55 protein-coding genes and 1 pseudogene (1 of these 56 only partly in view) are annotated in these 56,541 nt (G+C 61.0%); 25 read left to right on the forward strand and 31 right to left on the reverse strand.

The annotated features are described in order from the left end of the window. Positions 1 to 59: 59 nt before the first annotated feature. From QO033_RS20265 to QO033_RS20275, 3 genes are all read right to left on the reverse strand, one after another. Entirely contained in the window at positions 60 to 983 is a 924-nt protein-coding gene (locus tag QO033_RS20265) for an AAA family ATPase (protein WP_284482793.1), read from the reverse strand. A gap of 106 nt (positions 984 to 1,089) precedes the next feature. After that, positions 1,090 to 2,181, reverse strand: a complete 1,092-nt coding sequence (locus QO033_RS20270) for a beta family protein (protein WP_284482794.1) — start codon at positions 2,179 to 2,181, stop codon at positions 1,090 to 1,092. Further along, positions 2,150 to 3,472 carry an ImmA/IrrE family metallo-endopeptidase gene (locus QO033_RS20275; RefSeq protein ID WP_224888717.1) on the reverse strand — a complete coding sequence of 441 codons (1,323 nt, stop codon included), beginning with the start codon at positions 3,470 to 3,472 and terminating at the stop codon, positions 2,150 to 2,152. The genes QO033_RS20270 and QO033_RS20275 overlap by 32 nt, the downstream gene beginning before the upstream one ends. A 429-nt stretch (positions 3,473 to 3,901) precedes the next feature. Here QO033_RS20275 and QO033_RS25310 point away from each other — a divergent pair, with 429 nt between their 5' ends. The 22 genes and pseudogenes from QO033_RS25310 to QO033_RS20385 all read left to right on the forward strand — a co-directional run bounded on the left by QO033_RS25310 (position 3,902) and on the right by QO033_RS20385 (position 28,426). Further along, the gene (locus QO033_RS25310; RefSeq protein ID WP_100161085.1) at positions 3,902 to 4,240 is read left to right on the forward strand and encodes a helix-turn-helix domain-containing protein; all 339 of its coding nucleotides are present in this window, start codon (positions 3,902 to 3,904) and stop codon (positions 4,238 to 4,240) included. Then, positions 4,233 to 5,537, forward strand: a complete 1,305-nt coding sequence (locus QO033_RS20285; protein WP_224888716.1) for a type II toxin-antitoxin system HipA family toxin — start codon at positions 4,233 to 4,235, stop codon at positions 5,535 to 5,537. The genes QO033_RS25310 and QO033_RS20285 overlap by 8 nt, the downstream gene beginning before the upstream one ends. Positions 5,538 to 5,859: 322 nt before the next feature. Beyond that, positions 5,860 to 6,150: a WGR domain-containing protein gene (locus tag QO033_RS20290; protein WP_100161083.1), complete on the forward strand. Its 291-nt coding sequence runs from the start codon at positions 5,860 to 5,862 to the stop codon at positions 6,148 to 6,150. A 276-nt stretch (positions 6,151 to 6,426) separates the two neighbouring features. Then, positions 6,427 to 6,605: pseudogene (locus QO033_RS20295) on the forward strand (ArdC family protein); the annotation flags it as partial. 90 nt (positions 6,606 to 6,695) lie between these two features. Further along, entirely contained in the window at positions 6,696 to 7,085 is a 390-nt protein-coding gene (locus QO033_RS20300; protein ID WP_100161082.1) for a DUF3768 domain-containing protein, read from the forward strand. Positions 7,086 to 7,235: 150 nt separating this feature from the next. Continuing rightward, positions 7,236 to 9,185, forward strand: coding sequence for a ParB/RepB/Spo0J family partition protein (locus QO033_RS20305; protein WP_100161081.1), 1,950 nt, complete (start codon positions 7,236 to 7,238; stop codon positions 9,183 to 9,185). A gap of 68 nt (positions 9,186 to 9,253) precedes the next feature. Then, positions 9,254 to 9,847, forward strand: coding sequence for a regulator (locus tag QO033_RS20310; RefSeq protein ID WP_100161080.1), 594 nt, complete (start codon positions 9,254 to 9,256; stop codon positions 9,845 to 9,847). Continuing rightward, entirely contained in the window at positions 9,847 to 10,503 is a 657-nt protein-coding gene (locus QO033_RS20315; RefSeq protein WP_100161079.1) for a DUF6927 domain-containing protein, read from the forward strand. The genes QO033_RS20310 and QO033_RS20315 overlap by 1 nt, the downstream gene beginning before the upstream one ends. 109 nt (positions 10,504 to 10,612) lie before the next feature. Next, the gene (locus QO033_RS20320; RefSeq protein ID WP_284482795.1) at positions 10,613 to 14,824 is read left to right on the forward strand and encodes a strawberry notch family protein; all 4,212 of its coding nucleotides are present in this window, start codon (positions 10,613 to 10,615) and stop codon (positions 14,822 to 14,824) included. Next, positions 14,824 to 15,354, forward strand: a complete 531-nt coding sequence (locus QO033_RS20325) for a hypothetical protein (protein WP_224888693.1) — start codon at positions 14,824 to 14,826, stop codon at positions 15,352 to 15,354. Before QO033_RS20320 ends, QO033_RS20325 begins: the two co-directional genes overlap by 1 nt. Continuing rightward, positions 15,351 to 16,532: a relaxase/mobilization nuclease domain-containing protein gene (locus tag QO033_RS20330; RefSeq protein ID WP_222495200.1), complete on the forward strand. Its 1,182-nt coding sequence runs from the start codon at positions 15,351 to 15,353 to the stop codon at positions 16,530 to 16,532. The genes QO033_RS20325 and QO033_RS20330 overlap by 4 nt, the downstream gene beginning before the upstream one ends. Before the next feature lie 1,214 nt (positions 16,533 to 17,746). Continuing rightward, positions 17,747 to 18,382: an EF-hand domain-containing protein gene (locus tag QO033_RS20335; protein ID WP_224902704.1), complete on the forward strand. Its 636-nt coding sequence runs from the start codon at positions 17,747 to 17,749 to the stop codon at positions 18,380 to 18,382. A gap of 319 nt (positions 18,383 to 18,701) precedes the next feature. Beyond that, positions 18,702 to 21,044, forward strand: coding sequence for a copper-transporting P-type ATPase (locus tag QO033_RS20340; RefSeq protein ID WP_222495201.1), 2,343 nt, complete (start codon positions 18,702 to 18,704; stop codon positions 21,042 to 21,044). A gap of 17 nt (positions 21,045 to 21,061) precedes the next feature. Then, on the forward strand, positions 21,062 to 21,319 hold the full coding sequence (locus tag QO033_RS20345; protein WP_007803536.1) for a DUF2933 domain-containing protein: 258 nt from the start codon (positions 21,062 to 21,064) through the stop codon (positions 21,317 to 21,319). Next, positions 21,316 to 22,002, forward strand: coding sequence for a methyltransferase family protein (locus QO033_RS20350; RefSeq protein WP_100161064.1), 687 nt, complete (start codon positions 21,316 to 21,318; stop codon positions 22,000 to 22,002). The genes QO033_RS20345 and QO033_RS20350 overlap by 4 nt, the downstream gene beginning before the upstream one ends. Positions 22,003 to 22,117: 115 nt before the next feature. Then, positions 22,118 to 22,504 (forward strand): DUF302 domain-containing protein, encoded by a 387-nt coding sequence (locus tag QO033_RS20355; protein ID WP_100161063.1) that lies wholly within the window; start codon positions 22,118 to 22,120, stop codon positions 22,502 to 22,504. Between the two features lie 137 nt (positions 22,505 to 22,641). Beyond that, positions 22,642 to 23,970, forward strand: coding sequence for an APC family permease (locus QO033_RS20360; RefSeq protein ID WP_224902469.1), 1,329 nt, complete (start codon positions 22,642 to 22,644; stop codon positions 23,968 to 23,970). Positions 23,971 to 24,528: 558 nt separating this feature from the next. Continuing rightward, entirely contained in the window at positions 24,529 to 24,969 is a 441-nt protein-coding gene (locus QO033_RS20365; protein WP_100161098.1) for a c-type cytochrome, read from the forward strand. 1 nt (position 24,970) lies between these two features. Beyond that, a complete protein-coding gene (locus QO033_RS20370; RefSeq protein ID WP_222495202.1) occupies positions 24,971 to 26,350 on the forward strand; it encodes a multicopper oxidase family protein in 1,380 nt (459 codons plus the stop codon). Next, the gene (locus QO033_RS20375; protein ID WP_133119770.1) at positions 26,347 to 26,751 is read left to right on the forward strand and encodes a c-type cytochrome; all 405 of its coding nucleotides are present in this window, start codon (positions 26,347 to 26,349) and stop codon (positions 26,749 to 26,751) included. Before QO033_RS20370 ends, QO033_RS20375 begins: the two co-directional genes overlap by 4 nt. Positions 26,752 to 26,828: 77 nt before the next feature. Beyond that, complete coding sequence (locus tag QO033_RS20380; protein ID WP_284482796.1) at positions 26,829 to 27,653, forward strand: DUF305 domain-containing protein; 825 nt, start codon at positions 26,829 to 26,831, stop codon at positions 27,651 to 27,653. A gap of 11 nt (positions 27,654 to 27,664) precedes the next feature. Continuing rightward, positions 27,665 to 28,426, forward strand: coding sequence for a MauE/DoxX family redox-associated membrane protein (locus QO033_RS20385; protein WP_284482797.1), 762 nt, complete (start codon positions 27,665 to 27,667; stop codon positions 28,424 to 28,426). A gap of 47 nt (positions 28,427 to 28,473) precedes the next feature. On the opposite strand, the gene QO033_RS20390 is transcribed toward QO033_RS20385, so the two are convergent. The 20 genes from QO033_RS20390 to QO033_RS20485 all read right to left on the reverse strand — a co-directional run bounded on the left by QO033_RS20390 (position 28,474) and on the right by QO033_RS20485 (position 46,455). Then, entirely contained in the window at positions 28,474 to 29,352 is an 879-nt protein-coding gene (locus tag QO033_RS20390; protein WP_284482798.1) for a CopD family protein, read from the reverse strand. A 2-nt stretch (positions 29,353 to 29,354) separates the two neighbouring features. Beyond that, positions 29,355 to 29,717: a copper resistance CopC family protein gene (locus QO033_RS20395; RefSeq protein ID WP_284482799.1), complete on the reverse strand. Its 363-nt coding sequence runs from the start codon at positions 29,715 to 29,717 to the stop codon at positions 29,355 to 29,357. 82 nt (positions 29,718 to 29,799) lie between these two features. Continuing rightward, on the reverse strand, positions 29,800 to 30,516 hold the full coding sequence (locus QO033_RS20400; protein WP_261398418.1) for a copper resistance protein B: 717 nt from the start codon (positions 30,514 to 30,516) through the stop codon (positions 29,800 to 29,802). Positions 30,517 to 30,545: 29 nt separating this feature from the next. Then, entirely contained in the window at positions 30,546 to 32,300 is a 1,755-nt protein-coding gene (locus QO033_RS20405) for a copper resistance system multicopper oxidase (protein WP_222495205.1), read from the reverse strand. 180 nt (positions 32,301 to 32,480) lie between these two features. Continuing rightward, positions 32,481 to 32,834: a hypothetical protein gene (locus QO033_RS20410; protein WP_284482800.1), complete on the reverse strand. Its 354-nt coding sequence runs from the start codon at positions 32,832 to 32,834 to the stop codon at positions 32,481 to 32,483. A 112-nt stretch (positions 32,835 to 32,946) separates the two neighbouring features. After that, complete coding sequence (locus QO033_RS20415) at positions 32,947 to 34,494, reverse strand: LPD7 domain-containing protein (protein ID WP_284482801.1); 1,548 nt, start codon at positions 34,492 to 34,494, stop codon at positions 32,947 to 32,949. Next, positions 34,487 to 36,613: a type IV secretory system conjugative DNA transfer family protein gene (locus tag QO033_RS20420; protein WP_284482802.1), complete on the reverse strand. Its 2,127-nt coding sequence runs from the start codon at positions 36,611 to 36,613 to the stop codon at positions 34,487 to 34,489. The genes QO033_RS20415 and QO033_RS20420 overlap by 8 nt, the downstream gene beginning before the upstream one ends. Next, complete coding sequence (gene virB11, locus QO033_RS20425; RefSeq protein ID WP_222495282.1) at positions 36,610 to 37,611, reverse strand: P-type DNA transfer ATPase VirB11; 1,002 nt, start codon at positions 37,609 to 37,611, stop codon at positions 36,610 to 36,612. Before virB11 ends, QO033_RS20420 begins: the two co-directional genes overlap by 4 nt. A gap of 32 nt (positions 37,612 to 37,643) precedes the next feature. Beyond that, the gene (gene virB10 / locus QO033_RS20430) at positions 37,644 to 38,810 is read right to left on the reverse strand and encodes a type IV secretion system protein VirB10 (protein WP_284482803.1); all 1,167 of its coding nucleotides are present in this window, start codon (positions 38,808 to 38,810) and stop codon (positions 37,644 to 37,646) included. Positions 38,811 to 38,812: 2 nt separating this feature from the next. After that, a complete protein-coding gene (virB9, locus tag QO033_RS20435) occupies positions 38,813 to 39,664 on the reverse strand; it encodes a P-type conjugative transfer protein VirB9 (protein WP_284482804.1) in 852 nt (283 codons plus the stop codon). Beyond that, complete coding sequence (locus tag QO033_RS20440) at positions 39,661 to 40,347, reverse strand: virB8 family protein (RefSeq protein ID WP_100161051.1); 687 nt, start codon at positions 40,345 to 40,347, stop codon at positions 39,661 to 39,663. Before QO033_RS20440 ends, virB9 begins: the two co-directional genes overlap by 4 nt. Next, positions 40,344 to 40,544 (reverse strand): hypothetical protein, encoded by a 201-nt coding sequence (locus tag QO033_RS20445; RefSeq protein ID WP_100161050.1) that lies wholly within the window; start codon positions 40,542 to 40,544, stop codon positions 40,344 to 40,346. Before QO033_RS20445 ends, QO033_RS20440 begins: the two co-directional genes overlap by 4 nt. Before the next feature lie 46 nt (positions 40,545 to 40,590). Continuing rightward, positions 40,591 to 41,484: a type IV secretion system protein gene (locus tag QO033_RS20450; protein WP_284482805.1), complete on the reverse strand. Its 894-nt coding sequence runs from the start codon at positions 41,482 to 41,484 to the stop codon at positions 40,591 to 40,593. 25 nt (positions 41,485 to 41,509) lie between these two features. Next, positions 41,510 to 41,770 (reverse strand): EexN family lipoprotein, encoded by a 261-nt coding sequence (locus tag QO033_RS20455; protein WP_100161093.1) that lies wholly within the window; start codon positions 41,768 to 41,770, stop codon positions 41,510 to 41,512. A gap of 11 nt (positions 41,771 to 41,781) precedes the next feature. Continuing rightward, complete coding sequence (locus QO033_RS20460; protein WP_100161048.1) at positions 41,782 to 42,498, reverse strand: type IV secretion system protein; 717 nt, start codon at positions 42,496 to 42,498, stop codon at positions 41,782 to 41,784. After that, positions 42,495 to 44,849 (reverse strand): VirB4 family type IV secretion/conjugal transfer ATPase, encoded by a 2,355-nt coding sequence (locus QO033_RS20465; RefSeq protein WP_100161047.1) that lies wholly within the window; start codon positions 44,847 to 44,849, stop codon positions 42,495 to 42,497. Before QO033_RS20465 ends, QO033_RS20460 begins: the two co-directional genes overlap by 4 nt. After that, the gene (locus QO033_RS20470; protein ID WP_100161046.1) at positions 44,849 to 45,178 is read right to left on the reverse strand and encodes a type IV secretion system protein VirB3; all 330 of its coding nucleotides are present in this window, start codon (positions 45,176 to 45,178) and stop codon (positions 44,849 to 44,851) included. Before QO033_RS20470 ends, QO033_RS20465 begins: the two co-directional genes overlap by 1 nt. 19 nt (positions 45,179 to 45,197) lie before the next feature. Next, positions 45,198 to 45,485 (reverse strand): TrbC/VirB2 family protein, encoded by a 288-nt coding sequence (locus tag QO033_RS20475; protein ID WP_100161045.1) that lies wholly within the window; start codon positions 45,483 to 45,485, stop codon positions 45,198 to 45,200. A gap of 12 nt (positions 45,486 to 45,497) precedes the next feature. Then, positions 45,498 to 46,070, reverse strand: a complete 573-nt coding sequence (locus tag QO033_RS20480; protein WP_100161044.1) for a lytic transglycosylase domain-containing protein — start codon at positions 46,068 to 46,070, stop codon at positions 45,498 to 45,500. Between the two features lie 115 nt (positions 46,071 to 46,185). Continuing rightward, positions 46,186 to 46,455: a hypothetical protein gene (locus tag QO033_RS20485; protein ID WP_133119769.1), complete on the reverse strand. Its 270-nt coding sequence runs from the start codon at positions 46,453 to 46,455 to the stop codon at positions 46,186 to 46,188. A gap of 686 nt (positions 46,456 to 47,141) precedes the next feature. Between QO033_RS20485 and QO033_RS20490 the strand changes: the two genes are divergently transcribed. The 3 genes from QO033_RS20490 to QO033_RS20500 all read left to right on the forward strand — a co-directional run bounded on the left by QO033_RS20490 (position 47,142) and on the right by QO033_RS20500 (position 49,418). Then, positions 47,142 to 47,489, forward strand: coding sequence for a hypothetical protein (locus tag QO033_RS20490; RefSeq protein ID WP_240620840.1), 348 nt, complete (start codon positions 47,142 to 47,144; stop codon positions 47,487 to 47,489). Between the two features lie 289 nt (positions 47,490 to 47,778). Continuing rightward, positions 47,779 to 49,005: a replication initiation protein RepC gene (gene repC / locus QO033_RS20495; RefSeq protein ID WP_100161042.1), complete on the forward strand. Its 1,227-nt coding sequence runs from the start codon at positions 47,779 to 47,781 to the stop codon at positions 49,003 to 49,005. Next, positions 49,005 to 49,418: a hypothetical protein gene (locus QO033_RS20500; RefSeq protein WP_100161041.1), complete on the forward strand. Its 414-nt coding sequence runs from the start codon at positions 49,005 to 49,007 to the stop codon at positions 49,416 to 49,418. Before repC ends, QO033_RS20500 begins: the two co-directional genes overlap by 1 nt. Before the next feature lie 44 nt (positions 49,419 to 49,462). Here QO033_RS20500 and QO033_RS20505 read toward each other — a convergent pair. From QO033_RS20505 to QO033_RS20540, 8 genes are all read right to left on the reverse strand, one after another. Then, a protein-coding gene (locus QO033_RS20505; RefSeq protein WP_284482806.1) for an IS5 family transposase occupies positions 49,463 to 50,220 on the reverse strand; the annotation gives its coding sequence in 2 pieces (ribosomal slippage) (positions 49,463 to 49,899 and positions 49,899 to 50,220; 759 coding nt in all). Between the two features lie 28 nt (positions 50,221 to 50,248). Further along, positions 50,249 to 50,695, reverse strand: a complete 447-nt coding sequence (locus QO033_RS20510; RefSeq protein ID WP_240620839.1) for a hypothetical protein — start codon at positions 50,693 to 50,695, stop codon at positions 50,249 to 50,251. 28 nt (positions 50,696 to 50,723) lie between these two features. Further along, positions 50,724 to 51,164 carry a c-type cytochrome gene (locus QO033_RS20515; RefSeq protein WP_284482807.1) on the reverse strand — a complete coding sequence of 147 codons (441 nt, stop codon included), beginning with the start codon at positions 51,162 to 51,164 and terminating at the stop codon, positions 50,724 to 50,726. Continuing rightward, positions 51,161 to 52,483: an ABC transporter transmembrane domain-containing protein gene (locus tag QO033_RS20520; RefSeq protein WP_284482808.1), complete on the reverse strand. Its 1,323-nt coding sequence runs from the start codon at positions 52,481 to 52,483 to the stop codon at positions 51,161 to 51,163. The genes QO033_RS20515 and QO033_RS20520 overlap by 4 nt, the downstream gene beginning before the upstream one ends. A gap of 8 nt (positions 52,484 to 52,491) precedes the next feature. Next, positions 52,492 to 53,025: a cupredoxin domain-containing protein gene (locus QO033_RS20525; protein WP_100161037.1), complete on the reverse strand. Its 534-nt coding sequence runs from the start codon at positions 53,023 to 53,025 to the stop codon at positions 52,492 to 52,494. 106 nt (positions 53,026 to 53,131) lie between these two features. Further along, positions 53,132 to 53,848, reverse strand: a complete 717-nt coding sequence (locus QO033_RS20530; protein WP_100161036.1) for a copper-binding protein — start codon at positions 53,846 to 53,848, stop codon at positions 53,132 to 53,134. 46 nt (positions 53,849 to 53,894) lie between these two features. Further along, positions 53,895 to 55,253: a multicopper oxidase family protein gene (locus QO033_RS20535; protein ID WP_100161035.1), complete on the reverse strand. Its 1,359-nt coding sequence runs from the start codon at positions 55,251 to 55,253 to the stop codon at positions 53,895 to 53,897. An 11-nt stretch (positions 55,254 to 55,264) separates the two neighbouring features. Then, positions 55,265 to 56,541: the 3' portion of a TolC family protein gene (locus tag QO033_RS20540; protein ID WP_100161034.1), read on the reverse strand. It continues 190 nt past the right edge of the window; 1,277 of the gene's 1,467 nt are visible here — the last part of the coding sequence; its start codon lies off the right edge, out of view — the gene reads right to left on this strand; it ends in the stop codon at positions 55,265 to 55,267.

A 56,541-nucleotide genomic window follows, 5' to 3' on the forward strand; every position in this document is an offset into this window, starting at 1 on the left:
ACACCCAGAACCTCACCCAACATAGCGCCTCCCGATAAGACACGTCGCTAAAGACGTCGTTATGCACGTGTCTTATCTCGGTCCGCCTCCATCAGGCAGGCGGCATCAATCGGGCGCTTACGATGGTTCTCCGCAATCAGCCTGCTCAGTTCCAGCATCTTGAGGCTCAGGAACATGATGTTGGCCGAGCCGAGGCTTGCGTCATTGATGGACCGCCTGCCGTCATCGATCAGCAGCCTTATGTTACGAAAAAGGCGTGTGACATCAGTGGCGCCAAAGCCAAGTCGTGGTTTGACATCCTGCTTGGGACCGCTCATGGCTGCAAAGAGTTGACCGAGGTCTGTCTCAAGTTCCCCTACACTCGGGAACGCCGTCAATTTTTCGGTGGCTTCCTCGATTGCTTCACCGATTTCATCAAGATCTGCCTGGTCGATGTCGGCGAAAGCTTCCTCGATGAGCGGGCGTAGAGGCGATCGGCGCCACGCCGCGAGGTCACCTTCAGCGTCACGAAGAGCTGGCAACAGGTCCATGGTCAGGCGGCGGCGGAGGTCATGGCCGAAACGTTTCGTCTCGCTTTCACCGCCGAAGCAAATGAACTCCAGGTCGTTGTCCGATGTTGGTGCACTGCCTAATCCCGGTCGTGCGCGACATTCGTAGGTCAGGCGGACCGTGTCGGGGTCATCGTCGAGGCGGAAGTCCGTGAGCAGAGCAAGGATATCGAGATCAGAGTCAAATTCTTCGATTTCGACAGCAATGACTATCTTGTCGTCTTCTTCCAGGTTCCCAAGGCCGTCCCAGAAATCGGCGAGGCCAAGTTCACGGGCGCTGTCGGGCAGAGAGGGATCAAACAGCAACCGGAGGGCATGCATCAGGTTGCTTTTGCCGACCTTGTTTTCGCCAACCACAACAACGTTTCCATCGAGGGCTACGTCTAGTTTTGAAAAGTTCCGGAAATTCTCAATCAGAATCCGTGAAAGATGCATTTTTCCTCACTCAAAATAGTAAAGACCGGACGCCCGTAGCGAGAGGCAGAAGCAGCTTCCCAAACGGAACAGTGATCCGTGACTAGGTAATTTTCGTGGTCGAACTCTAAAACAAACTTTCTTGCTCCGAGTACTCAGCGACAGCATCCTCTTCGAACTCGATGCCCGACATGGCACCCAGGTCCCTAACAACCCTGACCAGGTGATGCGCGGTGTTCAATTCCCGCCAGCCAGTCGCGTCGCCGCAGGTTTCTGTCAGCCCCTTCGCGTTGCGCCAGATCCGGTCGTCTGCGGGGGAGAAGCCTCTGCCGCAGTACTCCTTGCTCTCGACGATCTGCCTGCAGACTTCGCGCATCGTCGGCGTGAAGGCTCCCGAGTCGCTGCCCCTGATCACCAAGGTGTGGGTCTTACCGGTGTAGCGAAGGTGCGGCCTCGGTCGTCCACCGCCCTTACCCTTCGGGAACACCATTCGCCCGCAATCCGCGCCGAAGTCGCCGTAGGCCAGTCGATTTGGTTGGACACCAGTCTCTTTGAGAGCCGCCAAGAAAGTGGTCCACTCCGCCCTTGCGACCAACGTGCGCTCGTTAGCTCCGACCGGCAGCTTGTCCGGGTACGCTGACGCTTGGTAGACGATTTTGCTCCACCGCGCCGCGCCGTCCAGTTGATCGAAGATTTCGCCGATGGCGGGCGCGAAGTCAGCGCCCAAGGGAGCCCCGGTGAAGTCCACGAAGAGGACACACTGTTCCGGTCGGACGCCTGCCTTTTCCACCGCCTCGACCAAAGCGGCGGGATCAACTTCCTCGAAGTCCATGTAGATACCCGCCCTGACGTCCCCCTCCCGAACGAGCGCCTGGCGGGCCGGATTGGACAGATCGGCGAACGTCAGCACCGGAAGCAGGCGGGAATTTACCGCCGTGGCGATGCGGAAGAGGGTCGCCACTCCCTCGTCGCCAAGGGCCGCCGCTGCCAGTTGCGGGTCGAGAAACGCACGCCGGTGCGGCCAGCTCTTTCCGAGGCGCTCGCCCATCATGTAGGCAATCTCGTCCAGCGTGGGTATGCGCCCTTTTCCCGGGTCTGACTCTGTGGGAGGCGGCACCACGAAGCGAGGGCAGACATGCCCTTGATAACGGGCGGCCAGCCTACCGCAGGCAGCGAATTCGCCGGGTTTAGCCCTGAGGGCCGGGAAGTATGGGAGCATCACTCTTTCCTTTCTGGGCTTCGCCCACAAACAGTTTCCTCACGGTGTTCCTCCCGATCTTGTTTGCGAACAGGGACCACTCTCCCCGTTCTTTGCGTATCCGCCCGAAAACAATCGCCGGATGGATACCCAACTCGTCGGCAAAGCGCTCGATTACCGCAGCCGACTTCGCGATGCGGGCGGTAGAGCGCCGCCAGCGTTCTTCCGGGATGAGCAGGTTGGAGGCGAAGCGGTTTGCCTCCTCCTCCTGTTCATCGACCGATGCCTCTTGATCCGTCTGATCGTAGAAGCCTACGGCCAGCCCGGTGGAGAAGTGAAGCGTGACGTGGGCGAGCTCGTGCATCAGCGTGAACCAGAAGTTGTCCACGGTGTCGGTTCTGACGGTCATTCCAATGACCGGTCTCCCATCCACGATGAAGGCCGCGCCGTCGATCTTCAGGCCGGGTACCTGTGGTTCCACGATCAAAACGATGCCGCGGTCGGCGAGCACTTCCACCGCCCGGAGCGGCCCGCGGGTGTCGTTGCTCAGACGGACCAGTCCGGGCATCCACTTGAGTTCAAGTGGCTCATGAACGTCCTCGACGCTCGCGAAAGCCTCGCGCGCCCTGGCTGTTACCCTAGCACGCCAAGCATGGAGCATGACGTCTTCGGTGTGGTCGACAACGTTGAGGCCAGTTCGGAGAAGCCCAGGGCTTCCAAAATCGATCCGGTTCTCGGCGATGTAGCGGCGAAGCTCAGCCTCGGTGAAGTCCTCGGCGAACCAGCCGTTCTCGCGTCCATGTTTTAGGATCTTCTTGATTTCGGACTTCGAGACTCCGTCAATCACTTTGTCCAGCCCACGGAAGGCAGGTTGGTCGGGCATGTCCGCAGTCAGGCGTACGCCGAGCAGCGCCGCGACGCGGTTATAGTTCTTGAGGCTGATCTGTCCGTATCGCTCTGCTTCCCAGCGCTGGACCTGCTGTTCTTTCACTCCGAGGCGCCATGCTAGATCCTTCTGGGAGTAACCGTTGGCTATCCTAGCGACGATCAGCATCAAACCTGGCTCTTGGTTTACAAGGGCCTTTAGTGCTGTGGGCTTTTGTGTTTCCTTGGCCACTTCATAAGCCTCGACTGCTCGGGTCAGGCGCTCGCGTTCGGCCTTCATCATTCGCGAGACTTGAGAAACCACCTCAGGCGGCAGGCCGGCCACGACCGGCTCCATAGCGTGCTCCGAGTGAAGTGCCTCGGAGAGACGAGAAATCCGCGCGCGCGCTTCCCGTGCTTCCTTTTCGTTCAGGGTGATTCCGTTCATGGTCATGCCTCAATATACCCAACTTTTATGTTGTGGCCAAGTACACAACGGATAAGTTGGGTGCAATGGGCTTCTGAACTACCGTGAGGCGTTGACGCAATGAATTCGGGGCTTCCGGTGCTGCCATCACTCCTGCTATGGGCATGCGGAGTTTGCCTAAATGAGCTGGCAGCACCTCGTTGCAGGTTCGATGCGGTTCGCGGCTTCCGCCGGAGGGACCTCGGGTTCGCTTGGGTCCATTCCCCAACAACTCACCAGTGCGAAATCGGAAATCGTGATTAAAAGGCCGTATGCGGCCGCTTGATGACGATCTTGCGCCACAAGAGGCCACTTGAGACCTGTTGACAAATTAACCTACAAAGGGCCATATGTGACCGACTATGGCGAGTTAACTAGCTTAATCGGCAACGTTTGGCCTTTAGAGAAGCAATGGCGACGTCACAACAAATCGAACATGAAATCGGGCAGCGTCTTGCGCGTCTGCGCCTCGCGCGCAACGTAACCCAAACTGACCTCGCCGAGAAGGCGGGCATCGGAGTCCGCACCCTGCGTCGCCTTGAGGCTGGGGATCCTTCCACACTGGACACCTTTCTTCGCGTCGCCGCTGCGCTCGATTTGGAGCATGCGATACTCTCTGTGTTACCAGAGGGAGACATCAGGCCAATTGAACGCGTCTCACAGAAGGGGAAGGAACGCAGGAGAGCGAGTCCTGCATCGGAACAACCCAAAAAATCATCATGGACCTGGGGTGACGACGTAGATGACTGATGCGAGCATAATATTGTGGGGTCGGCGCATCGGTGCCGTAAGTTGGGATGAAGCACGCGCACTCGGCATCTTTCAATACGATCCGGCCTTTGTGGGCGCGGGTATTGAGGTCGCGCCCCTGAAGATGCCAGTTCGGGAAGCACCCTACGAGTTTCCCGCCCTTCCGAAGGAAACGTTCAAAGGGTTACCCGGCATGTTGGCCGACGCGTTGCCGGACAAGTTCGGGAACCGGTTGATCGATGCGTGGCTTGCAGAAACGGGGCGAAGCGCGGGCCGGTTCAGCCCAGTGGATCGGCTTTGCTACATCGGCAACCGCGGAATCGGGGCACTGGAATTCGAGCCAACGGTCCGTAAAGCGACCCGGTCCAAAAAGCTGGAAGTGGCCCAGTTGGTGGATCTGGCCAACAGGGTCTTAAGCGAGCGCGAGAACCTTGCCGGCAGGCTCGGAGGCGAGGACGACGCAGAGGCGCTCGAAGATATTTTGAGCGTCGGGACTTCGGCGGGTGGCGCGCGCGCGAAGGCGGTGCTTGCCTGGAACCGAGACACCGGGGAGTTCAGGTCAGGCCAAGTCAAAGTCGACGAGGGATACGAGCACTGGCTCTTGAAGTTCGACGGCGTGTCCAACAATCGAGATAAGGAGCTAGCCGATCCCCAAGGCTTCGGAAAAATCGAGTACGCATATTACCTGATGGCGACGGCGGCGGGCATCGACATGTCGGAATGCAGGCTTCACCATGAAGGCGGACGAAGCCATTTCATGACGCGTCGGTTCGACCGGGACGAACGAGGGCGCAAGGTCCACATGCAATCGCTCGGCGCGATACAGCATTTCGACTTCAATGACCCGGCCTCTTATTCCTACGAGCAGGCCATCATGACGATTAGGGATCTTGGGCTCGGAATGGATGTGGTGGAGCAACAATACAAGCGCGCTGTCTTCAACGTTGTCGCTCGCAACCAAGATGACCACGTCAAGAACATCTCCTTCCTCATGGGCCGGTCCGGCACTTGGCGACTGTCCCCAGCCTATGACGTGGCCTATTCCTACAATCCTTCTGGCTCATGGACGCGCGACCATCAAATGAGCCTAGCTGGAAAGCGAAACGATTTCACTCATGGCGACCTCATGGTTTTTGCTTCGAACGTGGGGCTGAAATCCAACAGGGCGAACCAAGCTATTGAGGAAATCCTGGGCGCGGTCGCGCAGTGGCACGAGTTCGCTGAACGGGCGGGTGTTGAGCATTCTGATGTGAGCCGTATCGAGAAAACGTTTCGCATGAATTTGCGGGGTAAGTAGCGCCGGGCCGCCCAATACGGATTGCCTTGGGATCAGTCGTGGACACGATTGTCAACCGCGCGAAATTGCATCGCGATATCATCGGTGTCCGGCTCACTCTGAGATCGTTTTGAGCACTGCGTCGTTCGCTGCGTACAGGTCACGACAATGGCCCGTTCTTATTCAATCACATAGCACTTGCAGCATTGGGGCCTAGTCAAAGCAAAGTATACTCAAACTGCCTGTGCGCGCTCGGCGTTCCATTTACAGCTGGGAGAGGGCGCAGCCTAGAACTAAAGAAGAACATGTTGTCGTAACACGACGCTTCAGATACATTCGCTTCATGGACGATGTCCCCAGCGTATTCGAACAATATCCGAGCCGTAATGGCTCATCTCGTTCTGTTGACCTGAGGCGCATCGATGCGTCGTTGAACATGCGGCGGTACTATCACATGAGCTTGCAACCGGACTTGTTTGGAGGCGTGGACCTTGTGCGAGAGTGGGGGAGGATTGGTTGTCGCGGCCAGTCTCTGATCGAGCGGCATCCGGACGAACACTCGGCGATGGACGCGATGAAGGCCCACGATGCCCTCAAGCGCAAGCGTGAATACAGGCCAAGGACGTCGATCTGATGTAATCCTTCAAACGGCTCTTGCGCAGACGTCAGCAATCACTTTTCAGATCCAATAAGCTCAGCTTGAGAGACGCTCGCGAAACGCTTACATTTCTCTATGGTGGACGTGGCCATCGTGCCCAAGACCGCCATACCTCCCTGTTGGACTTTGGCCGAGCTCTGTCTCGGCCGTTCTTTTTTGAGCGCGGGCCAATTTTATTGAATTGCCAAGCTTGCAAGCTCTTGAAGTCGCCGGCTCATGATTGCGGGCGGTCCGTACGGACCGCATCGCGTACTCTGTACGGTTTTTCTTGGCCAGAAGCTGGGGTTCTCCACGCATACGCTGGAGCTGAACGTGGCCTATTTCGACAACTGGCTGCGTGTGCTTCGGTCGGACAAGCGGCGGATGCGCAGCGCGCCTGCGACTATCTGGTCGCCGCGTTGGAGGCGGGGCAGGGTGAACGGGCCGCGTGAGGCAGGAAACCATTGCGACTGTGACCCCTGGGGAAAGTGAAAGGAGGCCTTGGGTCTGGTGGTTTCAACCCATCCGGAAAGGACAGACCCATGAGCCATCCTGAACCCCTCGCGTTCACCCCGCCCGACGCGGCCGCCATCGCTGCGCTGAACGACGCCTTCCGCAAACTTGCCTGCCTCGGGGTGCCACCGGATCGGCCCGTCCAGGGCCGGGTACATGTGACACGGGCATTGATGGAGGCCGGCGACGACTTCATGGCCGAGGCTGTGAAGGCGACGGGGGAGTTCGAGATCTTTGAACCTGAGAACGATCCCGAGGGCTGGCACGATTTCGGGGCGGTCACGATCCGTGGGGAGACCGTGTTCTGGAAACTCGATCTCTACGAAGCGGACTCCGACTTCCGCTATGGTGCTGAGGATCCCGGCAACCCCGAGACGACCACGCGTGTCCTGACCATCATGATGGCGCACGACTGGTAGGGTGTGCCGCAACCCCTTCACCAACTTCGAGAGGCCCGCCGACCCATTGAAAGGGAAAGTGGGCCTTTTGCCCTTTTGGTTCCCGGATCCGGGGATCGGTCAGGCCGCTCGGGATGTCCGGGTGGCGCAGAACCCAGAGAAGGACATTTCATGACACAAGCCCTCCAACCCATTTCCATCGCCATCGGCGATCTCGTAGCCCATCCCGCGAATGTGCGGGCTCAGTCCCCTGAGGCCTACGCCTCCGACAACATCGCGCACCTGAAGGCCAGTATCGCGGTGCTGGGCCTCCTCCAACCGCTGCTCGTTCAGCAAATCGATGGCAAGTTCGGGGTCCTCGCAGGCGGTCGGCGTCATGCGGCCCTTATGGAACTGGTCGCGGACAAGGCTGCCAAGGGGTTCACCAATCGTACCAAGATCGACTGCCGCCTAGTCCCGGGCGATTGCGACGTGACCACCGCGCTGTCGCTCGCCGAGAACATCACCCAGGCGCCGATGAATGCCATCGACGAGTTCGAGGCCTTCGCGCGGATGATGGAGGTCGACGGCCAGACGCCAGAGACCATCGCGAAGACCTTCGGCACCACGGTCGCAGCGGTCAAAGGCCGGCTGCGTTATGGGCTCATCCATCCGGAGATCCGCGCGGCGGCACGCGCAAAGGCGATCACGCTCGACGTGATGAAAGCCTTCGCAGATCACCCTAGCCAGGAAGTTCAGAAAGACGTTTTCGAGGCGCTTACCAAGGAGAGCAATTACCTGCAGGCCTATACGGTCCGGAACGCGCTGAAGTCTCGTGGCGTGCAGGTCAGTGACGATATCGGGGCCTTCGTGCGGAAGGACTATGAGGCGCGTGGCGGTGCCATCGCAGCGGACCTCCTGGACGAGCATTCCGTGCTCGAGGATTCTGCGCTGGTCGAGACCATTCTCCTCGAGAAACTCACCGCCGCGGCCGAAGAGGCGCGCGCGGAGATGGGCTTCGCTTGGGCCGATGCGGTCATCCAGTACGATTACGCCGCCATGGCCGAATTCGGTCGGGTCTATCCGGGGCCGATCGAGCCCGATGAAAGCGGCCAGCAACGCGTCGACGAGATCACCGCCGAGCTGGAGAAGCTTGAGCGCGAGATGGAGAACGAGGAACTCGCGGACGAGGCTTACAATGCGCTCTACGAACGCGTGGATTTGCTTGAGGCCGAGGCACGGGATCTGCATGAGGCCTACAGCGCCGAGGATCTTGCTCGCTCCGGCGTGATCGCCACCTGGTCGCAGGGCAGGATCTCCCTGCATGTCGGGCTGGTGCGTCCCGAAGATCAGCCGGAGAGGTTCGGCAAAGCGCCCGGTACCTCTGCGGAAGAGGGCGCGACGGACAGCGACGAGATCACCTACCCCGCCTCGCTGACCGAGGACCTCAAGACCGAGCGGGCGATGGCGCTTGGCGCAGCCATGACGATGCACCCGGAGGCGACGCTGGATCTCACGCTGTTCAAACTTGTCACCGATGTGCTGGGCCACGGCATGGGCGTCACGCAGGCGATCAAACTCGATGCGCGCCAAGAGTATCGCACCCACGCCAAGATGGGCGAGATCGATGGCACCTCGCTCGAACAGGTGGCTGCCGCGCATGACGCGCTCGATCTCTCCTGGGCGGATGATGCGAAATCTCCCGCCGATCAGTTCGCCATGTTCCGAGCCCTCAATGCGGGCGAGAAAGCCAAGCTCGTGGCCTACGCCACGGCAGCAACCACGCAGTCCTGTTTGGCGCGGGACCGGCAGCGCGACAGCCTGATGCATGATTTCGAGATCGAGGTGATGCCGGACATCCGCGCGCACTGGACACCGAACGCGGCGCTTTTCAACCGCTTTAAGAAGGCGTGGCTCCTCAAAATCCTCGGCGAGGAGCTGGGACTCACGCAAGAGGCGGTGACCCTGGCGTCCTCGACCAAGAAGGAGGTCGTCGCCTTCTGCGACAAGCTCTTCGCCGAGCCCTTCGCCACCCTGACGGAGGCGCAGCGGGCGGCGGTCGCGGCCTGGTGCCCGCCGATGATGCAGACCTCGGGCACCGAGCCGTCCGAAGGCGAAACCGAGGTCGCCGAAGCGGCCTGACCCTGAAGCCGACCCGCACCGCATTGCCGGTGCGGGTCGCACCTCTCTCAAACTCACAGGTAAATCCCATGGCACTTCTCAGCTTTTCCGCCGCGGACGTCGCGGCCCAGATCGCGCATGCGCGCGGCTGCTCCACCTTCCTGCCGAACTGGAATGGCCCGGTCGGCAACCCCGCGCTGATCCTGATCGTCGGCAATGGTGTCCATCTGCGCTCGAACGGGATTGATGGCTCCTCCACGCGGATCGTCACGACGGAACGCGCCGACCCCTCCTATGCTTTCGCCGCAGACATCAACCCGTTTCGGGACACCGATTGGATGGGGGCCCGGCAAGCGGCGTTTCGTGATCTGACGGGCCAGTTTTACACCGACATTCTCGACGACGTGCAGATGCTCATCGACCGCGGACACGACACCATTCGGTTGGCGACCGATGGTCACACGATCCGGGTCTTTGCGCGCGGTGCGGCCGACTACCTGATCGGCGGCACCTATGATGTCCCCTCCGGTCTCGGAGGCACGTTCCGGGTGATCCTCATGGACATAACCGATACGCAGGCGCTCGTGCAGAACCGCGGCAACTGCGAGGGTTTCGACGAGATGCTGCCCTACCGGGTGCCGCTCGACGCGCTGATCGAGGTCGACGACCGGAGGGTGGCATAATGGGCTGGCTCTTCTACACCGACCGCCGCGTGAGGACCTACGCGGACGAGAAGGCGGAGATCGCCCGGCTCTGTAGCTTTGAGACCGAAACCCGCAAGACAGTCCTGCTCAAGGCCTGCAAGGTGGGCTCGACCTGGTATGCCGCGGCCAGGATAACGACACTTGATGGCGCGCCGGTTGAGGATGCGACCTACTTGCCCGATGCCGACGGGTCGATCACCTTCGGGGCCGTCTTCCTAACGCGCTATGACGATGGATGCTGGGGCTACAAGGACATGGAGGAGACTTCCGACCCGGTGGAGTCGCGGGCGCCCGTCAGCCTTCTGGCCCTGCTCTCCGAGTTGAAGGATCCCGACAGCTATGCCCATGCCTGGCGCCAGCGCTGCCGGGACTGGGCGGCAATCCCGGACTACGACGAGGGGGACCGAATACGGCTTGCAGCGCCGGTCACGCTGACCGACGGCAGCACCTGCCAGATCGTGACTGTCACCCATTACCAGCGTGGAGGGCAAAAGCGCCGGTGCTACCGCATCGAGGAAACCGGCGGTCTCGTGCGTCTGCCGAAGGCCTCGCTGGCCGGATCGGAACGTCTCAGCTCGGCGAAGGGTGCGACGAGCCCCGTCCTGGCCGAGTTCTTCGTTGGTAGGGGCTCCTGACAACCGCCAACATCATCTGTCCAACATTGAGCCGCCTCCCCACTGCCGAAAGTGGAAAGGCGGCTTTTTGTCCTGTCAGGCCCGTAACCTGACTGGAAGGACAGATCCCATGATCAATCGTAGGATGAACACCGACGCCGTTATCCCATCACTTGCTCGGCTCAGGCAGGCCCTGCCTCTGATCGGCAGCGCGCTCGCCGAAGGACCGCTCAGGAGCTCGTCTCTGGCACGGCTCATGCGTGAGACCTTCGGCGGCAGCGATGCCGGTGGCGTCTGGTCCTGGCGCATGGCTTATGACGCGATGCAGGCCGCTGCGGTCCTGCAGGTTGTGCAGAGAACTGGCCAAGACGCGCTGAGCTCTGCCGGACTGCTGGCCTCGCGGCTCCTGACCGAGACGCGGCGCTCTGAGCAGCAAATCCGTCTGCAGCAATTCAGCACCCCGTTGTCCTATGCCGCGCTGGTTGCTCGCGCTGCGGCCATACGTTCTGGTGAGACCTTCCTCGAACCCTCGGCCGGCACCGGCGCGCTGGCCGGTTTTGCCCTGCGCGCGGGCGGCAAGCCGATGCTCAACGAGATCGATCCCTTCCGCCGCGCGCTTCTCGAGGCGGTCTTTTCGGTCGAGGTGACCGGTCACGACGCGGAGCATATCGACGATCTTCTGGCCACGGCTGATCTTCCGGGCGTCATCGTGATGAACCCGCCCTTCGCCTCCTCGGTCGATCGGTCGCGCGACAGGCATGTCGCGGCAAAGCATATGATCGCCGCCGCCAAGCGGCTCGCCCCCGGCGGTAGGCTCGTGGCGATCATGCCGACGGGATTCTCGCCGGAGCGGGATGCGGCCCATTGGGCGCGGGCCACGGCCATCGCGAAGCCGCGTCTCGCTCTCACGATCCCGGGTCATGTCTACCGCAAACTCGGCACCACGGCTGAGACCCAGCTCATGGTGTTCGACAAGGTGCAGGAGGAGGTCGCGTTCGTCCGCGCGGTTGCGGCCGATCTGGAGGCGGCGCAGCACATCGTCGATGATATCGCCGCGACCCGATCTGACGCTCCGCTTCAGTCGCGTGCACAGGTCCGGGCCATCCCGCGTCAGGTCGGCGTTTCCGGCGCGCGCAATCGACGGGTTGTCGCAAGCTCTACCTGCAAACCCAAAGCCCAGGCAGCCGTCCCGCTGGCCTTCACCGCCCTCGACACCCCCCGCGAAAACACCCCGGTTTCGGATATCTATGCCCGCTATCGTCCCCAGCGGATCGAGATTGTGGGCGCGCAGGAGCATCCCACGCCGCTGGTTGAGAGTATCGCCATGGCCTCGGTGGCCCCGCCGGTGCCGTCGATCGCCGCCGCTGCTGACCTGCGCCTTCCCGGTCGCCTGATCGAGGAGGGCCATCTCTCCGAGGCTCAGCTCGACACCATCCTCATGGCGAACGACGCGCACGAACGCGACCTGCCGGGCAGGTTTACGATCGACGAAGACCAGTCCCGGATGACCCGCGCCGACGATAATCCGGACGCACGGGCCTATCGCCTTGGTTATTTCCTCGGCGACGGGACGGGGTGTGGCAAGGGCCGGGAATGCGCGGGGCTCATCCTGGTCAACTGGCTCGCGGGGCGGCGCAAGGCGGTCTGGATCTCTAAATCCGCCACGCTCATCGAGGACGCGATCCGCGACTGGACCGATCTTGGCGGCTCGCCCGCAGATATCCAGCCGCTCTCGAAATGGAAGCCGGACCAGCCGATATCCATGGGCGACGGCATCCTCTTCGTCACCTATGCGACGCTGCGCTCGGCGGGCAAATGTGGGACGACGCGCCTCGGCCAGATCCTCGACTGGATGGGCGAGGGGTTCGACGGCGTGCTGGCCTTCGACGAGGCACATGCGATGCAGAACGCCGCTGGGTCTGAGGCGGGCAGGGGCGTCAAACCCTCCCAGCAGGGTCTCGCCGGGCTGCGCTTGCAGTTGGCAGTGCCCCGGGCACGGGTCTTCTACGTCTCTGCGACCGGGGCCACGAGCGTGCACAATCTGGCTTATGCCTCCCGCCTCGGTCTCTGGGGACAGGGACCGGAATATCCCTTCCCGAGCCGCGAGAGCTTTGTCTCCGCGATGGAGGCCGGCGGGGTGGCAGCGATGGAGGTGGTGGCGCGCGATCTTAAAACACTCGGCTTCTATACAGCTCGAGCGCTCAGCTTCGACGGCGTGGAATATGACGTGCTCGAACACGCGCTCACGCCCTCCCAGATCGAGATCTACGACGCCTATGCCGGTGCCTTCCGGACGATCCATCACAATCTCGAGGCGGCGTTGACCGCGACCGGCGTCAACGACGCCTCCGGTCAGACGAACGCCTCTGCGGCGAGGTCTGCTGCGAAATCACGGTTCGAGAGCACCAAGCAGCGCTTCTTCAACCACCTGCTCCTCGGCATGAAGGCCCCGAGCATCATCCGCGCCATCGGCGAGGATCTGGCGGATGGATATGCCTGTGTCATCCAGGTGGTCTCCACCGGCGAGAGCCTCCTGAAGCGGCGTCTGGAGGCGATGGACCCCGAGGATGAGTTGACGCAGGGCGCGCTGACCCCGCGCGACTACGTCCTGGGCTACCTCGAACAGGCTTTTCCGATTCACGCCCAGAAACTCGTCGAGATCGACGGGAATGTCGTGGCAGAGCCGCTTCGCGACGCCGATGGCGCTCTGGTCGTCTCGCGCGAGGCCGAAGCCCTGCGCGATGCGGCGATGATGGAGTTGATGGCCCTGGCACCGATCCCCTCCGCGCTCGATCAGATCCTCTGGGCCTTTGGCGACGAGGCGGTGGCCGAGGTGACGGGGCGTTCAGTCCGGCCGCTGAAGTCGCCGGACGGGGCGCTCTTCACCGAGAAGCGGTCCGCCAGCAGCAATTCCTCGGAAACCCGGGCCTTCATGGAGGGCGAGAAGGACGTGCTGATCTTCTCGGACGCCGGTGGTACGGGCCGGTCTTATCATGCGGCGAGTTCGGCGAAGAACCAGAAGCGGCGGCGGCACTACCTGCTGGAGCCCGGCTGGCGGGCCGATGCGGCGATCCAGGGACTCGGCCGCACGCATCGCTCGGCCCAGGTCAGCGCGCCTTTCTTCCGGGTCTGCACCTCGGATGTCCACGGCGAGAAGCGCTTCACCTCGACGATCGCCCGGCGGCTCGACCAATTGGGGGCGCTCACCAAGGGTCAGCGCGAGACCGGCTCGCAGGGCATGTTCCGCGAGGAGGACAATCTCGAAAGCCCGATCGCGCGGGCAGCCCTGCGCGGCTATTACGCCGACTTGGCAGCCGGGCGCGCCGGGGCGATGAGTTACGAGAAGTTCACGGATTGGACAGCTCTTCGTTTGATCGATCAGGACGGCGTGCTCCTGGAAGAGCTTCCGCCCATCCAGCGCTTCCTCAACCGGGTGCTGGCGCTGCCGATCCATATGCAGAACGCGCTCTTCACCGAGTTCATGACCCGGATTGCCGATCAGACCGAACGGGCGCGGGCCGCGGGCACGCTCGATCTCGGGGTCGAGACCCTGCGCGGCGAGAGGATCGAGCAGGTCTCGGCGGAGGATCTTTGGACCTGTCCACGGTCCGGGGCGGTGACGCGGATCATTGGGCTCGAGGTGACGGACCCCGTCCATGTCCTCGCGGGTGATGACGCGATGGACCGAAACCACGACAAGCTGCCGATGGTCAATCGCGCCTCGGGGCGCGCGGCGCTGATCTCGTCGCGGCCCATGCAGATCTATGACGAGGAGACCGTCACGCTGATGCGCAAGGTCACGCGGCCGACTGGATCGACCTATGCCGAGGAGGGGAAGTACCAGGCTTCGGCCTGGGAGGAGATCGCGCGCCCCGAGTTCCTGCGTCTCTGGGACGCGGAGGCCGACAGCCTGCCGAAAACCACCACGACGAAGCTCTATCTCCTCACCGGTCTCCTGCTGCCGATCTGGAAGGACATCCCCTCGGGCAACGAGCGCATCTACCGGGTCACGCCGGAAGGGCAGGGCAGCATGATCGGTCGGACCGTCAGCGAAGACGGTGCGGCCGCGCTGCGTGCCCGATTCATGGTGGGCACACCGAAGACCCCGCAGGAGATGCTGACGGCGGCGCTCGGCTCCACCGCGCCGGTCGACCTGGGCCGGGGCCTTACGCTCACCCGCCGCCGGGTAGCGGGCGCGGCTCGTCTCGAGATCGACGGGGCCGATCGGGGTGCGATCGACGGGCTGAAATCTCTGGGCTGTTTTACCGAGATTATCGCCTACCAGCTCCGGGTCTTCGTGCCGCACGGGGAGGGTGTCGAGACCGCCGCGATCCTTGACTGATGACCTACCTGCCGCCCGAGCGCCATGCTCAGCTGGCGGCCTTGGCGGCATCAGAAGGGCAAACGGTGTCGGTCCTCTTGGGGCGCCTGATCGGTCTGGCGCTGGAGGGGAACGACGCCGTGCCGCCGCCCAGCCGTCCGACCTCCCGCGCGCGGCGGGAGGGAAAGGTGACGGTTCGTCTGGCTGCCGATGTGCGGCAGGAGCTCGAGGAAGAGGCGCGGTCCCAAGGCGTCACGGCATCCACCTGGGCTGCCGCTTTGTTGTCGGCGCGGATGCGCAATGCGCCGCAGATGGTGTCGGGCGAAAGACGTGGTGTCCGCGCCGCCTACCGCCAGCTTCGTGGCCTGGCCGTCAACGCTAACCAGATTGCCTATGCGCTGAACCGAGGTGTGCTCACGGGCGCGGGCGCAGATCTGACCAAGGCTGAGGTCGAGGGCCTGCGCCAAGACGTCGCCAAGTTGCGCATGGCGCTCAGCGTCTATGCAGAAGGCCGCTTCCAGTTCCAGTCCGGGGAAGATGATCAGCCATGAGTGATTTCAAATCGGAGCTGGGGTTCCAGGATTGCTGGGATTCAGAGGCCAACAGAAAGCTGAATAAGCCGGCTGCGGGATCCGTCGACAGTGGGGGCAGGAAGCGCAAGGCTGGGGCCCAGGATGCGGATCGTTCAACTGCGCAGGCACAGGCGATTTCGGCGGCTGATAAGGCGCGGTTGGCCCGTATCGTCAAAGGCGCGCCGGAGGTCATGGTGAAGGTGTCCAAGCCCGCCAAGAACGACAAGTCCGGCAATCCGATCAAGGTCAGCCGAGCATCAGAAGCGGTCAGGGCCTCGGAGCATCTCGCCTATATCAGCCGAAACGGCAAGATTGAGGTCGAGAATGATCGCGGGGAGGCCTTCAACGGCCGTACGCAGGTTGGCGCGATCTATCGCGAGTGGATAGAGAAACACGACGAGGATCGACGCGAAGGCTCTGCCACGGACCGGACGAGGATCACGACCAGCATCGTGTTCTCGATGCCCGGTACGGCGAATGCGGAAGCGGTGAAAGACGCGGTCAGGGCGCTGGCAAGGCAGGAGTTCCAAGGGCGGCATGACTACGCGATGGCCCTGCACACGGATACGCATCATCCCCATGTGCACCTGACGCTTCGCACCGTGGGCGAGGACGGCGAGAAGCTGAATCTGCGGAAAGCTGATCTGCAACGCCTGCGGGACACGTTCGCCGAGAAGCTCCGGACCCGCGGGATCGAGGCGGAATCCACCCCGCGCCATGCCCGAGGCGTGACGCGCCGGGGAGAGGTCACGCCTGTCTACAAGATCAGGCAACGGGGCGGTAAGCCCTTGGCCGATGCCCGGAAGATGCGCCAAGTTCGGCGCGATCTCGAAGACAACGGTGGACGTCTGCCGCAGAAGGCATGGGATGACGCGTTGATCGCGCGGCGCAACAGGGTGATGGCAACGTATGACCAAGCCGCAACGATCTTGGCAGGATCAGCGGACCCGAACGACCGTGACCTGGCGCGGGAAACCAAACGGTTCGCAGCGCGGCTGACCGAGACGACGACGCAACGTGCCGAGATGGCCCGTTCTCTAGCGGGGCAGGATGCAGCGCGTTCTGCGCCTCGCGAGCGCGGAAAACCGACCGATAGCCCAGAGCGTCAGCAGGACCTGTCAAAAGGAAGTCCTGACAGGGGTGGGCGTCAAAGATAGAGGATGTTGCGGCATGCGAGGACTACGAAGCACTTCGACGGCCTCGCAAATTTAAGAATCGGCCGTCCGGGCGATCTGCGGCGAACGGCAAATTTGAGCCCATGTTGGTGAAAAATCGCCCCTGATTTAAGACCCTTTGGATATGTTTCACTTCCCGTATAGTGTGGAAGGAACTGGCAAGGATGGGGCCGGGGCAGAAGGTGCAGCCAGCGCTGTTTTGCGAGTTCTCACTCGAGGATCGTACACCACAGAGCCACCTGCTTCGCTCCATCGATCAGCCCTGACGGGAAGGGCACTCGCGCCCTTTCCAAGTGGCCTGTTTCTGCACAAGCGAACGGGTTTTCTTCCACGGAAGCGGCCATAAGCGGCTTGATGGACGGCTATGCGGGCACCACCAGAAGTTCTGGAGGGCTGGTACGGCCACCACTCTGGCATCAGCTACTACCACCTTGCGCAAGCAAGGATCGACATGACCGCAGAAATCGCCGCATATTGAATATGCGCTCCAGTCCAGGGTCAAGAGTTGGCGAAAGCTCCTGGATTCATCAGTGTTGATTTAGATCAAGGAAAGAAGGCGATGGTCGGGTAGCTTAGACCAAAGGAGTTCCCCTTGCGCTGGAATCGATCAAAAAATCTGTGTGTTGTGGTCTTGCGAACAGTCGCAATGATTGTCGTGGCACTAACTGTCGGATTTAGTTCTATTCCTCATGCAGCTCATGCGCATGATACGCTCTCTTATCCATCATCTCAGACGATCGTATATGCAGGCGTAGATCACGTCGGCGCTCATGCGCCAAGGGCCGCAATTGTCGATGGACATTGCGCTTCGGGGACATCGTGCCTGATCGCGATTGTGCCGGATTGTATACCGTTTTCTGTACCGAGTACTTGTCGCGGGCCCTTTTCCATCGAACAGCGCAGCGGGACGTCGGCGCTGGTTTTTAGGCTCGATCACCCTCCCAAATCCTAACAGGGCCTTTGTCGTGTATCGAGAAGATTACGGCCCTCTCTGGGTCAACGGATGCACGATCAGTGAACATGTAACGCCACTGAACTTCTGGCGCTTACAGGATTCTTAGCGGTTGAAGCACCGGTCCCAGAACTTCTCCATCGACGGCTATCAGCAAGAGAACAGCCACGATAGCTGATCGAAAAGGGACGCGATGCGCATTTTCAGCCGCTTCCCCCCCCTTTGGGATTCAAGGAAGAACAAAATGAAACTGTACAACACGATCGCCACTGCGCTGGTTCTGACCATGGCCGGCGCGGGACTCGCCGTCGCGGATAGCGATCACGGCCATGGTTTTGCCGGCCCGATCGGCATGGAACAAGATCCCGCGGCCGCAGGTAAGGCGAACATGATGCAGGAGATGATGCCGATGATGCTGCGCATGCACGCTCAGATGATGGGTGGTGCAATGATGGGTTCTGGCCCAGGCGGCATGGGCGCGATGGATGCTGCCATGATGGGCGTCGGCCCCGGCGAGATGGAGATGATGGACGGCGCAATGATGCGCATGATGATGGGTCCGGACATGATGGGAGCCATGACCCCGGAGACGGGGCGCAAGACTATGCTCGCCCGGCTGGAGGAGTTCGACAAGGACGGCGATGGCACGTTGTCACTCGCTGAATTTGAAGCCCTCTACCTGGCGATGACCCGGGAGGTCATGGTCCGCCGCTTTCAGTATCTTGACGCTGACGGCGATGCGAAGATCTCCGAAGCCGAGATGGGTCGTCCCGCACTTCGGATGGAGATGAACGGCTCTGGCGGTCCGATGAGCGGTACCGGAAATACGATGGACGGGCCCATGGGGATGATGGATGGCTCCGGATCCTCGGGCAACTGAAAGCGCCTCTGGGCCCTGTGCGGGGCGAGGTTCGCACCGCACAGGACAGCAAACCGGGAAAGAGAACGTGGCAATGTCGCCGCTCACCTTTGTTGAGGCCGACAGCGCCATCCTTAGCCCTCTAGTCCGCCAGAAATATCGTCTTTCGGGCCACCAGGATCCCGATCAGACTACCGATTATTCGCGAACTGCAGGTGCCCAATAGCATCACCTATCACCCTCACGAGGTATAGTCTTCCACATGCCCCACAGCCAAAGTCACAATCACAATCACAATCACAATCAGAACCAGACCGCAGACGAATTCTGGACTTGCCCAATGCACCCCGAAGTCCGGCAAAACCAACCGGGTGACTGCCCCAAATGCGGGATGCATCTGGTGCCTGAAGGTCAGGCGACGGCGCACGCCAGCCACAGCCACAAGTCGCACAGTGGTCATCACCATGCGTCTACGGCAGGCCCTGATCACATAGGGCGCAAAACGTATGTCGGATTGGCTGCCTCGGGTGGTTCCTACGATACGGTGCCAGCCGGGTATCACGGTCCGGTCTATACGTGTCCCATGCATGCTGAGGTGCGCCAGACTCACTCTGGCTCTTGTCCAATTTGCGGCATGGGGCTGGAGCTTGAATCGGCTACAATGACTGCCGATGAGCCGAATCCCGAACTTATCGACTTTACCCGGCGCTTCTGGATCGGAGCCGGGCTGACAGTCCCTTTGCTGGTCTTCACCATGGGCCCCTATTTGGGGGCCCCGGGCGTGCGCGAGGTGTTTGGCGAGCGAGCCACGCTCTGGATCGAACTGTTCCTCGGCACACCGGTGGTCTGGTGGTGCGGCTGGCCATTCCTGCAGCGTGGCTGGACGTCCTTCCGTACGATGAAGCTGAACATGTTCTCGCTGGTCGCCATGGGCGTCATGGCCGCCTGGCTCTTCAGCATCGTTGCGGTTCTCCTGCCTGATATCTTCCCGGACGGGTTCCGTAGTGCGGAGGGCCATGTCGGGGTCTACTTCGAAGCGGCGGCAGTCATCGTCACGCTGGTTCTTTTGGGCCAACTCATGGAGCTTCGCGCTCGTGAGGGGACCGGCAAGGCAATCAGAGCGCTGCTCGATCTCGCCGCCAAGACCGCACGGATCATTCGAGAGGACGGCAGGGAGGAAGAAATCCCGCTTGAGGATGTCCAGGTCGGCGACCGGCTGAGGGTCCGACCGGGCGACAAGATTCCCGTTGATGGCGTTGTGCTCGATGGCCGATCCGCAGTCGATGAAAGCATGATCACTGGCGAGCCTGTCCCGGTCGAAAAGGTTGAAGGTGAGCCGGTCACCGGCGCTACGATTAACGGGACCGGATCGCTGATCATCGAAGCACGGCGCGTAGGGGGCGACACGATGCTGAGCCAGATTGTCGAGATGGTGGCCAATGCTCAGCGTTCTCGGGCCCCGATTCAGAAGTATGCCGACCAGGTTTCCGGCTACTTCGTGCCCGCAGTCATCGGCATTGCGGTCCTTTCGTTCATCGGCTGGGCCATCTGGGGGCCAGCTCCAGCACTCTCCTATGCCCTGATCGCAGCGGTCGCCGTCCTGATAATCGCCTGCCCCTGTGCGCTTGGTCTTGCGACGCCGATGTCGATCATGACGGCCACTGGGCGCGGCGCTCAGGCAGGGGTGCTGATCAAGAATGCCGAGGCTCTGGAGCGGTTCGAGAAGATTGATACACTGATCGTCGACAAGACCGGCACTTTGACCATGGGCAAACCGCGGCTGGTCGGCATCTTGCCGGAAGCAGGCCATGACGAAGCCGAGGTGCTACGGTTGGCGGCCACGCTTGAAAAGGGCTCTGAGCACCCGCTCGCCGAGGCCATCGTGGAGGGCGCGCAAGAGCGGGGTATGAAACTTGGCGACGCCGGGGATTTCGAAGCCGTCACCGGCAAGGGGGTTATGGGAACGGTCGACGGAAAACGCATCGCGCTCGGGAACCTCAAGCTGATCCAGGATCTCGGTCTCGACGCTGGCGAGCTGGCCGATAAGGCGAACGCACGACGTGACGAAGGCGAAACGGTCATGTTCGTGGTCGTAGAAGGCAGGGTGGCGGGTATGGTCAGTGTTGCCGACCCGGTGAAGGAGACGACGTCAGAGGCACTGAAGGCGCTTCACGACCTTGGCTTTCGCATCATCATGGCGACTGGCGACAATGAGCGCACGGCAAAAGCCGTCGCCTCAAGGCTCGGCATCGACGAAATCCGGGCGGACGTGCTGCCCGAAGACAAAGCGCGGATCATCAGGGAGTTGCAGTCCGAGGGTAGGAGTGTCGCGATGGCAGGAGACGGCGTCAACGACGCCCCCGCGTTGGCTCAGGCCGATGTCGGGATCGCGATGGGAACCGGAGCGGATGTCGCCATCGAGAGCGCGGGGATCACGCTCGTCAAGGGCAACCTAGACGGCATCGTCCGGGCTCGCCGTCTCGCCCGCGCAACCATGCGCAATATCCGTCAGAATCTCTTCTTTGCGCTGATCTACAACGCCGCCGGCGTGCCGATCGCTGCCGGTGTGCTTTTCCCGCTATTCGGCATCCTGATCAGTCCGATGTTTGCCGCCTTCGCCATGAGCGCATCGTCGATCTCGGTGGTGCTCAATTCCTTGCGACTTCGCAAGACAAGTATCTGAACGAGAGAGGTGCGGAAATGGCACTACATACCAAGCACATCGACGAGAAGAAAAGCAATGAGGAGGCGAGACCTCCTTCCTTCTGGCGTTCGCGAGGCGGAGTCTATCTCATCGTTGCCCTGGGGATTGCCGGGGTGCTTCTGGGGTACGAACATCGGGTCCACATACTCGCGAGCGATTGGCTCCTCTGGTTGCCGCTACTCGTTTGCGTGGGCATGCACTTCTTTATGCATGGGGGGCACGGAGGCCACGGCCACGGAGATGACAAATCATGACAGATACCGGCGCCTCTTATGGTCTTTGGTTCCTCGTCTTCGTCAACTCGGCGGTGTTTATCATCTTCGCCCTTAGCTTCTTCAAACCGCAAACTGCGCGGGACTGGCGAAGCTTCGGTGCATTCAGTGCGTTCATTGTCGCGCTCTTCGCTGAGATGTACGGCTTCCCGCTGACGATCTTCGTGCTTTCCGGGTGGCTGCAATCGCACTGGCCCGGTATCGACTGGTTCGCTCACGACAGCGGGCATTTGCCAGAGATGATCATGGGCTGGCGCACCAATCCACACTTTGGACCATTTCACCTCCTAAGTTTTTTCCTGGTCGGTGCCGGCTTCTGGCTGCTCTCTGTGGCTTGGCATCATCTCTGGACGGCGCAGCGGCAAGGACGCCTGGCCTCGACAGGACCCTATGCAAGGATTCGCCATCCGCAGTACGCAGCATTCATTCTCATCATGGCTGGATTTCTCGTGCAGTGGCCGACTCTGCTGACGCTCGCGATGTTTCCGGTTTTGGTGTGGATGTATGTGCGCCTGGCGAGGAGCGAGGAAGCCGACAGTCGCGCCAGTTTCGGCGAAGCTTGGGAGCGCTATGCTGCAAGCGTCCCTGCATTCATTCCCCAAAAAATTGCTCCCCCCAGTAGATCAAGCTCGCGAGTTCGGGGCTCAAAGGAAGGTGAAACATGATGGGCGGATTCGGAATGGGAATTGGCGGGATCTGGATGATCCTGATCTTGATCCTGGTTGTGCTCGCAATCGCGGCACTTGTGAAGTACCTGCGCAAATAGCCGAATGAAGTCAGATGAGTTATTCAATCGACCGTTTCTTCGAGGGCGCCAACCTAGACGAGGTTGAAGCTCGCACACGGCAGGCGCTGGCCAACGCGGGCTTTGGCGTCCTGACAGAGATAGACGTGAAGGCGGCAATGAAGAAGAAGCTCGACAAGGACATGGATGGCTACCTGATCCTTGGTGCCTGCAACCCCGGGATGGCTCGGCAGGCAATCGGGCTGGAACCCAAGGTGGGTGCGATGCTGCCCTGCAATGTGATCCTGCGCAAAATACCCGGCGGCGTCGAAGTCTCGGCCGTCGATCCGCAGGCATCGATGCAGGCCATCGAAAACACCGAACTCTCCGCCGTAGCGGGCAAGGTTCGTGACAGGCTGGCTGGCGTGGTTGCTGCTATCTGACGATTTCAATAGCCAGAAATGGGCGAAAACATGAACGATTTCTTCACTAACGCCGCGATTTCCCTCGCCGCGTTGATTGCAACATCCCACCTCGGCGACAAGGCGCTGAAGCGCTCCCCGATAACGGAGGTGTCATCATGAAACACAACCATGGGGGCGGCGACTACAAGGCTGGCTCGATCACACTCGGCGGCGCGGTTGCGATGGGTACTGGGGTTATGATCGGTGCTGGCATCTTTGCCCTGACTGGCCAGATTGCCGAGTTGGCAGGGACCCTGTTCCCAATCGCCTTCATCGTCGGCGCAATTGTTACCGGTTTCAGTGCCTACAGCTATGTAAAGATGTCGAATGCCTGGCCCTCGGCAGGGGGCATCGCGATGATCCTGCAGAAGTGCTACGGCCCCGGAGCAGTGGCCGCTGGTGCTGCTCTGTTGATGGCATTGAGCATGGTCATCGCCGAAAGCCTAGTCGCCCGGACCTTCGCTGCCTACCTTCTGCGTCCTTTCAACATTGACGGTGGACCACTGGTGCCGATCTTGTCGGTAGGCGTGATCCTATTCGCATTCCTGGTGAATATCGCGGGAAACCGTTCGATTGGTCTTTTTTCTCTGGTGATGGCTGCGATCAAGATCGGCGGTATTGCCATTTTCGGGTTTGCAGCTCTTTGGTCAAGCGGGTTTGACTTCGCTGCGGGCACGGAAGACATCAGTGCCCATGGCGCCACTGGGTTCATGGCCTCCGTCGCACTCGCCATCTTGGCCTTCAAAGGCTTCACGACAATCACCAATAGCGGCGCTGAGATCACCGACCCCCATCGTAACGTCGGCCGGGCAATCGCCATCTCGATCGCGCTGTGTGTCGTGGTGTACCTCCTAGTGGCCTTCGGCGTCGGTTCGAGCCTGACCATCGACCAAATCGTTGACGCTCGGGATTATTCTCTGGCCGAGGCCGCTAAGCCCGCCCTTGGCGAGGCGGGGTTCCTCCTGACCGTCTTGCTCGCGGTCGTGGCCACTGCTTCGGCCGTCCTAGCCAGTGTTTTCGCGGTGTCGCGAATGCTGGCCATGCTGACTGACATGAAGATGATCCCGCACAGCCATTTCGGCATGACGGGCCCGATCCAGCGCCACACCCTTGTCTATACGGTGGTGGTTGCCTCAGGGCTGGCAGTGTTCTTTGACCTAGGCCGGATCGCATCACTCGGTGCGTTCTTCTATCTGGTCATGGACATGGTGGTCCATTGGGGCGTATGGCGTTTCCGCCGGGAAGACATCGGAGCCCGGAGTCCGATTTTGATAGCGGCATTGTGCTTCGACGCCATCGTGCTAACTGCATTTACGGCAATGAAGTTGCAGAGCGATCCCATGATCGTCATCCTCGCCGGCGCGGGGATCTTCACTGTCTTCTTCTTCGAGAGGAGCTATCTATCGAATTGGCTCGCTCCGCAGTATGGCAACCGCGATGAATGATGAATAACGTAGTCCTGAAACAAGGTTATAGTCGGCAGACCGCAGTCTGCGGGATAGGTGTACACGCCTGGAAAACGCAGTGTACGGGGGACAGTAGTGACCATTGTGTCGCGAGATCCCATCTTGCTGGCTGACGACGAAAGGTCCCCATGCGCCTGCTCGCCATCATCGTCCTGACCAGCCTCGTGATGCTGGCTGCCTTCCCGCAAATGTCTGCGGCTGGGCCCGCGATGCATGAATGCGCGGCCTGCCCAGAGGCGATCATCGATGCAAATCAGCAGGCCCCGGCGCACCGGCACCAGGTCGACGCGCCTTGTTCTGACATGGCGACCTGCGCAGGCTGGGCCCTTGTCGATACCAGTCAGCCTCTCCATAGCGCCAACCCGCCACGCCTCCGTCATGCGTGGCCGGAGCCACGAAGTGGCACGACGATCAGTCTGTCCCTTGACCTCCCGCCTCCTCGCGCCTGAGCCAGCTCCAGTTGAACCTGGGTCGTTTCCGATCGACCCATCATCAGAGCGCGCGGCCCGCAAAGCCGTGCAGGGTCAGGATACTATCATGAACAAATTCACCCTCGCCGGGGCCGCGATTCTTGTCGTGGCGCTTGGTGCTTATGCAGTCACTCGCTCCTCCGAGCAAACCGCCCCCGTGCAGGAAACCATGGCGCCAGCGGAGGGCGCGCCCATGGTTGCCGTCACTCTTCCCGATACGCTGTCGCCCGAGGGGACGATGGGGAAGCGGGCTTTCGATGCGGTCTGCGCTGATTGCCATGGTGACAATGCCGCCGGGAAAATGGGGTTCGCTCCGCCATTGATTCACAAGATCTACGAACCGTCGCATCATGGCGACATGGCCTTCCAGATGGCGGCTGCGAATGGCGTACGCGCGCACCATTGGAAATTCGGAGACATGCCGCCGCAGCCCGGGGTGACCCGTGCGGATGTGACGTCGATCATCGCCTACATCCGCGAAGTACAGCGCGCAAACGGGATCAACTGAAATGAAAATGACGCGACGTGCGTTCTGCGCAGGTCTGACCTTGGCGCCGCTGGCACGCCCTGTACAGGCTCAGGACATGCCCCTCTTGACCGCCAGGGCAGCTACTGTGCAGCTTGCCCCGGATGGCTATCCGGCGACGCCGGTCTGGAGCTACGACGGGACGATCCCTGGCCCGGTCATCCGCGCTGCTCAGGGCAGCCGGTTGCAGCGGCGACTTGTGAACACGCTGGAGGTTCCGACCTCGGTTCATTGGCATGGCATCCGTATCGACAACGCCATGGATGGTGTCGCGGGTTTGACCCAGAACGCGGTGCCGCCCGGCGAGAGTTTCCACTATGCCTTCGATCTGCCCGATGCGGGAACCTACTGGTATCACGCCCATACCAATTCGATGGAACAGGTCGCGCGGGGGCTTTCCGGAGCCCTGATCATCGAAGAGGCGACGCCGCCTGATGTGGATCGGGACGAAGTCCTGATGATCGACGATTGGTTGCTGGACCCCGACACGGGCCTGTTTGTCGATGATTTCGCAGCGCCGATGACGCGCAGCCACGGAGGCCAGATCGGCAACCTCGTGGGCGTGAACGGGCGCTATGATTACAGGCTTCCAGCCCGGCAGAACGAGCGGCTGAGGCTGCGGCTGATCAACTCGGCCAATGCCCAGATCTTCGGTCTGAAACTGGAAGGGCTGACCGGCTGGACGGTGGCTCTAGACGGTATGCCTCTCGATACGCCAGAACCGGTGACGGATACGCTTGTGCTTGCGCCGGCACAGCGCATGGATCTGATTGTCGATGTCACCGCCGAGGAAGGGGAAACCGCAGGACTTCTCTTTGCCTCAGCGGATGATACTTGGCGCGTACTGGCTGAAGTTTCTGTCGAAGGACGTGCCGCGTCAGTGCCGCGCGGTGCGCCTCAGCCCTTGCCGCGCAATCCGGGGATGGAGGTCACAGGCATCGACTCCGCGTCTGTCCTTGAGATGCCGCTACAGGGCGGTGCGATGCGCGGCGTGGAGAGCGTAACCTTTAACGGGCAAAGGCTGGGCTGGCAGGAGCTGGTTCAGAAAGGACAGTTCTGGGCCCTTGCTGGACAGGCTGGGCTGGGGGAGACACCTTTTACCACCCTGTCGCGCGGAGAAACGGCCCGCATCCGCATGACCAATGACACGATCTTCCCGCACGCGATGCACATGCACGGGATGCATTTCCGGGTGCGCAAGGCGGACGGCAGCCTTGGCCCTTTGCGTGATACGGTTCTGGTCATGCCCGACGAGACGACGGAGATTGCCTTCGTTGCCGACAATCCGGGAAAGTGGCTGCTGCATTGCCACATGCTGGGGCACGCAGCGTCGGGCATGACGAACTGGATCATGGTCACATGAAGGGCCTGATCGCACTTGCAGCAATTCTTGCAAGCTGGGCGCAGGCCGTTGCGGCAGAGGAAGGCATGGATGGCGCAGCACTGTATCAGGAGAACTGCGCATCCTGCCATGGGGCAGAACTTCAGGGGCAGCCGGACTGGCACAGCCCCGGCCCCGACGGCCGCCTTCCCGCGCCACCCCATGATGCAACGGGCCACACCTGGCATCATGGCGACGAGATCCTGTTCCGCATCACGCGGGACGGGACTGCCGCGGTGGTCGGCGGGGGCTATGCAAGTGACATGCCCGGCTTTGGCGACGCGCTGACCGATGCGGAGATCCGAGCGATCCTCGACTACATTAAATCCACCTGGCCCGAGCGCGAACGCGCCTATCAACGTGAAAGAACTCAGCAGGAATAGGCCGAAAAAAGTCAACTTTTAGGGAACATCCACCCACTGGAAGGTTGTTATTCTCCTAAACACATTCGGAGGTGACGATGGCTTATTCCCGCTTTTTCCTGATGATTGCCGTGTCTACGGTCCTGATGTTCGGGTTGATGTACCTGAACACCTATCTGGTCAGCCATATCTTCTGGTCGGAAACACGCGCCTATATGGCGATCGTCATGGGGGCGGTCATGGCCTTCGTCATGCTGGCCTTCATGCTCGGCATGTACAAGAACCGCACGCTCAATATCGCGATATTCGCGGGCTCCATCATCGCTTTCGCAGGGGCGCTCTGGCTGGTACGCAGCCAGGTGACGGTGCAGGACCGCGCCTACATGCGGGCGATGATCCCACACCATTCAATCGCCATCATGACGTCGTCCCGTGCAGAAATCACCGATCCCAGAGTGCGGACTTTGGCCGATGACATCATCTACGCCCAGGACAAGGAAATCGCTGAGATGCGCTATCTGATCGCGGATATATCGGCGAATGGAAAGGCGACCCCCGCCGGGGATGAACCGGCAGCCGAGTTGAAACCCGCTCAGGACGCCCTGTCCAGCGAGGTCGTTTCCAAGGTCGATCCAGAGTTCCTGACGCAGGCAGATATCGCCCAAGTCTTCCCGGATGGAGCCGCGTGCAGCTTCACCTACACTGAAACGAGCCCGCCGGTGTTCGCGTCCGGCAACGACACTGCCCTGGTCAAGATCAGCGGGGATCTTGTCCGCCTCGATGGTGCGGGAGAAAGCTTCACGGCTGACCCGATCACGATACAGGTGCGCGACACGGAAGATGATGGCCTTCAGGACTTCGTCATCAGCGCGGGTCCTGACTACGAAGCCGGTTTCCGCGGTCAGTACGCCTGCACGAATTGAGGAAGATGATCATGCCAAAAGATACCACGAAAACCGCCGTTCTCTACCGCATGGTCATGCCTGAGCACACATGCCCCTTTGGTCTAAAATCTAAAGATTTGCTGGAGCGCAAGGGCTACATCGTCGAAGATCACCACCTGAAGACCAAGGACGAGACCGAGGCCTTCAAGCGCGAGCATGACGTCAAGACCACGCCGCAGACCTTCATCGACGGGGAACGGATCGGAGGTCATGACGACCTGCGCATTTTCCTCGGGATCGATCCGCCCAAGGAAGACCAGAGCGACACGACGTATCGACCTGTCATCGCTATCTTTGCAGTCTGTGCCCTGCTGGCGCTCGGGCTGGCGTGGCATCAGTACGGGACCATCCTGACCTGGCAGAGCTTCCAGTGGTTCATCTCGCTGTCCATGACCGTGCTTGCGATCCAGAAGCTTCAGGACGTCGAGCAGTTCTCGACCATGTTCCTGAACTACGACCTGCTGGCGAAACGTTGGGTGCCCTACGGCAAGGTCTATCCCTACGGCGAGGCGCTGGCTGGCATCCTGATGACTGCGGGCGTCCTGACATGGATTTCCGCGCCCGTTGCGCTGTTCATCGGGACCGTCGGAGCGGTCAGCGTATTCAAGGCCGTCTACATCGACAAGCGAGAGTTGAAATGTGCCTGCGTCGGCGGGAACTCCAACGTGCCGCTCGGCTTCATTTCCCTGACCGAGAACCTGATGATGATCGTGATGGGCCTCTGGATGGGCCTGCGCGCCCTCGGGGGCTGAGATGAGAAACGGGGGCGTCGTCGCAACGCCCCCGGTGTCTTTCTGGCTTAGCCAACGTGCTCCGGCGCGACCGTGGATGTGAAGGTGGCAGTGACCAGTAGGATCACGAGGAAGGCCGCGACCTCCCACCGGATTGACGCCCTCAGCGGGCCGGGGTTTCCGGTCTCGGCCAGGGCCGGGGTCAGCCGAAGCTTGTTCAGCCCAGCGAGGCCGAGAAGCAGGGCCACGACTGCCAGTTTCAGCGTCAGGAACTGCCCCCACGGTTGGGTCAGGACCGCGATCGGATCGCCCGCCAGGATCACCAGGATCACGACGCCCGCCACGACAAGCAGCCCGACCAAGACCAGCGCTGCCTGACCGAACCGTTCGACAGTACGCACGGCCGCTTCGTTGCCGCGCTCTGCCATGTCATAGAGCGGATAGAAGCCCCCGATCCAGAAGCTCGCGGCCAGGATGTGGATGACGAAAAGCGTTGCAAGCGCCAGCCTCGGATCTTCGGTCGCGTGACCACGCAGCGCGAAACTGATGGCGACAAGAACAACACCAAGGAATGCCACAGGTCGTGTCCAACTGCGATTGAGCGCGATGGTCGCGATGGCCAGAAGGCCGAGACTGTCGGCCTCAACCGACAGGCCGAGCGGGCTGAACAGCGCGATCTGAAGCATCATCGGATCAAGCGCGCCGCCGAAGCCCCCGTAGAAGAAAGCCGCCCGCAGCGGAATGTTCAGCGCGCTGAACACAATGCCAACGATGGCAGACCATGCTGCAAGCCGCCTGAGGCGACGGCTTGCAACGGCATCCAGCTCCCTCAGGAGCCAGAGGTTGATGACGGAGCCCGCCGCAAGCAGGACACTGACATACATCCCCGCCTTGACGAGGATCGAGGCGATCTGCACCGGTTCCAGTGCGGCAAGAACTCCGCCCATGATCAGTTCGCGACCTTGAACGCGAAGCTGCCGTTCATCGGGTGGCCGTCCGGAGACATGCCGCGCCAGTCGATCTTGTAGGCGCCCGGTGCGAGCTTCGGCAGCTTGCCTTCCCAGGTCTTCACGGCCTGGTTCGCGGCAGGACCGTTGATCTTGTAGGTCTTACCGTCAGGTGCGGCCATCGTGACGGTGGTGATCTGCATGGGATCGGTGAACATCAGGTGCATGACCTTGGTGTCCGCGCCGACCGTCTGGCCGTTGCCCGGCATGGTCATCATGCCCTTGCCGTGGGCCAATGCAGCGCCTGCGCTCAGGGCCATACCGACCGACAGTGCGGCGGACGTCAGGATAGTACGAAGTTTCATTGGGGTGCTCCCTTGGTTGGTTCAGGTTGAGAAGGCTGCGCCCTCTCCGCGGCTTCGGAGGAGCCGAGAGGGCGCAGAAAAATCAGAACATGAAGTTGATGCCGACGACGCCGGTCAGCTCGTCGACTTCATGGCCATGATCGCGCAGGATGTCGGCTGTGCCGCCGAAGGCGCGTTCGTAGTTCACGCCGACATAGGGGGACACGCTGCGGCCGATCAGGTCGTAGCTCAGTCGCAGTCCCAGCTCGACAGAGCCGCCGCCCGCCGCGATTTCGCGCGCGGGATCATCCGCCAGCGGAAGGCTGACCTCGATAGAGGGGGTCAGGATCAGCCGATTGGTCAACAGAGCTTCATACTCCACTTCCGCCCCGATGTAGGGGTATTCGGAAACGTAGAGCGCCGCTTCGACTTCGAACCATTGCGGCGCGAGGCCAGTGACGCCGAAAGCGCCGTAGTAGCGCTCGGGCGCGCCGTCCGGCGTGGAGGCGGCGACCCCGATGAAGCCATCGAAGAAATCGGTGATCGGCTTCTGGAGGCGGATCTGGTTGTCCATCTCTTCGAAATCGCCACCTTCGATCTTCGCGCCTTCGCTCTTCCAGACGAGCCGCAGCTCGTCATTGCCCGTCCAGGCCTCGAACCCCCAGGCAAAGGAGTTCTCTTCATCGCCCATCCGGTATTCGAGCTTGTCGGTCCGCACGCCCCAGACTGTCGGGGAAACGCCCACCTCGGCCATCGCGACTGAGGTAAAAGTCAGCGCAAGCGGAAGCCCGAGGGCCGTTCCAAGCAGCAGTTTTTTCATGTGATTGGTTTCCTTGGAATACGCGCCCATCAGGACGGGCCGCCTTCGACGATGACCTTGCGGAACATGCCGCCGGCCATGTGGTAGGAGAGGTGGCAATGGAAGGCCCACTGGCCGGGAGCGTCGACTTCGGTCTCGGTGTAGAGCGTCGTTCCGGGGGCGACGCTGACCGTGTGCTTCACCGGGTCGTATGCCCCTTTGCCAGTGTCGATGATCGTCCACATCCCGTGCAGATGCATCGGATGCGCCATCATGGTTTCGTTGACGAACTTGAAGCGGACACGCTCGCCATACTTCAGGCGGATCGGATCGGCGTCTTCGTATTTCACGCCGTCGATGGACCAGATGTAGCGTTCCATGTTGCCGGTGAGGCGGATCTCGATCTCGCGGGTGGCGGGGCGATCACGGTAGAGCGGTTTGCGCGCCGTGAGGTCTTCGTAGCCAAGGAACTTGCCGCCATTGGCCGCCGTCGGGATCAGCCCGCTGCCCGGTGCATAGAAGGCAGCGCCCGGTGCGCCTTCAGAAGGAACGACGGGCATGCCAGCGGACATGTCCATGCCGCCCATATCCATCCCGGAATGGTCCATGCCCGACATGTCGAAGCCGCTCATGTCATGGCCGGAGTGATCCATCCCGGACATGTCGAACCCGCTCATGTCCATGCCTGAGTGGTCCATCCCAGACATGTCCATGCCGCCCATGTCCATTCCCGAATGATCCATTCCAGACATCATGCCCCCCATGTCTGCCATCGTAAGCAGAGGCTGTGGCCGCATTTTGTAGTAGGGACCGACCATGCCTGCGGACGGTGCCAGCGTGCCCCGCACCATCGCGGTGCGGCCCGCACTTTCGCCGATGATCGAATAGGCCTTGGCCTCGCGCGGCTGGACGATCACGTCATAGGTTTCAGCCACGGCGATGCGCAGCTCGTCCACCACGACCGGCTTCACGTCATTGCCGTCGGCCTGCACCACCGTCATTTTCAGACCGGGCACGCGCACGTCGAAATAGGTCGTCGCCGAGGAGTTAATCAGGCGCAGGCGCACCTTTTCGCCGGGCTTGAAGATGCCGGTCCAGTTCTGCTGGGTGCTGGCTCCGTTGATCAGCGGTGTGAAGCCCTGAACATCCTCGATATCCGTGGGCATCATACGCATGGCACCCCACATTTTCCGATCCTGAAGGGCGGCTTTCAAACCCTCGGCACCTGCGTCCTCGATCAGGTCCTGCGCTGTGCGTTGCGCGCGGTTGTAGTAGTCTGCCGAAGCTTTCAGGTTGCGGAAGATCCGCGATCCGCTGTGCGGATGCTTGTCCGTGAACTGCACCACGTAGTCGCGGTCCGTCGGCACGGCCTCGCCGCCTTTTGGGGCGATCACGATGGCGCCGTAGGCGCCGTCGGGCTCCTGGAAACCCGAATGGCTGTGGAACCAGTAGGTGCCTGCCTGTTCGATCGGAAAGCGGTAGGTGAAGGTTTCGCCCGGCTTGATGCCGTTAAAGCTGATGCCCGGCACGCCGTCCTGCTGGAACGGCAGGATCAGGCCATGCCAGTGGATCGACGTGCTTTCGCGCAGATTGTTCTTCACGCGGATGACGACGTCTTCGCCTTCCTGGAAGTGCAGGATGGTCGGGGTCTGGCTGCCATTGTAGCCGATCCCGTTCTTCTTGAAGGTTCCGGTGTCGATCCGGACCTTGTCGACGGTGATGTCATAGGTGCCAGCCTGCGCGGGCAGGCCGAGGGCAAGCCCCAGCACTACGGCGAGAGGCCGCAGGAAGTTCGTGTGTTTCATGTGTTTTCCGTGAGCGCGGACCAAAAAGATGGCCTCGCAAAGAGGAGATCACTGCCGAGCAGCGAAGGGAGGGAGAAGGATCAGCTGGGCCAAGGGTTCAAACCTGAAGAAGGCCGCAAATGATCGGATTGCCGGACGTAGCCGCTCGGGCACGCCGCAATCAACGCCGTACAGGCGCGCTCAGGCCAGAGGAGGCCGAAGGAAGGAAAGAAGAACGGACTGCAGAGCCATGCTCGGTTCGGCTGGATTCAGGTCCGTGATCCGGAAATCTTTGTGCAGGTCGACAGCAGACGTATTTCCAGACTGATCTGTGCAAGCAACGCTGGCACAATGAAGCAGTCCCATTGGCTTGGGCTGCTGCTCAGTCTCGAAGGCAGTGTCGACCACCTGATCCTGAAGAACGGATATTTCGTCACTATGCACATGCTGAGCCGCAGGCTCTGCACAATGTTCGGCCATCGGCATCACATGCGCAAATGCACTCGTCACAACGAGCTGCAATGCAACAAGAATGATGAAGACCCTACCGAGCACACAGTTTCCTTTCGTCCATCGACGATAAACACCTGTCGGCGGTCGGTCGTCAAGTAGGAAGAAGCCCTCCAGTTGCTGGAAGCTAACGACTATGTGAAGTCGATACTTCGCTCTATCTAGAGCGGCTACCCTTGGTTAGATCCAAAATCTTGCGCTCAGGAACAACTCTCGCCTCTTTGGTGGTCGCTCCGTGTACTTGGGCCTCCTGCTCCTTGGTCACGTTGGCGAGCTTTTGGATTGGGATCTGCCTTCCGGCCTTCATCCCTTGGGATAGCAGCTTGGCGGCGTGGTCGCGGGCAGTCTCACGGTCCTTTTCCGAAACCCCTTCAGCCCGGAGCCGCGCGTCCATTTGGGCCAGAACGCTGGCCGGACCTTTGGCGGCATGATCCCCCGGTTCGTAGCGCTTGATGCGGTCTTCTAGCCGATCGGATTTGGTGTCCTGCTCGCGCTGCTTGTCGGCCATAGGTGTTTCCTCAGTGGTTGCCTTTGCCGCAGATTTTCCCTGTGACGCCCGTTGCGGCGGTGTTTCACGCTCGATGTCTTTGGCGTCCCAGAGGCGGCGGTGTCCCTGGCGTTCGACTTCCTCTCCCGTCTTCTGATCCCTGGTCTTGTAGGTCACGGGCTCGACGCCGGGAGAGAAGAAGGTCGCGCGGTCGCCGACTTTCAGGTCATGTTTTTCGAGCGCAGCAGGAAGGGTGACGCTCCAGATATGCTCTTCCTTGCCTGCCGTGTTGGTCAGGGCGACGAAGGGCACGGGGTCCGCCCCTTCGCGGTTGCGATAGGGAGTGGTGCCGATGTCGGTGATCTTGCCGGAGATGCCGTCAGAGTAGCTTTGGCGTGGCGCGGCATGCTGGTCTTCGCGGTCGGGCGTTTTGCCATTGGCGGAAATGGGCGCGCGGTCTGTCCGCTCGATGGCGCGTTCTCCGATCATCTGGGACCGGCGGTTGGCTTCTTCCTGGTCCTTTTCGGTGGGACGATAGCCCTGAACCTTCAGGCCCTGGGCAGTGCCTTCAACCCACATCTCGCGCCGAAACTCCTCCGGCCCTTTCGCCTTCAGGCCTTGCCAGCCGCGATGCGAGGCAAGCTCGATCATGTCCATTGCTGTCCCGCGATCCGCATTGCGGGTGCTGAGCTGGTCGCCCTTGTCGATGATCGCAGGCCGGGCGTCATCATAGGAACGGTAGAGGTCCTGCTGCCCCTTCGCCTTCGTGACGAGAAACCTGTCGTGGTAGCTGACGGGCAGATCAAAGCGATCCTGATCCGGCTTGCTCTTCGGCCTTTCGCTTGGCGAGATCGAGCCTTGGTCTTTGGGCTGCTTTTCCGGGCTGGCCTTCTCCGCGACCCGTTCATGATAGCCGGTCCAGAAGTCCATGTTGGTCTGCGTCATGCGGGAAGGGGCCGCGCCATCGCGGTTGAGGCCCGTGAGATCCTTGGGGACGCTGTCGAGCGTGGGCACGGACTTTTGGATGTCCCTCCCGATGGTGACCGTGTGGGCGACGGTGCGCGCGCCTTTATCCGTGGCCTCGATCACGCGCGGACGCTGGCTGGCCTCGGCATCCGCAAAGGCACGCCCTGCGGCGGCAGCCGAGGTGAAGCGCTCTTCCTTATCGTTATGCGCGTAGGAGAGCGTGAAGCTCGTGCTCTTGTCCGTCTCAGGCATTCCGTTTCCTTTCGGCTTTGGCGGGGGCGACGTCACAGCCGAGGGCGGCGAGGATGTCCGCCGCGCCCTTGCGTGTTCCGACCTGTCCGGCCTTGTTCAGCTCCTTGATTCTCGCCTGTGCCTTCTGCCCGCTCAGTGCCAGCCGGTCGAAGGAGATGCCGTCGGGGTTGGCGATCTCTTCGTCGGTCATCGGCACTTCGGCAGGTTCGCCATTGGCGACGTTCGCGGCCTGGAAGGCTTTCAGACCGGCCAGCTTGTCGAAGTTGGTTTGAAGGGTGGAGACGCTTTCGCGCAGCATCGCGTTCTCGTCTCTCAGGGAAGCCACAGCTTCAGCCAAGGCGTTGCGGTCGATCTTGGGAACCACGGGCGGCGGCACCTTGGAGCGTTCGAGCAGCGCCGCTTCGGCATAGAACCTGATCTTCTTCGCCCGGATCGGTGGGTGTCCGGCGACGAAAACCAGCGCCTCGCTCTGGTCCATTTGCAGCAGTTCCTGCGGCAGCATGAGGGAGCGCTTCTGTTCGCTGTGGCTGACGGTCGTGCCCTTGCGGTTGGCAAGGTATTTGGACTTGGACTCGCTGCGGGCTTCTACGCCATGCGTGCCGAGCCGTTCTGACAGGTTGCGCGCCTCTTTCACCCCCTTCGGGGTGAAGACGATGCTGACGCCGGAGTTGTCCATGTAGGCATCGGCGCCGTCCTGGCCGTAGATGTCGGCCAGCTGCGCCGGGGTCTGGACGATGGTCAGCACCTTCATACCGTAGCCCGCGAAATAGCCGATGCCGCGCTTGAAGGCCGGAAGCTCCCCGACCGAGGCGAACTCGTCCATGCAGAGCAGGATCTTGTGTTTCAGGGCTGGATTATGCTCGGGCAGCTCCTGCATGTTCGCGTCGACGCAGGACTGGAAGAAGAGGTTCATCAGCGGCCCGAGGCGACCGAGGTTATTGGGCGTGATGCCGACATAGATCGTCATCCGTTTGCGGCGCAGATCGGCAAAGGCAAAATCCGACGCGGCAGTTGCCCGATCGAGCATCGGGTTGGCGAAGAGGCCGAGGTTGGCGGTGATCGTGGATTTCACGCTCTCGAAGGTATTCTCGCTCTTCGAGAGGAAGTCGTTGAGGGTTGAGACGGTCTGAAGCGACAGCGGACGCCCAGTGGCCTTCCTGACTTCGATCCGCTTTCGGAAGGTTTGAACGAAGTCCGGGGTCAGGGTGAGCTGGCGGTAGATTTCCCCCAGGGTGAAGGGCCGTTCCGGCGTCTCGGCCAAATAGCCGCCGACGCCGACAAAGGCCGTCTGTGCCGCCCGGTCGAAGAACGGGTCTTTCGAGGCCACCGGAATGAACAGGTCGGCCAGTCGCTGAAGATCCTCGATCTGGTAATCGGTGCCGCGCCGGACCGTCGAGAGCGGGTTCCAACGATGCGTGCGACCGTCCGGATCGAGGGGATCGAACAGGAACACCTCCTGACCGCCGGCCTTGCGGAAGCCTGCGGTCAGGGTCCAGTTTTCCTTCTTGATGTCCAGGACCACGGCAGAGTCCGGCCAGTTGAGGAGGTTCGGGATCACCACGCCGACGCCCTTGCCGGAGCGGGTCGGGGCATAGAGCAGGACGTGTTCGTCGCCGCCATACACCAGCAGGTTCTTGTGCGTCAGATGCCCTGCCTTCTGGATCTTGACCGCGCCGCCTTGCTCGACTGCGCGGCCCCATTTGTCGATCCGCTTGCCATAGTGACGGGAGGGCAGAGAGCCGGTGAAGCCCGCGATGAGGCCTGCCTTCGATCTCATGCCCGCCTGCCGGATGTCGCGGGCGCGTGCGAACTCGGCGCGGCCATGCACGTCCGGCTTCGGCTGCGCCTTAAGGATGGCGGCAGCGATGACGATGGTCGGCAGCAGCCCGGCATAGCCGGAGAGCTTGATCCATTTGACCGTCTCGGGATCGGTGTATCCGGCCAGCGCAGCCTGCGGCCAGAGCAACAGGTCGCGGGGCAGGTGGAGCGGAACCTTCAGCCCCCACTGCATGACATAGGCGGCGGTGATGAGCCCCCCGGCCACGGGGAACACGACCGCGGCCGAGATGGCGGCAGCCCGCGCGGGTGTGCCAAGGCGATGCCAGTTCTGGACGATCATGTGGCACCCCCCAGCTTTCTGTGGGGATCGAAATAGACCTCGGTGACCCTGCGCCCGGCGGCGGTCTTCTTTATCTGCACGACCACGTCGACCATCTGGTAAAGCATGTCCTTGATCTCGTCGCGCTTGAGGTCGCGCCCGGCCTCGCTCTCCTTCACCAGAAGGGCCAGTTGCTCGAAGGCGAGCGCGGCGGAGTCGGCGTGGATGGTGGTGATTGACCCACCATGTCCGGTGTTGACGTTGCGCAGGTAGTAGAAGGCCGAGGCGTCGCGAAGCTCCTGCAGGAAGATGCGGTCGGGCCGCATCCGGAGCGCGCTTTCCAGCAGGTCGCGGGGCGTGACCTTGGCCTCGCCCTGACCGCCCTTGGAATAGATCATCCGCACCACATTGGGCTGCGGAAGCTCCAGCTCGACGGTGTCCTCGATGGTGATCAGCCGCTCGCTGGTCGGGATCAGTGGGATCAGCGCCTTCGAGAAGGTCGTCTTCCCCGAGCCGGTGGAGCCCGAAACCAGGATATTCTTCTTCGCCAGAACGGCGGCCCTCAGGAAGGTCTTCCAGTCGCCGCTGCGGTGATGGTCGAGGAGGGCTTCATCCTCGCCAGACAAGGCAGAAGGGGCGTTGGTGACGCCCTCGAACATGCCCTGACCCAGAAGCTCATCGAGCGTGAAGGTCCGCTGCGCCGGTTTGCGGATGGTGATGCTGACCGTACCCGCCGGGACAGCAGGCGGCAGCACGATCTGGATGCGCTCGCCCTGCGGCAGGGAGCCTGAGAGGAGCGGCGTCGTCTCGTTGACCTTCTGCCGGGAGAAAGTCCCCACGGTCGCGACGAGGCCGGTCAGGAAGGCATAAGTCAGGTCGGGTAGTTCGACCCGTTCCCATGTCCCGTGGGCATATTCGACGAAGACCTCGCCGGGGCGGTTGATGCAGATTTCTAGAACGTCGTGGCGTTTGAGGAAGGGCGACAGCGGGGCCATGTGAGAAGCCAGAGCCGGGGGCACGGGCCTGTCTTGCGGCAGGATGGGCATCTCCATCATTTCAGCCGGTAGACGCCGGAGAAATCGAGATCGCGGGCCACCATGACCGATACCTCTTCGCCCTGGTTCTTCCGCAGGATCACGGGCACGTCAATGGTGTTTTCCAGCTCCGTCTGGGCGAGGCTGCGCGCCGCCGCGCGGGAGTTTTCATAGGTGTCATCATCGCCATCGCCGGATGTGGTGGCGACGATCAGCGCATCGTCGATGATCGACAGCATCATCGTGCCGCCGAAGCGGGTCCAAAACTGGGTGTCGATGTCGCCATCAAAGCCGGTACGACCAAGGGCATCGGCACCGGGCGAGCCCAGGTTTACGATCACGCCGTTCGGTGTTTCGGCGCGGGTCCAGATCACGAAGAGGCGCTTGCGGCGCCGCTGCATCCCGCCCTTGTACTCGCCGACGATACGGGTGCCGCGATCCAGCAGGATCACCGCGCCCGTGGTCGAATAGACATCATCGGTCACGGTGCAGCGGACCATGCCGGGGGCCGTGGAATCCATCGCCGTGTCGAGTGAGCAGGGGATCGTCGTGCCCTGTGTCACCGTCAGGTTGGGATGGGCGAGGACGGTGGCCTTTTCCGATTGCCGATCACTGGTGACAAGCTCGGCCGCCAGTCCCGTCAGCTTGCCGCCCGCGCCCTCGGCAGAGCCGCCAAAGAGATTGGCCCCCGCTTCGGTGCCCGCCTGAGCCTCTGATCCGGCAAGCCCCGTCAAGTTTCCCTGATAGGCCATGACGGGCGCGCGCTTCGAGGACTCGTAAAGCTGTTCGGCCTCGCTCGGCTCGGACGGAGCCAGCTGTTCTTCCCGGCGCACGCGCTCGATCGGGCCGACCGGCGCTTCGGGTTCGGGGTCCGCCACTTCTGGCTGGGCTTGCTGCTCCTGCTCTCGAGGCAGTTCCGCAGGCTCGAAGTTCTGCCCGGGCCGGATCGTGGTCTGCTGGCGCTCGGTTTCCTGGGGCGGCGCAGGCTCTTCGTCGGAGGGCCATTGGAGGAAGGCCATCGTGCCAAGAAAGACCAGGCCAGCGGCCACGAGGAATTTCTTGTTCTTCTCGTTCAGCCCGGGGGATTTTGCGCTGGTGATCGAGGAGATGCCGCGCTCGCCCTCGATGCCGTTGTTCATGGGTTCAGGTGCGCCGTCCTGCGGTGCTTGCTCTTCAGTCGTCATGATCACTGTCCGATGATTTCGCGCTGCACGGAGCGGCTGGTGGTGCCGGTGCCGGTGTAGCCACCAGACGAAGATCCCAGCCCCATGTTGTAGATTGCGGTGACCTGGTTCCCGAGGCGCAGGCGCATTTCGGGGGCCACGTCATGCACAATGATCTGGTTCTTGCGGACGGTGGTGTTCGCCATGCGCTCGGTGCCGGTGCTGTCCACCACAAAGACCGAGGGCATCCGGTTCATCCGCGAGAAGGACAGAACTGTCATTTCCCCGTTGTCGTAGGCCTGCGACGGCTGGAGGTCATGCGACCCGGCGACCAGATAGCGCCAGTTCTTCGAGCCGGAGGTTGCCACGGATTCCGCCAGCCTTGCCTTGGCGGCCTCTTCCTGCGCCCGCGCTTTCTGGTCTGCGGCTTCGGCGCGACGGCGGTTGGCCTCGTCGGTCGGATAGGCAAACCTGATCTGGAAATAGACATCCTTGGAGTTGTTGGTGATCGCGCCGTCCCGGACGATCAGCTCGAAGGAATAGGTCCGGGTGGTGCCATCCTCGCGCATGGTCGCGATCTGGAGGTTGGTAGGCGGGTTGGCCTCGCGCGGCTTGAGGTAGAGAATATTGCCGCGCGGTACGATCTCCCAGGCGACGGTGTCACCGCTGCCCACGTCGATGATTTCTTCGGTCTGGGAGAAGACGACCTGTACGGAGGTTCGCAGGGTGCCGACGACACGGACCACGTCCCATTCGTTGTAGCTGACAGAGCGGACGCGGCTGTCGGAACGCGACGGGTTCGGAATGTCGAGCGCTAAGGCAGGCGCGGCGGCGCTGAGCGCCAGACAGGTGATGAGGGCTGTACGCAGGATCATTCCGTCACCTCCGGGTCGGCCCGATAGGTGCTGACGATGAAGCCCAGGGGGTTGATCGTACGATCCTCGGTGCTGATCTCCGCATCGGCGTCGAAATCGAAGCCGATGGTCGAGACCCAGAGGCTTTGCGTCGTCAGATTTTCCCGCTCGTTGCTCTCGGTCTTGTAGAACCGGACCTGTGCCAGTCCGTCGTTCAGGAAGGAGATCGAGCGGATCTTGATCTCGGCCTTGGTGTCGGTGCCATAGGCGTATTGCGGGCTCTTGGGGTTAGAGCCGTTGTAATAGGTCGAGAAGCGTGCCTGTTCCTCGGGCGAGGACATCAGCGTCACCTCGTGGAAGATCGCTTCCCGTTCGGCATAGGTGTAGCCTTCGCGCTCGCGGACATAACGGGCGAGGAAATAGCGGGTGACGGCCTCGTCATAGGTGGTTTCGCCGTCACTCAGCCGGGTCATGACCTCGGGCACACCGCTGGCTTGATCGACCCGGATGACGAAGGGCACCACTTCCTTGAGCGGAGCCATGAAGCCGACAGCGGCGACGCTGGTCAGCGCCATGACGCTGGCGGCCCCGGCGATGATCCAGGCCGTCCGCTTGGAGCGTTCGGCGGCGAGGCGGCTGTCATAATCGAAGCTGCGGGCCTCCTTCAGATAGGCGGCAAGGTCCTTATCCTGCGATACCGTCATGCGTCGTCTCCCTCCCGCGTGTCCGCGATTTGGGGCGTGACGCCGATTTCCTTCTGCTTATCGAGGACGGCGGCCTGATAATCCCATTTGGTCGGGTTCAGAGGGCGGACGACCGAGCCTTTCACATCCGGCAGCGGCGTCGTCGTGGCGCAGGCCGAAATGCTGAGGACGGCCATCAGGAGGACAAGTTTCTTCATCGCGTAACCTTGGAGTCTAATCGTGGAAGAGGTGGATTTGTCCGCCTCAGCTCTGTCGTGTCGCGGAGCCACTGGCGGGGGGGGTGCTGCCTCCCTGTCGGGGTGCCGCATTTCCCAGAAGCTTCCGCTCCACGAAGCGCTGCGCGGCGCCGGTCGAGGCACCGGCCCCGGCGCTCAGCGCCGCCGCGATGGAGGGAAGCAGGAAGAAGAAGATCGTGCCGCAGAACATCGCGACCATAAAGGCTGAGATCGAAGCGGCCCCGTCGTTGATGTTGAAGTTCGTGTAGACGTCCCCGACGAAGGCCGTGATCGTCATCATGAGAACCGTCACCAAGAGCTTCAGGAGGGTGAAGTTCAGCGACTGGCTAAGCCAGGCGAAGAACCATCCACGTGTGACGTCGAACAGGGCGAAGGCGATGAAGATCGGACCAATCGCGGCCATCAAGGCCAGTCCAAAGTGCACGACCAAGCTGACGACAAACGCCAACGCGGCAAACGGCACGGCAATGAGGATCAGAACGATGGAGAGGACATATCCGTAGATGGAGCCGGCAAGGCCGGAACCGTAATGCTCCTGAACCTCGAGGCTCAATTTACCGGCCATCGCCATGACGGGATCGGAGGGCAGGTCGGTCGAGCCGCCGGTCAGCGTTTCCACGAAATCGGGGATGCCGTTGAGGATCGTGTCCCCGACCCAGGACGAGTAATCGCCGGCGCTGGACACGAGGGTCCAGATGATCGCCAGCTTCACGCCGCGCAGGGTGAAATCCATCAGCGGTTCGTGGATGGAGCCACGGATGATCGCCCAGCCGTAGAGAAACAGGTAGATCGTCAGGGCCGCCGTCAGCGGTGCAGTCAGCTCGGAAGAGATGGTACTGCTGATGTCGTTCATCTTGTCGGTGAGACTGTCAGCAAAATTGTCGTAGAGCGCTTGCAGCATGGTGGCGGTCCTTCCGTGTCCCGGTTCAGTCGAACGAAGGGTCCCCGAATGTTTTTTGGAAGCCTTCGCGATCCTGGTCTCGCTTGGCCTGCTGCTCCGCCAAATCGGCATTGACGCAATTCGCGTCCTCAGATGCCCGATCAGAGACTTCGCAGGTTGCCAGCATCTCAGCGCGTTCTTCCGGGTTGGACGAATAATAGTCGACGGTCCGGTTCTCCTCCTCCTTGCAGCCCATGAGCAGGACGGTGGCGGTCAAGGCCGCGAGAATGGGGTTCTGGGGCGTCATGGTGATCTCCTTCAAAATGCGTCGGGCCCATAGAGGCGTTCGAAAGCGGCCTCTTCCCTCATGCGGCGCTGTACGGCGATTTCGGTCTGGCGCTGCTCTTCGACCTTGGCCTGGGCCTGCTGGAGCATGGCGAGGCCCTGAATGCGGTTGGTGTCGTTCTGGAGCATGGCCTGTTCCACCGCGATCCGGGCGTTCAGGGCGTCCACCTCCTTCTGGGTGGAGACAGAGCCGATCTTGCTGCGCAGTTGCTCAAGCCCCGCCAGCCGGTCATCGGAGAGCGACACGATCCGATCCCCGACAGCGGTGTCGCGGGCCGACTGGTTGCGAATGCGGTCCAGCTCGCTCTGGTAGAAATCGTCGGCGTCGATATTGGCCCCATCCAGCGCGGAGAAGTCAGCCGCGTCCTGCGCCTTGCCTGCCAGATCGCCCAGGTCATCGAGATCAATGTCGAAGTCGCTGGCGATCTGCATGGCATCCGGCCCGAGCAGTTCGCGAACATCGGGCGAGTTCAGAGCGCTGACGATGGAATCCATGTCGGTCAGGCCGTTGATCGAGGCATAGAGCGCCTTGGCCTGCTCCAGCTCTTCGACCATCTGGGCGATTTCCTTGACGAACTCGGCCTTGGCGTTGGCGATGGCCGCCGTGTCGACCACGGGTACGCCTTGGGCATGAGCCGCAGTCGAGAGGGAGATCGCCAGCGCAGCGGCGGGCATGGAGAGCCTTGTCATCGTAGGTCCTTCCTTTTCTGGAACAGGCGGGGGAGCCAGTCTTTCGGGGCCGGGTGGTCCTGCATAAGCGCGTGCATGATGGCGTTGGTGGCGGTGCGGCCCGACAGGACTGTCAGCACGTCATCGAGGCCCGACAGATCGAGGTCGCAGACCACCGAGTTCTGCGCCTGCTTGATGAGGAAATGGCCGAGGGGCAGCTCGTCGCGCACGATCTGGAACTCGCGTTCGGACAGGCCGAACTCGTCGACCAGGTCCTTGCGGCTGGCGCGGTCGGTGCCGAAGAAGATCTGGCTGGCGCATTGCTCGATGATCGTGCGGGCAATGGGGCTGTTCACCACGTCAGAGGCTGACTGCGTCCCGGCCACGATGATGCCGTTCTGCTTGCGGATGACCTTCAGCTTGTTCTTCACGAAGTCCGAGAAGTAGGGGTCGGACAGGGCCTTCCAGAACTCGTCGATGAAGATCGCGATGCGCTGGCCGGTGATCAGGTTTTCGACCCGGCGCATGAGATACATCATGATCGGGTTGCGGATTTCCGGATCGTCGAGGAAGGCCGTGATGTCGAAGCCCACCAGGTCGGCATCGAAGGCGATGGTGTCTTCGGAGTTGTCGAAGACCCAGCCGAGCCGTTCGTTGCTGAGCCAGCGATCCAGCCGGTTGCCGATATCTTCCGCGCCGCCGCCGAACCCCAGCAATTCGCGTAGGGCAGAGACGGTGCGGCCAGTGCGCGGCAGGTTGGCAAGGCTCGCGACGGCCATCTCGATCCGCCGGAGGTCCTCGGCCGAGAAGGTGACGCGCTCGCCGCCCAGCATGGATTTGACCAGCTCGACCATGAAAGCCTGGCCGTCGGCATCAAGCTCGATCGCCATGAACGGGGCGCAGCCGGTCGGGCGACCGGACTGGAAATCGAGATAGGAGCCGCCCGAGGCGCGGACGAAGATCTCGGCGCCGTAATCCTTGTCGAAGAGGACGCGCTTGGCCCCGAACTTTTCCAGCTGCGACAGCAGGAAGGTCTGCACGACCGTCTTGCCGGAGCCGGAGGGGCCGCAGATGAAGGTGTGGCCGAGATCTCCGACATGGAAGTTGAAGTAGAAGGGGCTTCCGGCGCTGGTCTGGAGCTTGCTGACCGCATCGCCCCATTCGTTGCCGTGCCGGTGGCCGGTCGGGTAATTGTGCAGCGGCGACATGGCCGTGTAGTTGCGGCTGGTCACCATCGCGACCCGCGCCCGGTGCGCGTGGTTGCCGGGAAGCTGCGCCCAGAACTGCGGCTCAAGCCCCATGTCTTCGCGGGCAACGACAGCCCCGGATTCCGACAGCAGGTTATGCGCATCGGCGGCGCGGGCTTTCAGCTCCTTCGCGTCCTCGGTCAGGACCGTCAGCGACAGGTTATGCTCGCCCATCACGAACTCGCCCGACATCAGGTCGTCGCGGGCGTCGCGCAGCTCGTCCGCCTGAGACACGGCGGGGTCATTCGCGTTGCGCAGCCGCCCCTCCTTGAGGGTCATCTGGCGCATGGCCTCGTTCTTCGCGGTGCAGCGGAAGGACTGGGTCAGGACGAAGCGGAAGGGGGCCGTCAGCAAGTTGTCGAACATGTTCGGGCGGGTGCGGGCGTGGTATTCCTTGATGCCGAACATCGCGCCATAGGTGCTGGCGGCGGCATGGCGGATTTCCAGAGCCTCCCGCCCGAAGATTACCCGATCAGTGTAGATCGCATTGCCAATGGTCCCGTGAACCAGCGGGACCGGCTCATATCGGCCAGAGATCAGCTGCTTCAGGACGCTGGCAGGCTCGGAGATCAGCAGGTCGCGATGGTCCCTGATGATCGAGAGCTTCCGGGGCCGAAAACGGCTGAGGCTGCGGGTTAGCTGCGTGGTCTTGTCATCGAGATCGTCCAGAAGATCCTGGTCCACCTCGATCTGGCTGGTTCGGGCGCGACGGACGCCCTTCGCCAGCCGACCACCGGGCAGGCTGCGGGGCTGCATGTAGACGGTCAGATACAGATCGTTGCGGAAGAGGCGCTTGGCCTCGATGCGGCGGCGGTAGCTCTCGTCGATCCAGCGGGCGAGGTCGGTGAGGAAGGTGCCGGACGGATAGTCGTCATCGGTGGCCCGGACCACATGGACATAGGCCATGACGGTGTCGTCGGCGATGTTGCGCAGGGCGTGGCTGAGCTGGTTGTGCAGCGTGTTGATGAGCTGGGTATCCGCCGTGCGGAAAGACACGCCCTCCAGCTTCAGCATCTGGAAGGCACCCCGGTTGCGGGTGATGATCGTGTGCGCGTCCGAATGGCGGATGAAGGGAAGGTAGCGGTCTGCCGTGTTCTCCGTCTTGATCTTGTCGAGCAGGCCCATCAGTCGATCTCCTCGATCTTGTAGAGGCGGCGGAGACGCAGGGGGGATGTCGATGATCCCCCCCAAAGGCTCCGGTTCCGGCACCGGGCATTTGTGTCCAGCCAGCGAAACAGGATTTGGAAAGCGTTCTGATCGCGCTCGACGATCAGGCGAGAGACGCCGAGCAGGGGGACCGCAATGGGCAGGTAGAAGATCGAGTCCGCGGCGATCATCGCCAGACCGCCGATGCCGCAGCACATGGCAAAGGCTTCGACAGGGATGCCGAAGATCATCGCCGGGCGCGTGAGGGCGAGGAACAGCACGTCCTCGTTCATCTTCACCTTTTCCATGTGGTGCCCTTCCTGCCGGTCAGCCAGTGATCATGCTCAGCACCTCGGAGGAGGCGTAGATCAGGACGACACCGCCAACGGCCCAGGCGGCGCGGCGCAGGTCGACGAAGTTGAAGAGCCAGCCCGCGCCGATGAACATGAGGGCGATCAGGGCAATGGGCTGCTTGGCGCTTTCGAACTCGTCGAGGATGTTGTTCAGGAAGTCGGTGAAGCCTGCGGCAGCGGCGGGTTGCGCCGCTGCGGTCAGGACCGCAGCCAGGAACATCGGGGCGCCGATGCGCCGGTGGCGGGTCAGAAAGGTCTTCATGGTTGCGTCCTTCTATTGGAAAACCAAGGCGTTCGATCCGGTGGCCGCGCCGAACACGTCCCATCGTTTCGCGCTGTCCTTGTCGTCGCTCAGGGAGGGTGACCGCTTGTCGTACGAGGGGGCGGTCACGGACCCCTCTCCCAGCACGCGGGCCACATAGCCGTTGTGGAAACCACGCGTGAAAGAGCCGGTGTTGTAGGAAGAAAGCGCCTGGTACAGGGCCTGCGTTTGGTCCGCTCCGGCATCGCGCGCCCGGTCATAGCCGTCGCGCAGCACGGTTTCCGCCGCCGTCAGATTGCGGCAGGCATCGAACACGGTGGCAGGCGTCAGCCCGAGCCAGGACAGGTTGGCGCTGTTGATTTGCCCGAGGCCCATGTCGATGGACTTGCCCTCGGCAATCAAGCGGGCGGCGATCTGTGCGGCCTCATTGGCGGAGCGCGGCGCATAGGACGCCCGATCCGGTCCGTTTACGCCGATGGCGAACGGGTTGAAGCCGCTTTCGGCGGCGACGAGCTTTTCCATGATGGAGGGGGCGACACCGGGCGCGCAGTTTTCGGCGACGGCCCGGAACGCGGTGGCATTCATGGGCTCAGCCAGCGCAAGGCGCGGTGAGCCGACGGTGAATGCGGAAAGGATCGAGAGGGAGAGGAGAGAACCGCAGAGCGGTCGGAGGATCAGCCAGCGCGCAGCGCCGAGGCGATCACTCGGTGTCTTCGTCTTGTCCAGATTTCGGGGCAGGCACCCAGACGCCTTCGGCGTCGGGGAAGATGCGCATGTGGAAGCTGACCAGCGCGTCGGAAGACTTGAAGACGCGGGCTTCGCCAGTCTTCGAGGAAATGACCGGGCTGGCCGCGCCGTTCGTCTGAACAGCCCAGAGCTCCCAGTTCCATCCTTTTGGGGTGTGAATCGGGCGGTAGTCGAGCTTGCCACCCTTCTCGAGGAAGTTTTGCACTGCATCAGTCGTAATCACGCGTGGGTTCCACATTGGCTGACACCTGTCGTTGGGATTTTCTGGACAGGTGCTGCGTATCCTTGAATCACGACTTTTTTCAACGTTAAAGCCCAAATTTGAAAAAAGCGCCAAAAGACATAAATTCGCCTATAGCTGATACAAGCGCCTAGGTGACATCAAGCGTATTTGACAAATAGCGCTTCCTCTGGAAGTTTGGCGCTATCCTTGCCTCCCTCGGCTATAGGATGATCACCCAGCTGTGACCATCCCGAGAGCGGAGCGACGGCGGGGACATGCCGAGTGAAGTTCCGAGGGAGCCAGAAGGTTTGTTATATTTTGGACACGCGATGAAGCGCGGTGCCGCGACCGCCCTGACCTGTACGAGCTTACTCCTGGCGGCACCTCCCGCTGCGCAAGCTTACCAAGTAGACTGCGCGATCCTGATCTGTCTGGCGGGAGGCTGGCCCGGAAGCACCGAGTGCAACGAGGCGCGATCTGTCTTCATCAGCAGGATCACGCCCTGGCCGGTGGAGCCGCCCCTGCAGATCTGGAATTGCCCCTTGGGCGTGGGCTACCGCCCACCTGAAGATGAGAGGGCTTTGCCGCTCCTTCATGAGGCGTTCGGCAGGCCTAGACCTTCGGCTCCGCCGCCATTCTCGGCAGTTGTCGAGGGGGTGCTTCCCCCGAGGTCGGAGCGGGACGAGATGCTGTCCCTGATCGCGGATTATGCCGATGACAACGGCGTGGCCGATGTCGACATCAGCGGGGCTGAGTATGACTTCGTTCGCTCCATCCGCGTCTACAACGTAGAGTATGCCCGGCAACGAGAAAGCGGTGATGGCGACTGTCGCCAAAGCGAAAAGGTCCGCGTCGGCACATATGGGGTGCAGGGCGACTTCAGCTGGTACAGCGGGTCGGTGACGTCACTGCCGGACGCATTCGAAGGTCTCACCAGTTGGGGCGAAAGCTGTCCGAGCCTCTACCGGAGGGCCGTCTTCATCGAGTGGACCGACTACCAGGGAAACTATGGCTACGAGCAGGTGAATTACTGATCACCGCAGGTGCTGGCATCGCCGATGCTGGGTACGCCAAGGGCGCAAGAATGCGGCCAGGAAGGCCGTGACAAAGAGGAGCAGCAAGGACTTTAGAGCGTAAAACCCCCGCGAAGGCGGCAACCTTCCACGGGGGCTGAGGGACTTAGGGCCGGCAAGCCCGTAATCATCCGTAATCATGATTTAGCCTATCAGCTTCCCAACCTTGCAGGCAAGTCAAAACGCATTTTTGCGACCTGTAGACGTTTGCCTGCCGCCGCCTCGCTTCAGACGAACGAGGAACGAAGAGATGCATGTACCCCAATCTTTGCCTGCCCGACGGTGCGAGGCCGTCAAACCAACGCTTCCACGCGGCATGGAGCGTGACGGCTTTGTCGCGCTTGTGGACGCGGTTGCTTCCTGCCTTGGCGTCGGTGCTGCCGCGATGATGACCTTTCGCACCATGATTGCGTCGACCAGGCCGAGCGCGTTCAAGTGCGGCGTAGATGAACCCTGCTGTTACCTCAGCCAGAACGAGATCGCGCACAAGCGTGGCGTCACGGCCTGTCGTATCCGGCAACACGAGGCGGCGCTTGTCCGCGCGGGGCTCATCGAGAAGCGGACCATGGCCAATGGGGCGCGGTCCGGCTTCTCCGGTTGCGGCGTCTTCTTCGGCGTGGCGATCGCGCGCGTCGAAGAGTTTCTGTCTCTGCGCGACGAGATCGAGGCAGATCGCAGGGCTCATGCCCGCCTGCGAGGGCAGCGCAGCTCGCATAAGCGGCACCTAAAAGGTATCCTGCGCGAGCTGGTCGGGTGTCATAGGCTGGCAGCAGAGGTCGAGCGCATCCATCAGAATTTCGCAGGGTGGCCGTCAGGCCAGGCGCTTCATCGGATGTCGCTCGAAGAGCTTCAGAACCACGAGGCTGAAGCCGAAGCGCTGACGATTTCTGCGTCTAACTTGCTGCACGAAACGCATGATCGATCGCTCGACAACGAGCGCTCTCATATACAAGATACAACTCAAGATTCTAACGAAGTACCTTGTAACGACCATAACGATACGCGGAGCGTGGGCAAGCCCACGCGATCCACCGTTTCTGGGCCGCAGCCTAGCGGCCGCGTCCGTTGCTTAGAAAGACAGGATGGGGTGGCCAGCGAGGCGCACAAGTCCAAATTCATTCAGAAACTTGGCTGTGACCGTCTGTACGGCCTTTGTTCCGAAGAGATGAAGATGTGGCTCGACATCGAGCGACAGAAGCGCGGCAGGCTGGATTTCCATTCCTTCGTGATCGCCGCGCAGAAGCGTCTACCTGAGTTGGGTATCCACCAATCTGCCTGGGATGAGGCCGTGGGCGTGCTTGAGGAGGATGCAGCGATGCTTTGTGTTCTGATCACCGATGCCAAGGTTGCCGATCCGGAGATCACCATCCTTTCGGCAGGGGCGTATCTGCGCGGTATGGTGCGGGCGCAGCGGACCGGTTCTTTGAACATCATGGGAAGCCTGATCGGGCTGAATGAACGGAGCAGGAGGCGCTGATGAAACCGCTCATCTTATCGGCGGCCATCGTGGCTGCTCTCACGGTTTCTGGGACGGCCCAAGAACTGTGTATCGAGCCTATCAGGCCAGAGGCTGCACACCTTCTCGATGCCGGGCTTTCCGGTGCTGAGGTACGGGCGGAGTTTCGGCGCTACTTCAGCGAGGTCGAGGATTATCTGAACTGTCTGAACGAAACGTCGGGCCGGATCAGAGATGATGCGCGAGCCGCGGCTTACGACTACCAACAAGTGCTGGAGACGACAGAGCCGGGCAAAGCTGGTCAGGGCGATGATGGGTTTCGTCCGCAAAGTGTCGCCATGAAGGATACCGGCGAACTCTTCTTGGATTATCGACCAAACGCTGGCGGCACCGGCTATGCCGGCGCCGCCAGGAAATCTTCCGCAGGGAGGTGATAGAGGAAGATTTCTATGGTGAAATCTTGCGCTAGGGTCAGGATTCATAACCAGTAAATGACGAGAGCCGCGAGGGCGATGGCTGAGAGGAACACCTTGGGGCATCGGTCATAGCGGGTCGCGACGCGCCGCCAGTCCTTGAGCCTGCCGAACATGATTTCGATGCGGTTACGCCGTTTGTATCTCCGCTTGTCATATTTGACCGGCGTCTTGCGTTTCTTCCGTCCTGGGATGCAGGCACGTATCCCCTTGTCCTGCAACGCTTCTCTGAACCAGTCAGCATCATAGCCGCGATCCCCGGGTAGCCATTTGACGTTTGGCAGGCCACCGAGCAGCGCCCGTGCGCCGATGTAGTCGCTGACCTGTCCAGCGGTGACGAACAGGTCGATCGGTCGTCCCTGACTGTCGCAGATGGCGTGCAGCTTGGTGTTCATGCCGCCCTTGGTGCGACCAATCAGGCGACCACGCCCCCCTTTTTGACGGCCATGCTGGTCGCCGTTCGGTGAGCCTTGAGGTGTGTCGCGTCGATCATCACGGTCGTCTTCTCACCGTGTTCCGCCGCCAGTCCGGCCATCATCCGCGCGAAGATCCCCTTTTCGCTCCAACGCTTCCAGCGGCTGTAAAGTGTTTTGTGAGGACCATATGCAGCAGGAGCGTCACGCCAACGCAAGCCATTGCGATTGATGAAGATAATCCCGCTCAGCACTCGCTTGTCATCAACCCGGGGCTTCCCGTGTGACTTGGGAAAGAAGGGAGCCAAACGTGCCATCTGCGCGTCGGTCAGCCAGAAGAGATCGCTCATGTCATCGCTCCGTTTTCGGAGGCGTGAATCACGCAGCGCAACTGAAATCAATGCATCCTGACCCTAGCCATTGTGCCGCCAAACCGCCACCAGCAAGCGCCACTACCGAAGGGAAGTCGGCCCAGTTGATGTAAGTCTTTGACGATACATTAATTGTGCGGACGTCCGACCACTCACTGCCGTTGAGGATGGCCATGCGAACTTCCGCTTCGGTTCCGCTTTCTTCGGTCCAGCTCAGCAAAACCCTGCCATCCGACAAGGGTGCGAGTGATGGTTCGCGAGCATTGATGCCAACAGGTGATCCGCGGTCGGTCAATCTGAATAATCCGGTTTCCTCCGCGTATGATGCGGTGGACGAAGCGAACAATGCACCAAGGATCAGAGTCGACGCAGCAGAATATTTAATCATGAACAGAATTTTCCCACCGTTATTGCTTTTCTGTGGCAAACCAAATGCTGATTGACCGTGCGCCAACTCCCATTCTTTTGACCGACGAAAATGCTTAGTCAATTCCGTTGGCCCGCTGCAAAGCTCGAATGTACGCCACGATAGCAAGGATGTCTGAGCGCGTCACGGCTTCAACCGCTGGCATGTTGCCAAATTCCCAGTGGTGCGCCCGAACTCCATTCTGCGCTGCGAGGACAAACGCCATGTCGCCGTGGTGGCTGGGTTCATAGATCTTGTGAACAAGCGGAGGAGCGACGCCATCTTGGCCCTGCGCGTTTCGGCCATGGCAAGCGGAACAGACCGCATCATAAGCGCTTGCGCCGATTTGCTCCTGCTCTGTGAAACTGTTTGGTAGCTTGACAGTAGCGAGAGCACCCGCGGGAAGCGCGATGCTGTCCTGCCTCTGGGCGCCCGTCCGAGTGTGGCTCGGTTGCACAATGAACCATACTGCTGCAGCGACGGCGACCAGAGCAAAAAATATCGCTGCCCATTTCATACTATCAAACTCTCTCGTGATGTTGCGATGGCCCCCTGCCTTTTTAGAGACGAAGCCGGGTATCTCAGTTGGGCTTGCTCGAATTGACTGACCTCCTGCGGCATGGTGTTGTCTGCTTGAACAATTGCGGATTGCTGGATCGATTTGTTGAAAAAGGTCGTGATTTCGTGGTACCGGATCCGCGTGTCTTCCAGCGTCTGATAGTAATTGAAGAGTTCTTTAAGCGGTGCCGAGAAGTCTTTGTGTGCGGCTAGGACGGCCACCAGGGCACCGAGTGTAATACGCCCTTCGATGACGAAATATCCTCCCAATGAGTAGAACAGGAATGGGGTCAGCGCGGTTAGAAAATTGTTGAGGGCCTTGATGAAGAACTTCAGGCGGAAAATCTTCCTGCGGACGTGCTCAAGCTCTCTAAAACTCGCTCCGGCCGGTAGCAGTCCGGTCGGATTGACCTGCCGTTCATGCAGCTGTTCGCTAAGCTGTCTGCCGAGCTGTCGGACTTCCTTGATTCTTGTACGTGAAAGGGCGTTGACTCGCCGCTGTAGCTTGGGCAGCAGCACGAGCTGGATTGGCAGCACGGTCAGTGCGGCGGCACCCAACACAGGGTCCTGAACGAACATGAAAAACAGGATCGTCAACAGTGTACCACCTTGTAGGATTGGCAGCGTGAGGACATCTGCCGCGAAGCCACCTATGGGCTCAACTTCCTGTGCGAGAATAGGGACGATTTCGCTCTGGTTTCGGGAGTCGGGATCGCTGCGCCATTGCCGATAGACCAGCAGCCGGAAGCGCCGCAAAAAACGCTCAGCTACATATCCCTTGAACACGTTAAGGCCATATTTGTTTAGCCCATTCAGGATGATCGCCAAAAGGTAGAGACCACAGAGAAGCATTAGGAAAACGACCTGATCGACGTCTCGTCCCAAAACGGCAACGGGGAAATGATCAGAATCCAAAGCGTTGTTTACGATCTGCTTTGGCAGTTCGAGGGTCAAATATTGAATAGGCATCGCGATGAGGCTGACTACAATCATCAATGCCTGCTGCCTTCTGGAGTAGCGCAGGACCGTGCTGAAAAGACTGCCTTCAAGCCCCCGTATGGGTTCAGGGTGGAACGTGGGGGTGTGACGGCGCTTCCAAAGCTTGAGAATGCCGCGAATAGCAAGATATGAGCCGACAGTGATCAGCAGCGCTGGTGCCAAGACCAGTATCAGATGAATGAACGGGTGAACCCAGTCTGGCGTCGCATCGCTGTAGTCGTACCCGAACGCGGCAGATACGTTGTGTACAAGCACGTGATACCTGTCCAGGAGTGACATCAAAAATTCTAACCCTTGGATTTCGGCGCAAGGTGATCGTGCACGATGATGACGCCCCACATGCCCGCTTCCCGGTGGCCGGGTATCAAGCATACGAACTCCAGGTTCGTCATATCGGAGAACTCCCAGACCAGCTCGGCATTTTGTCCACTTGGGATCAAAACCGAGTTGGCGCGATCATGTTGCATATCGGGGTGTTCGCGCATCCACTGCTGATGTTTCGCAATTTCGTCAAAGGAGCCGAGAAAGAACTCGTGATCCAGAGCGCCCGTATTGCCGATCAAAAACCGAACGACCGATCCCTTTTCAATCTGGATCGCGTCCGGCTCGAAAAGCATGTATCCGCTTTCTGTCTCCCTGATGGATATTTCGATCGACCTGTCGAAAGTGGAGCCATCGCCGGGTTTCCCGATCGGATTATGGCCAGGCACTTCGAAGGCCCGCGCATGAGGTTGCTGGCCTTTGCCACTGGAAGCGTTCACTGAGAAAGCCGGAAAGACGAGCATAAGGGCGGTGGTGCAGGTTTTCAGGAAATTCATCATGCTCGGCTACCTCCGTAGCGCTTGATTTTACGAGATATTCTTGCTTGCAGAGTAACGCCTCAAAAAGTTGGGGCCGGGGTGATTGCCCCGGCCCCACTAACTGTCATCACTTCATCTGTGTGACGGTCAGTTTTCCCTTCACGCGGTCTGCGACGAATTCGATGTCCTGACCTTCGGACATCTTGGCCATCATTGCCTCGTCGGCGCGGAACACCATGGTCATCGCGGGCATGTCGAGGTTGACCAGCGGGCCGTGGATGATTGTGACCTTGCCGGCCTTGGCGTCGATCTTCTTGATGGTCCCGCTCGTGTATTCCACGTCAGCCTGAGCCATCTGGTCCCCCACTGAGACCGCTCGGTGCATGCCGGATTCGTAGTGACCCGGAATTAGGCACGCCGCTTCGAACGTACCAGCATTCGCGAACGTCCAGACGACCTCACCCGAAGCGCCCGCATCGAGACGGATTCGGTTCGGGTCGTCGTGTTCCATATCCATCTTGGCCATTTCGATCTTGTGCTCGGCGTTGCGCTCGACTGTATCAAGGACGAATTCATGCTCCAGCTCACCCTTGTTCGTGATGTTGAAGCGGATGGTTTCACCCTCCTTGATGGTCATCTCTTCGCTCTCGATCAGCATTTCGCCTTCGTCGTTTTCGAGCAGAGTGACATCAATTGTGCGGTCCACATTGGCGGCTTCACCCGGCATGCCGATCATCATGGCGGTCGGCTTGGTCTCACCGTGCCCGCCATCATGTGTGCCTGCGGCAAATGCTGGTGCCGAAAGCACCAACGCGAAGCTTGTCGTCAAAAGAAGATTTCTCATTTCATTGTCCTGTAAGTTGGTTTGGTTGGAGTTGACGAAGGGCCGTTCAGCCCTTCGAGTTTGGCTTTGGTGTGAGAATGGTCTTGGGACTGTTGTTCGAGGCAAACTCGGGCAATTCGCCGGTCCATTCGTAGGCCATCTCGCCCGGAGGATTTTCGTACCAGCCGGGATCGGAGTAATCGTCCGCGTCGATGCCGTCCCGCACCTTTACGACCGAAAACATGCCGCCCATCTCGATGGGGCCGTAGGGCCCCCAACCCGTCATCATGGGGATAGTGTTGTCAGGCAGCGGCATTTCCATTTTCGCCATGTCCCCCATGCCGGACATGCCCATGGGCATGTATTCCGGCTGGAACTGACGGATCTTCTGGGTCAGTGGTTTCTTGTTGACCCCGATGAACGTCGGCACATCGTGACCCATGGCATTCATCGTGTGGTGCGACTTGTGGCAGTGGATTGCCCAGTCACCCAGATGGTCCGCGACGAACTCATAGGCGCGCATCGCGCCCACGGGAATGTCGATGCTGACCTCTGGCCATTGCGCCGCCTCGGGCACCCATCCGCCATCCGTACAGGTGACCTTGAAGTCATAGCCGTGCATGTGGATCGGGTGGTTTGTCATCGTGAGGTTGCCGACGCGTACGCGCACCTTGTCGCCCTTGTTCACGACCAGCGGATCGATGTCGGGGAAGATCCGACTGTTCCACGTCCACAGGTTGAAGTCCGTCATCGTCATGATGCGGGGCACGTATGTGCCGGGATCGATGTCAAAGGCATTCAGCATGATAAGAAAATCGCGATCCACCGGCATAAACGATGGGTCCTTGGGGTGGACCACGAACATGCCCATCATCCCCATCGCCATCTGGGTCATTTCGTCGCCATGGGGGTGGTACATGAACGTGCCGGACTTCACCAAGTCGAATTCGTAGACAAACGTTTTCCCTGGCGGGATGCTGGGATGACTCAACCCGGAGACCCCATCCATGCCCGAGGGCAGGATGAGCCCGTGCCAATGCACCGTGGTGCCTTCCGGCAGCTTGTTGGTGACGTAGATGCGGATCCGGTCGCCTTCGACTGCTTCGATCGTTGGACCGGTGGACTGGCCGTTGTAGCCCCACAGATGCGCAATCATGCCGTCTGCAAGTTCGCGCTCTACCGGTTCGGCGACGAGGTGAAATTCCTTGACCCCGTTGTTCATCCGGTGCGGCAGGGTCCACCCGTTCAGCGTGACCACAGGTGTGTAGTCCGGCCCTGACGACGGACGCGCCGTAATCGCCGTTGCCGCACTGTCCATCTGCGCGGCTTCGGGGAGGCCCATGTTCAGGGTTTGACCCCAGGCTTTTGAAGAGACCAGCGTTGCACCTGCGGCGCCGGCTCCGAGTAATTGACGTCTGTTCAACATGTCAGTTCCTTTCAGTGTCCTGCGCCGCCACCGGCGGCAAGTGATGCGCCTTCTCCACCAGCACCACCGCCGCCTTCGCCGCCGCCATAGATCGCGGCGGTCAGATCGGCCTGTGCCATATAGAATTCGCGTTTTGCATTTGCCGCTTCCAGGGATGCGGCAAGTTTCTCGCGCACATCAGTCAGCAGCTCGAAAGTGTTGGTGATCATGCCGTTGTAGGACAGCAAACCCTCTTCTTCGACGGTCGTGCGTAGCGGCACCAGAACGTCGCGGTAGTGGCGCGCGATTTTGTATGCGGCATGATAAGAGGCTTCAGCACCGCGCGCTTCAGACCGGACGTTCACGGCCTTCTCTGCGAGCACGTTGGCCGCTTGAAGATAAGACAATTCCGCCTTGCGCATCCGGGCCTTGCCGGTGTCGTAGATCGGGATCGCGAACTCCACTTCCACCTGAGGCAAAGTCTTGGTTTCAATGTCGCCACTGCCTTCAACTTCACGCTCAAATTCGGCTCCCGCAACGATCTCCAGATCGCTGACAATGCGGGTCTGGTCGGTCAGACCAAACGCCTTGGCCTGCGCTTCCAGGCCAAGTTTGGCAACACGGAGATCCACCCGGTTTCGGAGCGCCTTGGCCTCGATGTCGGTCACACGGCCGACAGAACGCGGCAGTGCAGGAAGGGCATCTGGCACATAGTAATCGACTTCGGTGCCCCAGAGACCCATCAACCTGGTCAAAGCCTCCTTGGACCGAGTGGCGTTCAATCGTGCCTGTGCAAGTTGCCCCGCCAGTTCGGCATTGAATGCCTGTTCGCGGGCCTGCCCAGCTTTGTTGAGTGCGCCGGTCTCGCCCAACCTCATCGCCAGTTCAGAGCCGGCGTCAGAGGTCGCTTTCGCGCGCCGCAGATAACTCACTGCCTCGAAGGCGGCGACTGCATCGACCCATGCCTTTCGCGTCTGATTTGCCAGTGCGAGTGTGTCGTTCACGGCATTGAGCTGAGCCTGCCTGAAGCTTGCATCAGCAATGGCCATACGCTGTTTACGCGTGGTGGCATCGAGGACGTTCGACCGGATCAGCCCTTCGATCGCCCTGTAGGCACCGAGTTCAGGCGCACCGATTCCCAAGACACCAATTGAGACGATCGGGTTTTCCGGCGTCGATTGCTGCCAAGCCTCAGCGGCCGAGAGGCCAACATTGGCGTAAGACGCTTGCAGACCCTTATTGTTCAGCAGCGCAACCTGAACCGCCGTATCGGCCGAGATCGTCTTCCGATGCACCATGCTGTGCACCT

It is taken from the genome of Pseudodonghicola flavimaris (genome assembly GCF_030164425.1).
GTDB classification, from domain to species: domain Bacteria; phylum Pseudomonadota; class Alphaproteobacteria; order Rhodobacterales; family Rhodobacteraceae; genus Pseudodonghicola; species Pseudodonghicola flavimaris.

Bases quoted from the DNA above. Each gene is read 5' to 3' on its own strand.
- QO033_RS20360 (WP_224902469.1), top strand. From the start codon at position 22,642: ATGAAACACAACCATGGGGGCGGCGACTACAAGGCTGGCTCGATCACA.
- QO033_RS20320 (WP_284482795.1), top strand. From the start codon at position 10,613: ATGATCAATCGTAGGATGAACACCGACGCCGTTATCCCATCACTTGCT.
- QO033_RS20535 (WP_100161035.1), bottom strand. From the start codon at position 55,253: ATGTTGAACAGACGTCAATTACTCGGAGCCGGCGCCGCAGGTGCAACG.
- QO033_RS20355 (WP_100161063.1), top strand. From the start codon at position 22,118: ATGAGTTATTCAATCGACCGTTTCTTCGAGGGCGCCAACCTAGACGAG.
- QO033_RS20440 (WP_100161051.1), bottom strand. From the start codon at position 40,347: ATGACGGTATCGCAGGATAAGGACCTTGCCGCCTATCTGAAGGAGGCC.
- QO033_RS20325 (WP_224888693.1), top strand. From the start codon at position 14,824: ATGACCTACCTGCCGCCCGAGCGCCATGCTCAGCTGGCGGCCTTGGCG.
- QO033_RS20400 (WP_261398418.1), bottom strand. From the start codon at position 30,516: ATGAAAAAACTGCTGCTTGGAACGGCCCTCGGGCTTCCGCTTGCGCTG.
- QO033_RS20385 (WP_284482797.1), top strand. From the start codon at position 27,665: ATGCCAAAAGATACCACGAAAACCGCCGTTCTCTACCGCATGGTCATG.
- QO033_RS20515 (WP_284482807.1), bottom strand. From the start codon at position 51,164: ATGAAATGGGCAGCGATATTTTTTGCTCTGGTCGCCGTCGCTGCAGCA.
- QO033_RS20330 (WP_222495200.1), top strand. From the start codon at position 15,351: ATGAGTGATTTCAAATCGGAGCTGGGGTTCCAGGATTGCTGGGATTCA.
- QO033_RS20370 (WP_222495202.1), top strand. From the start codon at position 24,971: ATGAAAATGACGCGACGTGCGTTCTGCGCAGGTCTGACCTTGGCGCCG.
- QO033_RS20315 (WP_100161079.1), top strand. From the start codon at position 9,847: ATGGGCTGGCTCTTCTACACCGACCGCCGCGTGAGGACCTACGCGGAC.
- QO033_RS20365 (WP_100161098.1), top strand. From the start codon at position 24,529: ATGAACAAATTCACCCTCGCCGGGGCCGCGATTCTTGTCGTGGCGCTT.
- QO033_RS20405 (WP_222495205.1), bottom strand. From the start codon at position 32,300: ATGAAACACACGAACTTCCTGCGGCCTCTCGCCGTAGTGCTGGGGCTT.
- QO033_RS20380 (WP_284482796.1), top strand. From the start codon at position 26,829: ATGGCTTATTCCCGCTTTTTCCTGATGATTGCCGTGTCTACGGTCCTG.
- QO033_RS20420 (WP_284482802.1), bottom strand. From the start codon at position 36,613: ATGATCGTCCAGAACTGGCATCGCCTTGGCACACCCGCGCGGGCTGCC.
- QO033_RS20395 (WP_284482799.1), bottom strand. From the start codon at position 29,717: ATGAAACTTCGTACTATCCTGACGTCCGCCGCACTGTCGGTCGGTATG.
- QO033_RS20275 (WP_224888717.1), bottom strand. From the start codon at position 3,472: ATGAACGGAATCACCCTGAACGAAAAGGAAGCACGGGAAGCGCGCGCG.
- QO033_RS20445 (WP_100161050.1), bottom strand. From the start codon at position 40,544: ATGAAGAAACTTGTCCTCCTGATGGCCGTCCTCAGCATTTCGGCCTGC.
- QO033_RS20375 (WP_133119770.1), top strand. From the start codon at position 26,347: ATGAAGGGCCTGATCGCACTTGCAGCAATTCTTGCAAGCTGGGCGCAG.
- QO033_RS20520 (WP_284482808.1), bottom strand. From the start codon at position 52,483: ATGTCACTCCTGGACAGGTATCACGTGCTTGTACACAACGTATCTGCC.
- virB10 (WP_284482803.1), bottom strand. From the start codon at position 38,810: ATGACGACTGAAGAGCAAGCACCGCAGGACGGCGCACCTGAACCCATG.
- QO033_RS20450 (WP_284482805.1), bottom strand. From the start codon at position 41,484: ATGCTGCAAGCGCTCTACGACAATTTTGCTGACAGTCTCACCGACAAG.
- QO033_RS25310 (WP_100161085.1), top strand. From the start codon at position 3,902: ATGGCGACGTCACAACAAATCGAACATGAAATCGGGCAGCGTCTTGCG.
- virB9 (WP_284482804.1), bottom strand. From the start codon at position 39,664: ATGATCCTGCGTACAGCCCTCATCACCTGTCTGGCGCTCAGCGCCGCC.
- QO033_RS20530 (WP_100161036.1), bottom strand. From the start codon at position 53,848: ATGAGAAATCTTCTTTTGACGACAAGCTTCGCGTTGGTGCTTTCGGCA.
- QO033_RS20345 (WP_007803536.1), top strand. From the start codon at position 21,062: ATGGCACTACATACCAAGCACATCGACGAGAAGAAAAGCAATGAGGAG.
- QO033_RS20470 (WP_100161046.1), bottom strand. From the start codon at position 45,178: ATGGAAAAGGTGAAGATGAACGAGGACGTGCTGTTCCTCGCCCTCACG.
- QO033_RS20460 (WP_100161048.1), bottom strand. From the start codon at position 42,498: ATGACAAGGCTCTCCATGCCCGCCGCTGCGCTGGCGATCTCCCTCTCG.
- QO033_RS20490 (WP_240620840.1), top strand. From the start codon at position 47,142: ATGCTGTCCCTGATCGCGGATTATGCCGATGACAACGGCGTGGCCGAT.
- QO033_RS20265 (WP_284482793.1), bottom strand. From the start codon at position 983: ATGCATCTTTCACGGATTCTGATTGAGAATTTCCGGAACTTTTCAAAA.
- QO033_RS20525 (WP_100161037.1), bottom strand. From the start codon at position 53,025: ATGATGAATTTCCTGAAAACCTGCACCACCGCCCTTATGCTCGTCTTT.
- QO033_RS20500 (WP_100161041.1), top strand. From the start codon at position 49,005: ATGAAACCGCTCATCTTATCGGCGGCCATCGTGGCTGCTCTCACGGTT.
- QO033_RS20335 (WP_224902704.1), top strand. From the start codon at position 17,747: ATGAAACTGTACAACACGATCGCCACTGCGCTGGTTCTGACCATGGCC.
- QO033_RS20305 (WP_100161081.1), top strand. From the start codon at position 7,236: ATGACACAAGCCCTCCAACCCATTTCCATCGCCATCGGCGATCTCGTA.
- QO033_RS20300 (WP_100161082.1), top strand. From the start codon at position 6,696: ATGAGCCATCCTGAACCCCTCGCGTTCACCCCGCCCGACGCGGCCGCC.
- QO033_RS20480 (WP_100161044.1), bottom strand. From the start codon at position 46,070: ATGAATGCCACCGCGTTCCGGGCCGTCGCCGAAAACTGCGCGCCCGGT.
- QO033_RS20415 (WP_284482801.1), bottom strand. From the start codon at position 34,494: ATGCCTGAGACGGACAAGAGCACGAGCTTCACGCTCTCCTACGCGCAT.
- QO033_RS20455 (WP_100161093.1), bottom strand. From the start codon at position 41,770: ATGACGCCCCAGAACCCCATTCTCGCGGCCTTGACCGCCACCGTCCTG.
- QO033_RS20475 (WP_100161045.1), bottom strand. From the start codon at position 45,485: ATGAAGACCTTTCTGACCCGCCACCGGCGCATCGGCGCCCCGATGTTC.
- QO033_RS20285 (WP_224888716.1), top strand. From the start codon at position 4,233: ATGACTGATGCGAGCATAATATTGTGGGGTCGGCGCATCGGTGCCGTA.
- QO033_RS20465 (WP_100161047.1), bottom strand. From the start codon at position 44,849: ATGGGCCTGCTCGACAAGATCAAGACGGAGAACACGGCAGACCGCTAC.
- QO033_RS20390 (WP_284482798.1), bottom strand. From the start codon at position 29,352: ATGGGCGGAGTTCTTGCCGCACTGGAACCGGTGCAGATCGCCTCGATC.
- QO033_RS20340 (WP_222495201.1), top strand. From the start codon at position 18,702: ATGCACCCCGAAGTCCGGCAAAACCAACCGGGTGACTGCCCCAAATGC.
- QO033_RS20270 (WP_284482794.1), bottom strand. From the start codon at position 2,181: ATGCTCCCATACTTCCCGGCCCTCAGGGCTAAACCCGGCGAATTCGCT.
- QO033_RS20310 (WP_100161080.1), top strand. From the start codon at position 9,254: ATGGCACTTCTCAGCTTTTCCGCCGCGGACGTCGCGGCCCAGATCGCG.
- repC (WP_100161042.1), top strand. From the start codon at position 47,779: ATGCATGTACCCCAATCTTTGCCTGCCCGACGGTGCGAGGCCGTCAAA.
- QO033_RS20290 (WP_100161083.1), top strand. From the start codon at position 5,860: ATGGACGATGTCCCCAGCGTATTCGAACAATATCCGAGCCGTAATGGC.
- QO033_RS20350 (WP_100161064.1), top strand. From the start codon at position 21,316: ATGACAGATACCGGCGCCTCTTATGGTCTTTGGTTCCTCGTCTTCGTC.